The 51149-nt window shown below is 72.7% G+C and carries 45 protein-coding genes and 1 tRNA gene (1 of these 46 only partly in view); 17 read left to right on the top strand and 29 right to left on the bottom strand.

Annotated elements, in window-relative coordinates; genetic code table 11:
* The coding region (locus ACPCK6_RS07760) for an N-acetylmuramoyl-L-alanine amidase (protein ID WP_423480733.1) at window positions 1-1432 on the top strand (1432 nt) is incomplete at its 5' end.
* A 65-nt stretch (window positions 1433-1497) separates the two neighbouring features.
* Here the strand turns inward: ACPCK6_RS07760 and ACPCK6_RS07755 are convergent.
* From ACPCK6_RS07755 to ACPCK6_RS07745, 3 genes are all read right to left on the bottom strand, one after another.
* A complete protein-coding gene (locus ACPCK6_RS07755; protein ID WP_194800218.1) occupies window positions 1498-2508 on the bottom strand; it encodes a C40 family peptidase in 1011 nt (336 codons plus the stop codon).
* 170 nt (window positions 2509-2678) lie between these two features.
* Window positions 2679-3683, bottom strand: coding sequence for a hemolysin family protein (locus ACPCK6_RS07750; protein WP_396881742.1), 1005 nt, complete (start codon window positions 3681-3683; stop codon window positions 2679-2681).
* A complete protein-coding gene (locus ACPCK6_RS07745; protein ID WP_396881743.1) occupies window positions 3676-4983 on the bottom strand; it encodes a hemolysin family protein in 1308 nt (435 codons plus the stop codon). The genes ACPCK6_RS07750 and ACPCK6_RS07745 overlap by 8 nt, the downstream gene beginning before the upstream one ends.
* An 82-nt stretch (window positions 4984-5065) precedes the next feature.
* Between ACPCK6_RS07745 and ACPCK6_RS07740 the strand changes: the two genes are divergently transcribed.
* Entirely contained in the window at window positions 5066-5743 is a 678-nt protein-coding gene (locus ACPCK6_RS07740) for a GOLPH3/VPS74 family protein (RefSeq protein ID WP_423480732.1), read from the top strand.
* 66 nt (window positions 5744-5809) lie between these two features.
* Here the strand turns inward: ACPCK6_RS07740 and ACPCK6_RS07735 are convergent, their stop codons facing one another.
* Complete coding sequence (locus ACPCK6_RS07735) at window positions 5810-8008, bottom strand: (Fe-S)-binding protein (protein WP_423480731.1); 2199 nt, start codon at window positions 8006-8008, stop codon at window positions 5810-5812.
* Window positions 8009-8188: 180 nt separating this feature from the next.
* On the bottom strand, window positions 8189-8452 hold the full coding sequence (locus ACPCK6_RS07730; RefSeq protein WP_135242661.1) for a cell division protein CrgA: 264 nt from the start codon (window positions 8450-8452) through the stop codon (window positions 8189-8191).
* Window positions 8453-8682: 230 nt separating this feature from the next.
* Between ACPCK6_RS07730 and ACPCK6_RS07725 the strand changes: the two genes are divergently transcribed.
* From ACPCK6_RS07725 to ACPCK6_RS07710, 4 genes are read left to right on the top strand one after another with little or no spacing between them, the layout of a single operon-like run.
* Window positions 8683-9489, top strand: a complete 807-nt coding sequence (locus tag ACPCK6_RS07725; RefSeq protein WP_194800222.1) for a DUF881 domain-containing protein — start codon at window positions 8683-8685, stop codon at window positions 9487-9489.
* Window positions 9486-11117 carry a class E sortase gene (locus tag ACPCK6_RS07720; protein ID WP_423480730.1) on the top strand — a complete coding sequence of 544 codons (1632 nt, stop codon included), beginning with the start codon at window positions 9486-9488 and terminating at the stop codon, window positions 11115-11117. The genes ACPCK6_RS07725 and ACPCK6_RS07720 overlap by 4 nt, the downstream gene beginning before the upstream one ends.
* Window positions 11118-11120: 3 nt before the next feature.
* Window positions 11121-11393 (top strand): hypothetical protein, encoded by a 273-nt coding sequence (locus ACPCK6_RS07715; RefSeq protein ID WP_396881749.1) that lies wholly within the window; start codon window positions 11121-11123, stop codon window positions 11391-11393.
* A gap of 5 nt (window positions 11394-11398) precedes the next feature.
* On the top strand, window positions 11399-12049 hold the full coding sequence (locus ACPCK6_RS07710; protein ID WP_423480729.1) for an aminodeoxychorismate/anthranilate synthase component II: 651 nt from the start codon (window positions 11399-11401) through the stop codon (window positions 12047-12049).
* Between the two features lie 203 nt (window positions 12050-12252).
* Here ACPCK6_RS07710 and pknB read toward each other — a convergent pair whose 3' ends face one another.
* The 7 genes from pknB to ACPCK6_RS07675 are packed head-to-tail and all read right to left on the bottom strand — an operon-like array spanning window position 12253 to window position 21212.
* A complete protein-coding gene (pknB, locus tag ACPCK6_RS07705; RefSeq protein ID WP_396881751.1) occupies window positions 12253-14091 on the bottom strand; it encodes a Stk1 family PASTA domain-containing Ser/Thr kinase in 1839 nt (612 codons plus the stop codon).
* Window positions 14088-15470: a serine/threonine-protein kinase gene (locus tag ACPCK6_RS07700; protein WP_396881752.1), complete on the bottom strand. Its 1383-nt coding sequence runs from the start codon at window positions 15468-15470 to the stop codon at window positions 14088-14090. The genes pknB and ACPCK6_RS07700 overlap by 4 nt, the downstream gene beginning before the upstream one ends.
* 1 nt (window position 15471) lies before the next feature.
* Window positions 15472-16980 (bottom strand): peptidoglycan D,D-transpeptidase FtsI family protein, encoded by a 1509-nt coding sequence (locus tag ACPCK6_RS07695; RefSeq protein ID WP_396881753.1) that lies wholly within the window; start codon window positions 16978-16980, stop codon window positions 15472-15474.
* Window positions 16977-18470 carry an FtsW/RodA/SpoVE family cell cycle protein gene (locus ACPCK6_RS07690; RefSeq protein WP_396881754.1) on the bottom strand — a complete coding sequence of 498 codons (1494 nt, stop codon included), beginning with the start codon at window positions 18468-18470 and terminating at the stop codon, window positions 16977-16979. The genes ACPCK6_RS07695 and ACPCK6_RS07690 overlap by 4 nt, the downstream gene beginning before the upstream one ends.
* Window positions 18471-18498: 28 nt before the next feature.
* Window positions 18499-19935, bottom strand: a complete 1437-nt coding sequence (locus tag ACPCK6_RS07685) for a PP2C family protein-serine/threonine phosphatase (protein ID WP_396881755.1) — start codon at window positions 19933-19935, stop codon at window positions 18499-18501.
* Window positions 19932-20417, bottom strand: coding sequence for an FHA domain-containing protein FhaB/FipA (locus ACPCK6_RS07680; RefSeq protein ID WP_128138039.1), 486 nt, complete (start codon window positions 20415-20417; stop codon window positions 19932-19934). The genes ACPCK6_RS07685 and ACPCK6_RS07680 overlap by 4 nt, the downstream gene beginning before the upstream one ends.
* A gap of 6 nt (window positions 20418-20423) precedes the next feature.
* On the bottom strand, window positions 20424-21212 hold the full coding sequence (locus ACPCK6_RS07675; RefSeq protein WP_026267912.1) for an FHA domain-containing protein: 789 nt from the start codon (window positions 21210-21212) through the stop codon (window positions 20424-20426).
* A gap of 209 nt (window positions 21213-21421) precedes the next feature.
* On the opposite strand from ACPCK6_RS07675, the gene ACPCK6_RS07670 reads away from it, so the two are divergent.
* The 4 genes from ACPCK6_RS07670 (at window position 21422) to ACPCK6_RS07655 (ending at window position 24184) form a co-directional block, all read left to right on the top strand.
* Window positions 21422-21507: transfer RNA gene (locus ACPCK6_RS07670), tRNA-Leu, on the top strand.
* 71 nt (window positions 21508-21578) lie between these two features.
* Window positions 21579-22688: an NAD-dependent epimerase/dehydratase family protein gene (locus ACPCK6_RS07665; RefSeq protein ID WP_262012854.1), complete on the top strand. Its 1110-nt coding sequence runs from the start codon at window positions 21579-21581 to the stop codon at window positions 22686-22688.
* Entirely contained in the window at window positions 22685-23491 is an 807-nt protein-coding gene (locus tag ACPCK6_RS07660; RefSeq protein ID WP_318331748.1) for a WecB/TagA/CpsF family glycosyltransferase, read from the top strand. The genes ACPCK6_RS07665 and ACPCK6_RS07660 overlap by 4 nt, the downstream gene beginning before the upstream one ends.
* Window positions 23492-23581: 90 nt before the next feature.
* On the top strand, window positions 23582-24184 hold the full coding sequence (locus tag ACPCK6_RS07655) for a hypothetical protein (protein ID WP_396881756.1): 603 nt from the start codon (window positions 23582-23584) through the stop codon (window positions 24182-24184).
* On the opposite strand, the gene ACPCK6_RS07650 is transcribed toward ACPCK6_RS07655, so the two are convergent.
* The 3 genes from ACPCK6_RS07650 to ACPCK6_RS07640 form a co-directional block, all read right to left on the bottom strand.
* Entirely contained in the window at window positions 24152-24550 is a 399-nt protein-coding gene (locus tag ACPCK6_RS07650) for a hypothetical protein (protein WP_135242651.1), read from the bottom strand. The genes ACPCK6_RS07655 and ACPCK6_RS07650 overlap by 33 nt on opposite strands.
* 149 nt (window positions 24551-24699) lie before the next feature.
* Window positions 24700-24921: a DUF397 domain-containing protein gene (locus ACPCK6_RS07645; protein WP_013283299.1), complete on the bottom strand. Its 222-nt coding sequence runs from the start codon at window positions 24919-24921 to the stop codon at window positions 24700-24702.
* Window positions 24891-25772, bottom strand: a complete 882-nt coding sequence (locus tag ACPCK6_RS07640) for a helix-turn-helix domain-containing protein (RefSeq protein WP_194800235.1) — start codon at window positions 25770-25772, stop codon at window positions 24891-24893. Before ACPCK6_RS07640 ends, ACPCK6_RS07645 begins: the two co-directional genes overlap by 31 nt.
* Window positions 25773-26387: 615 nt before the next feature.
* Between ACPCK6_RS07640 and ACPCK6_RS07635 the strand changes: the two genes are divergently transcribed.
* Both ACPCK6_RS07635 and ACPCK6_RS07630 read left to right on the top strand, forming a co-directional pair.
* The gene (locus ACPCK6_RS07635; RefSeq protein ID WP_018785581.1) at window positions 26388-26675 is read left to right on the top strand and encodes a hypothetical protein; all 288 of its coding nucleotides are present in this window, start codon (window positions 26388-26390) and stop codon (window positions 26673-26675) included.
* Window positions 26676-26773: 98 nt separating this feature from the next.
* Complete coding sequence (locus ACPCK6_RS07630) at window positions 26774-27250, top strand: hypothetical protein (RefSeq protein ID WP_423480737.1); 477 nt, start codon at window positions 26774-26776, stop codon at window positions 27248-27250.
* 36 nt (window positions 27251-27286) lie between these two features.
* On the opposite strand, the gene ACPCK6_RS07625 is transcribed toward ACPCK6_RS07630, so the two are convergent.
* Entirely contained in the window at window positions 27287-28105 is an 819-nt protein-coding gene (locus tag ACPCK6_RS07625) for a PASTA domain-containing protein (protein WP_423480728.1), read from the bottom strand.
* Between the two features lie 97 nt (window positions 28106-28202).
* Entirely contained in the window at window positions 28203-28874 is a 672-nt protein-coding gene (locus ACPCK6_RS07620) for a PASTA domain-containing protein (RefSeq protein ID WP_423480727.1), read from the bottom strand.
* A 103-nt stretch (window positions 28875-28977) separates the two neighbouring features.
* Between ACPCK6_RS07620 and ACPCK6_RS07615 the strand changes: the two genes are divergently transcribed.
* Entirely contained in the window at window positions 28978-30369 is a 1392-nt protein-coding gene (locus ACPCK6_RS07615) for a hypothetical protein (RefSeq protein ID WP_423480726.1), read from the top strand.
* Window positions 30370-30768: 399 nt separating this feature from the next.
* Here the strand turns inward: ACPCK6_RS07615 and ACPCK6_RS07610 are convergent, their stop codons facing one another.
* Both ACPCK6_RS07610 and ACPCK6_RS07605 read right to left on the bottom strand, forming a co-directional pair.
* Window positions 30769-32247: a glutamate-cysteine ligase family protein gene (locus tag ACPCK6_RS07610; protein WP_318331742.1), complete on the bottom strand. Its 1479-nt coding sequence runs from the start codon at window positions 32245-32247 to the stop codon at window positions 30769-30771.
* A gap of 254 nt (window positions 32248-32501) precedes the next feature.
* Complete coding sequence (locus ACPCK6_RS07605) at window positions 32502-33083, bottom strand: YceI family protein (RefSeq protein WP_262012862.1); 582 nt, start codon at window positions 33081-33083, stop codon at window positions 32502-32504.
* Window positions 33084-33184: 101 nt separating this feature from the next.
* Between ACPCK6_RS07605 and ACPCK6_RS07600 the strand changes: the two genes are divergently transcribed.
* The gene (locus tag ACPCK6_RS07600) at window positions 33185-33676 is read left to right on the top strand and encodes a MarR family winged helix-turn-helix transcriptional regulator (protein WP_318331740.1); all 492 of its coding nucleotides are present in this window, start codon (window positions 33185-33187) and stop codon (window positions 33674-33676) included.
* A gap of 283 nt (window positions 33677-33959) precedes the next feature.
* On the opposite strand, the gene ACPCK6_RS07595 is transcribed toward ACPCK6_RS07600, so the two are convergent.
* From ACPCK6_RS07595 to ACPCK6_RS07555, 9 genes are all read right to left on the bottom strand, one after another.
* Window positions 33960-36515: an ATP-binding protein gene (locus tag ACPCK6_RS07595; RefSeq protein ID WP_423480725.1), complete on the bottom strand. Its 2556-nt coding sequence runs from the start codon at window positions 36513-36515 to the stop codon at window positions 33960-33962.
* Window positions 36516-36617: 102 nt separating this feature from the next.
* Window positions 36618-37766 (bottom strand): acyl-CoA dehydrogenase family protein, encoded by a 1149-nt coding sequence (locus ACPCK6_RS07590; RefSeq protein WP_013283288.1) that lies wholly within the window; start codon window positions 37764-37766, stop codon window positions 36618-36620.
* Between the two features lie 118 nt (window positions 37767-37884).
* The gene (locus ACPCK6_RS07585) at window positions 37885-39417 is read right to left on the bottom strand and encodes an acyl-CoA carboxylase subunit beta (RefSeq protein WP_396881764.1); all 1533 of its coding nucleotides are present in this window, start codon (window positions 39415-39417) and stop codon (window positions 37885-37887) included.
* A gap of 155 nt (window positions 39418-39572) precedes the next feature.
* Window positions 39573-40493: a hydroxymethylglutaryl-CoA lyase gene (locus ACPCK6_RS07580; protein ID WP_423480724.1), complete on the bottom strand. Its 921-nt coding sequence runs from the start codon at window positions 40491-40493 to the stop codon at window positions 39573-39575.
* A gap of 25 nt (window positions 40494-40518) precedes the next feature.
* A complete protein-coding gene (locus ACPCK6_RS07575) occupies window positions 40519-41856 on the bottom strand; it encodes an acetyl-CoA carboxylase biotin carboxylase subunit (RefSeq protein ID WP_423480736.1) in 1338 nt (445 codons plus the stop codon).
* Window positions 41857-41933: 77 nt separating this feature from the next.
* The gene (locus ACPCK6_RS07570) at window positions 41934-42548 is read right to left on the bottom strand and encodes a TetR/AcrR family transcriptional regulator (RefSeq protein ID WP_423480723.1); all 615 of its coding nucleotides are present in this window, start codon (window positions 42546-42548) and stop codon (window positions 41934-41936) included.
* A gap of 71 nt (window positions 42549-42619) precedes the next feature.
* Window positions 42620-45463, bottom strand: a complete 2844-nt coding sequence (locus tag ACPCK6_RS07565) for a hypothetical protein (protein WP_423480722.1) — start codon at window positions 45461-45463, stop codon at window positions 42620-42622.
* Entirely contained in the window at window positions 45456-47249 is a 1794-nt protein-coding gene (locus ACPCK6_RS07560; RefSeq protein ID WP_423480721.1) for an HSP90 family protein, read from the bottom strand. Before ACPCK6_RS07560 ends, ACPCK6_RS07565 begins: the two co-directional genes overlap by 8 nt.
* A 164-nt stretch (window positions 47250-47413) precedes the next feature.
* Window positions 47414-48553, bottom strand: coding sequence for an FAD-dependent monooxygenase (locus ACPCK6_RS07555; RefSeq protein ID WP_423480720.1), 1140 nt, complete (start codon window positions 48551-48553; stop codon window positions 47414-47416).
* Between the two features lie 97 nt (window positions 48554-48650).
* Between ACPCK6_RS07555 and ACPCK6_RS07550 the strand changes: the two genes are divergently transcribed.
* The 3 genes from ACPCK6_RS07550 to ACPCK6_RS07540 are packed head-to-tail and all read left to right on the top strand — an operon-like array spanning window position 48651 to window position 50980.
* A complete protein-coding gene (locus ACPCK6_RS07550; RefSeq protein ID WP_423480719.1) occupies window positions 48651-49244 on the top strand; it encodes a TetR/AcrR family transcriptional regulator in 594 nt (197 codons plus the stop codon).
* Between the two features lie 15 nt (window positions 49245-49259).
* Window positions 49260-49790: a SigE family RNA polymerase sigma factor gene (locus tag ACPCK6_RS07545; RefSeq protein WP_318331731.1), complete on the top strand. Its 531-nt coding sequence runs from the start codon at window positions 49260-49262 to the stop codon at window positions 49788-49790.
* Entirely contained in the window at window positions 49787-50980 is a 1194-nt protein-coding gene (locus tag ACPCK6_RS07540; protein WP_318331730.1) for a hypothetical protein, read from the top strand. The genes ACPCK6_RS07545 and ACPCK6_RS07540 overlap by 4 nt, the downstream gene beginning before the upstream one ends.
* Before the next feature lie 55 nt (window positions 50981-51035).
* On the opposite strand, the gene ACPCK6_RS07535 is transcribed toward ACPCK6_RS07540, so the two are convergent.
* Window positions 51036-51149: the end of a sulfurtransferase gene (locus ACPCK6_RS07535; RefSeq protein ID WP_396881768.1), read on the bottom strand. Its footprint extends 789 nt past the window's final position; 114 of the gene's 903 nt are visible here — the last part of the coding sequence; the start codon falls outside the window, past its right edge; it ends in the stop codon at window positions 51036-51038.

The raw sequence follows: 51149 nt of genomic DNA, 5'->3' as shown, positions 1-51149 counted from the left end.
GGACACCTCCGACGCCGCGGCGGCCTTCGCCGACGAGGTCTACGACCAGCTCGGCCAGGGCGCCAGCCGCACCACCGACGACGGCCAGCGGGTCACGCTCGCCGCCACCGCCGCGACGCCGGACCGTTCCCGGCTGGCCCGTCTCGGCCTGCGCAACGCCGAGCGGCCGGACGGGCTGGAGTGCCCGGTGCGGCTGGCCTGCGAGTGGATCCCCGCGCCGTACGAGCAGCTCAGCGACGACCCGGGCGACTACGGCAACCACGACCTGGCCGACCGGCCGAAGCAGCAGAAGATCGAGTACATCGTCATCCACGACACCGAGGGCTACTTCGGCCCGAGCGTCGACCTGGTGAAGCGGGCCGACTACCTGGGCTGGCACTACACGCTGCGCTCGGTGGACGGCTACATCGCCCAGCACATCAAGACCAAGGACGTCGGCTGGCACGCCGGCAACTGGTACGTCAACGCCAAGTCCATCGGCCTGGAGCACGAGGGCTTCGCCGGTCAGGGCACCTGGTACACCGAGGCGATGTACCGCACCTCGGCCAAGCTGGTGCGGCACCTGGCACTGAAGCTCGGCATCCCGATGGACCGGCAGCACATCATCGGCCACGACAACGTGCCCGGCATCACCGCCGCCAACGTGGGCGGCATGCACTGGGACCCAGGACCGTACTGGGACTGGTCGCACTACTTCGACCTGATGAAGGCGCCGTTCCGCAGCACCGGCACGCCGCGTACCGGCCTGGTCACCATCGACCCGGACTTCGCCACCAACCGGCCGGCGTTCACCGGCTGCAACCAGCAGCCGCCCGGTGTCCCGACGCCCCGGCCGCCGGCCGAGCCGTGCCCGTCGCGCGGTTCCTCCGCGGTGATCCTGCGGACCGCGCCAAGCCCGGACGCCCCCCTCGTCAACGACCTCGGGCTGCGCCCGGACGGTACGCCGGACACCATGTACATCTCCGACCACGGCGCCCGCGCCTCCGCCGGTCAGACGTACGCGCTCGCCGGCCGGCAGGGTGACTGGACGGCGATCTGGTACCTCGGCCAGAAGGCGTGGTTCCTCAACCCGGCGTCCGCGCCGACCGCCAAGTGGGCCACCGGCTTCGTGGTGACCCCGCGGCCCGGCAAGGCCACCATCCCGGTGTACGGGCGGGCCTACCCGGAGCAGGCCGCCTACCCGGACACCATCCCGTACCAGACCATCTCGCCGCTGCAGTACACGTTCGCCGCCGGCCAGCGGTACGCGGTCGGCGGGGTGCTGCCCGGCGAGTACTACCGGGCGGTCTCGTTCGACGGTTCGGCCCCGGGTGACCGGACCGTGGTCCGCGGCAAGAACCGCTACGTGCAGGTCCAGTTCGGTCACCGGATCATGTTCGTGAACCTGGACGACGTGCTGGTCCTGCCGTCCCCGGTCGGCACGCCACGCTGACCTTCCCACGAGAACGCGAAGGCCCCCGGTCCCTGCGGACCGGGGGCCTTTCCGTGTGACAGGGGTCAGGCGACCCGGACGAAGCCGGCGAGCGGCTGGGTGCTGATGCTCGACACCTGGACCGGTTTGCCGGTCCGTGGCGCGTGCACCATCACCCCGTTGCCGAGATAGAGCCCGACATGGTGCAGGTCGGAACCGAAGAACACCAGGTCACCCGGTCTCGCCTCGGAGCGGGACACCTTGCGGCCCTCGTTCCACTGCGCGCCGGTGAAGTGGGTCAGCGAGATGCCCGCCGCCTTGTACGCGTACTGGGTGAGGCCGGAGCAGTCGAACGAGTTCGGGCCGGTGGCGCCCCACACGTACGGGTCGCCGACCTGGGCGCACGCCGTCTTGATGGCGGTCCGCGCGGCGCTGCTCACCACACCGTCGATCTTCGGGCAGCCCGCCGGGCGGATCGAGGTCACCGGGAGCATGGCGGTCAGCCGCTTGATCTCCGAGTCGATCTGCTTCTTCTTCGCCGCGAGATCGTTCTGCTGCTTGATCTCCAGCGCGATCAGCGCGTCGAGCTTCTCCTTCTGCCTGTTGTACTCGTCGCGCACCTTGAGCACACCGGCGATCTGGCGGCGCTGGTCGTCGGCGATCCGGTCCAGCATGACCAGCTGCTCGGCCAGCGTGCCCGGCTTGGTGTTCACCAGCAGCGCGCCCAGCTCCTGCGACGGGCCCTGGATGTAGTACCGGGCCGCGATGTCGCCGACCTTGTTCATGGCGAGCGTGGAGGCCAGCTCCAGCGGCACCATCTTGTCCTTCAGCGCCTTGGACTTCTTCTGGTTGGCGCGAAGCTGCGAGCGGACCTTGTTGAACTGCTCGATGGTGGGTTCGAGCTGCTGCCACTGCTTGTCGATCTGCGCGTCGATCTCGTCCACCGACGGCGCCGCGTGCGCCGGGGCCGTCAGCATTCCGGCGCCGACCGCGGCGGCCGCGACCAGGGTGACCAGACCGTGTACCACCCGTCGGAACCCGGCCCGCCGGCCGGGTGGAGCGCTCGGGGCGTGACGTTGAGGGGGCGTGGTTGCCACCGGCACGGACTCCTTTGCAACCGACCGCCGGGCGCCTCGCGAGAGGGAAGGTCGAGGCAGACGACCCACAGCGGTCGGTGCCCCACATTAGGGAAGGCGTCCGATGGAATCAAGGCGACCGTTTGTTCAATCACGTATCCGCAATCGGTTGCACACCAAGGGTATTCAATTCATCTCCCGACGATGGCTGTCAATACGTCGTCGAGTGTCACCACACCCATCGGCCGGCGTCCGTCGCTGACCAGCACCATGTGGCGGCGTTCGCGGCGCATCGCGAGCAACAGATCGGCGAGCGTACGGTCCGGCGGCACCACCGCCAGCGGTCGGTAGATCTCGGCCGGCACCGGTGCCCGGCGGCTCGCCCCGGCGTACCCGAGCACGTCCTTGACGTGCACGAAACCGAGCACCCGGCGGGTGGCCCGCTGCACCACCGGGAAGCGGGACCGGCCGGTACGGGTCGCCAGCACCTCCAGCGACGCCGGTGAGACGTCCTCGGCCACCGTGGTGACAGTGGACCAGGGTTGCAGCGCGTCCGCCGCGGTACGGCTGTGCAGGGCCAGCGCGCCGGTGATCCGGGCGTGCTCCTCGGCGTCCAGCAACCCCTCGGTACGCGCCTGGGAGACCAGCCCGGCCAGTTCCTCGGCGGTGAACACGGTCTTCACCGCGTCTGTCGCCTCCACCCGCCACCACCGCAACACCTGCCGGGACGCCCACTTCATGGCCAGCAGCAGTGGCTTGGTGGCCAGGCAGAACGCCAGCATGGCCGGGCCGAGCCAGAGCGCCGACGGCTCCGGCCCGGCCAGCGTGATGTTCTTCGGCACCATCTCGCCGACCACGGTGTGCAGGAACACCACCACCGCGAGCGCGATGACGAACGACACCGGGTGCACCGCCGAGACGGGCAGCCCCAGCGCGGCGAACGCCGGCTCCAGCAGGTGCGCCAGCGCCGGCTCGGCGATCGCGCCGAGGCCCAGCGAGCAGACGGTGATGCCGAGCTGCGCCCCGGCGATCATCAGCGGGATCTGGTTCATCGCCGCCAGCGCCAGCCGCGCCCGCTTCGACGTCGCCGCCAGCGGTTCGATGACCGTACGGCGGGAGGCGATCAGCGCGAACTCGCTGCCCACGAAGAACGCGTTACCGAGCAGCAACCCGACCGCGACGAGTAGTTCAGGCACCGTCGTCTGGCTCCTCGGGGCGTACCACCCGCACCTGCTCGATCCGGTGCCGGTCGACCTCCACCACGGTGAACTCGTACCCGGCCTCGTCGACCGTCTCGCCCGGCACCGGGATGTGGCCGAGCCGCGCCATGAGGAACCCGCCGAGCGTCTCGTACGGCCCGTCGGGCAGCCGGAACCCGGTCTGCTCCACCAGCTCGTCGGCGCGCAGCACACCGTCGGTCAGGACGGTGCGCTCGCCGCCGGGCACTGTCAGCTCCACCGGCCCGAAGCCGTCCACCGCGTCCGGGTCGAACTCGTCGGCGATCTCGCCCACCAGTTCCTCGACCAGATCCTCCACGGTCACCACGCCGTCGGTGCCGCCGTACTCGTCCACCACGATCGCCAGGTCGGCCCCGGCGGCCTTGAGCGCGGCCAGCACGCCGTTCAGGTTCAGGCTCTCCGGGACGTACACCGGTTCCCGGGCCACGGCGGCGACAGTGGTGGCCGCGCGGCGGGCCAGCGGCACGCCCAGCGCGTCCGGCACCCCGGCGACGCCGGTGACCAGGTCGAGCGTCTCCTCGTAGACCGGGAACCGGGTACGGCCGGTCCGCCGGGACGCCTCCAGCAGCTCGGCCACGGTCGTGGTGGCACGCAACGCGGTGACGTCGACCCGGGGCGTCATCGCCTCGGCGGCCCGCTTGTCGCCGAAACGGATGGTGCGGCGCAGCAGCATCGCGGTGTCCGGCGGCAGCGCGCCGGCCCGGGCCGAGATCGCGGCGAGCAGGCCCAGTTCCTCCGGGGAACGGGCGCTCGCCAGTTCCTCCTGCGGCTCCACACCGAGACGGCGCACCAGCCGGTTCGCTGACTCGTTCAGCAGCCGGATCAGCCAGCCGAAGGTGCGGGAGAAGGCCCGCATCGGCGCTGCCGTGGCGAGCGCCGCCGGCATCGGGCGGGCCAGCGCGAGGTTCTTCGGCACCAGCTCGCCGAACAGCATCGAGATGAGCGTGGCGAGAGCCAGCGCGAGCAGGCCGGAGAAGCGTTCCGCGCCGCCGAGCGGGCGCAGCAGCGGCGCGAAGATCCGGGCCAGGGCGGGCTCGGCCAGGTAGCCGGTGAGCAACGCGGTGAGCGTGATGCCGAGCTGCGCCCCGGAGAGCTGGAAGGACAGTTCGCGCAGCGCGCGGCGTACCGTGGCGGCCCGGCCGTCGCCCTCGTCGGCCCGCCTGTCGATCTCCGCCCGGTCGACGGTGACCAGGGCGAACTCGGCCGCGACGAAGAAGGCGTTGCCGGCGGTCAGCAGCACGAAACCGACCAGTGGCAACAGCGTCAGAAGCAGAAGGCCGTCGATGCGCGTGATTGTGGCACGCGGACGCCGATGGTGGACCCCCCGTAGCGTGGTGCGCATGGACGGTCTGCTGCTCACCGACGAACTGGTCCTGCTCGCGTACGACGACGACGGCGCCAACCGCCTCGGCAGTCCGCACCTCGGCTACGGCCTCGCCGGGGCGGTGCTGCTGGAACTGGCCCTGGCCGGGCGGGTGGACGTGACGGACAAGCGACTCACGGTGACCGATCCCGCCCCGACCGGCGTACCGCTGCTGGACGAGGCGCTGGCGACTGTCGGGTCCGGCCGCCCCCGCAAGCCGAAGGACTGGATCGGCAAGCTCGCCAAGGGCCTGCCGGACCGGGTGCTCGGCGGGCTCGTCGACGCCGGGGTGCTGCGCCGGGAGTCCGACCGGGTGCTGCTGGTCTTCCCGCGTACCCGCTATCCCTCGCCGACCGGCGCGGAGCCGGCGGTGGAGACCGCGGCCCGGCAACGGATGACGACGGCGCTCACCACCGACGGCCCGGTCGACGCCCGGACCGCCGCGCTGCTCACGCTGACCCGCGCGGTCGGCCTGGACCGCAAGATCTTCCGCGAGCTGCCGAAGGAGCGGGTCAAGGCCCGGATCGAGGAGATCGCGGCGGGCGACTGGGCGTCTGCCGCCACCAAGAAGGCGATCGAGGAGATGCAGGCCGCGCTGATGATCGCGATGACCGCCGGGACGAGCGCCGCCATCATGACCACCACGACCAGCTGAACGCGACGGCGGCGGCACCGCACGGGTGCCGCCGCCGTCGTGGTCCGGCTCCTGCCGGGGTACGCCTCAGCTCGCGGCCGGCGCGACCTCCGGCTCACCGGCCGGGGCCTCGGGCTTGACCGAGCGCAGCAGCACGCTCGCCACGTCGACGACCTCGACCTGCTCGCCCGCGCCCTTGCCGTTCACGCCGTCGTTGAGCATCGTCGAGCAGAACGGGCAGCCGACCGCGATGGTCTTCGCCCCGGTGGACATGGCCTCCTCGACCCGGTCCACGTTGATCCGCTTGCCGATCTTCTCCTCCATCCACATCCGGGCGCCGCCGGCGCCGCAGCAGAAGGAGCGCTCGCTGTTGCGCGGCATCTCGGTCAGCTCGCCCTGGATCGAATCGCCGAGCACCTCGCGCGGCGCGGCGAAGATCCGGTTGTGGCGGCCCAGGTAGCACGGGTCGTGGTAGGTCACGCCGCCGTCGACCGGCTGGACCGGGGTGAGCTTGCCGGCGCTGACCAGGTGGGCCAGCAGCTGGGTGTGGTGCACGACCTCGAACTCGCCGCCGAGCTGGCCGTACTCGTTGCCCAGGGTGTTGAAGCAGTGCGGGCAGGTGGCGACGATCTTCCGCTTGCTCTTCTCGCGGCCCTCGAACGCCTCGTTCAGCGTCTCGACGTTCTGCTGAGCGAGCATCTGGAAGACGAACTCGTTGCCGATCCGCCGCGCCGGGTCGCCGGAGCAGGTCTCGCCCTCGCCGAGGATGGCGAACTTGACACCCGCCTCGTTGAGCAGCGTGGCGACCGCGCGGGTGGTCTTCTTGGCCCGGTCCTCGAACGCGCCGGCGCAGCCGACCCAGAACAGGTACTCGAAGTCGTCGACCTCGCCGACGCGCGGCACCTCGAACCCGAGGCCCTTTGTCCAGTCCTCGCGGGTGTTCTGCGGGGCGCCCCACGGGTTGCCCTTGTTCTCCAGGTTGCGCAGCATGACGCCGGCCTCGGACGGGAAGCTCGACTCGATCAGCACCTGGTAGCGGCGCATGTCGACGATGTGGTCCACGTGCTCGATGTCGACCGGGCACTGCTCGACGCAGGCGCCGCAGGTGGTGCAGGACCAGAGCACGTCCGGGTCGATGACGCCGCCCTCCTCGGCGGTGCCGATCAGCGGCCGGTCCGCCTCGGCCATCGCGAGCACGTCCACGCCGGCCAACTGCTCCTGCGTGGCCTTCTCCTCGCCGGTCAGGTCCTTGCCGCCACCGGCCAGCAGGTACGGCGCCTTCGCGTACGCGTGGTCACGCAGGCTGAGCACCAGCAGCTTCGGCGACAGCGGCTTGCCGGTGTTCCAGGCGGGGCACTGCGACTGGCAGCGACCGCACTCGGTGCAGGTGCTGAAGTCGAGCAGGCCCTTCCAGGTGAACTGCTCGACCTGGGCGACACCGAACTGGTCCTTCTCCGGGTCGGCCTCCTCGAAGTCCAGCGGCTTGCCCTCGCTGGTCATCGGGCGCAGCGGGCCCAGGCCGGAACCGGCCGGCTTCTCCGGGTCGCGCTTGAAGAAGATGTTCGGGAAGGCCAGGAAGCGGTGCCAGGCCACGCCCATGGTGACGTTCAGCGAGATCACGATGAGCCAGGTCATCGAGATGGCGATCTTGATGAGCGCGGCGACGCTGACGCCCGCCTCCCAGTTCGGGAGGACCGAGCCGACCGCGTGGCTGAGCGGGGCGGCCCAGACCGGGTACTCGAAGTGGTCGGTGGCGACCTTGAAGCCGCGGATCACGAACCCGAAGATCAGGACCAGCAGGACGACCCACTCGACGAAGTAGCCCTGCCACATGGTCGAGCCGGTGAACCGGGAGCGGTTCTCCGCGCGGCCCGGCCGGTTGCGCAGCCGGATCGCCATCAGCACCAGGATGCCGGCCAGGCCGAGGATGCCGATCCACTCGGTGACCAGGCCGAAGATCGTCCAGTGCCCGATGATCGGCAGCCCGCCGCCGGTGGAGACCACCTCGAAGTAGGCCTCGAGCACCAGCAGCGACAGCACGATGAAGCCGACCATCACGAACCAGTGGGCGGCGCCGACCACGCTCCACTTGAGCATGCGGGTGTGACCGGCGGTCTCCACCAGCATCTTCTTCGTACGCGCGCCCTTGTCGCCGAACCGCTCCGGCGCGGGCTGGCCGAGCCGGATGACGGCGGTCATCTTCATGACCGCACGCACCGCAAGCCACACCGCAACGGCGGTGATGGCGGCCGCGAGGATCGTGGTGACGATCTGGACGCTGCCCATCGAGTTGGCCTCCCGGTCTGCTGCTTTGTGCGTGCAGCCTACGCGCAAGGTTACCCAGCAGTAACGTGAGTCTTCTCGCACCAGGCCACGCCGCCCTGCGCACACCATAGGTGGGCCGGCGCCGAAGCGCCGTGCAGGGGCGGCGTGGCGTGACCTACGCCGGGGCGGGGCAGCGCCGGATCAGCGCCAGCGGGAGAGCAGGATCAGCGACGAGACCATCGCGCCGAAGCCCACGGCGAGGTTCCAGTAACCCCAGCTGGCGACCGGGTACGCCTGCTCGGAGAGGTAGTAGAGCACCAGCCAGCCGATGCCCACCACGATCAGCGCGACCGCGGTAGCGGGCAGCCAGATGGGGCTAGGCTTGCGCGTCGACGCCGTCGCCGTCGGACGGACGTCCGTCGGCGGGGTGTACACCTTCTTCTTGCGGACCTGAGACTTGGGCACGACGCTCTCCAGAGGGGGGTACGACCTCGTCCGGCCTGACAACCGGGCGCGAGGGCGACGGTCCATGGCCAATAATGTTCGACAGCTAGCGTAGTCCCGACGGACCGTCCAGGCCACGAATGGGGCCAGGCCGGTGCACTCAGTAACCGGAAAGAGCGGACTTTCCGGGTCGAGCAGGTCGTCTCGCACCGGCGCGGGCCGGAACGAGACGACGGGAAAGGGAACGCCCGGTGGAGTACACGTCCGGCGCCGCCTCCTGGCAGAAGGTCCTCCGCCGCGCGGCAGCCGCCCTGCTGCCCCGGCGCGCACGCCAGCGCCGCCCCGGCTGGTCCGTCGGCGTGCCCCTGATCGCCGCCGCGGCCGGCCTGCTGTTCACCACCACCGCCACCACCGCGGGCGGCACCTCCCTGCGTGAGGACCGCCGGCCCCAGCTCACCCAGCTGATCGAGGACCGCCGCGAGGAGGTCGCCGCCAGCGAGGCGAAGGCCGCCCGGCTCCGCGCCGAGGTGGAGGAGCAGACCGAAGCGCTCGCCGGCGCCGACGGGCCGATCAAGACCGAGCGGGACCGGGCCGCCGCGAGCCGGCAGGGCGCCGGATTCACCGCGCTCACCGGCAGCGGCGTGACTGTCGAGCTGAACGACGCCGACCGCCGGCCCGACCAGCCGCTGCCGAAGGGCGCCAGCAACGACGACCTGGTGGTGCACCAGGGCGACGTCCAAGCGGTCGTCAACGCGCTCTGGGCCGGCGGCGCGGAGGCCATGTCAATCATGAACGTCCGCGTGCTGAGCACCAGCGCGGTACGCTGCGTCGGTAACACCCTGCTGCTGCACGGCCGGGTTTACTCCCCTCCTTTCAAGATCGTGGCAATCGGCGATCCCGCGGAACTCCAGCGGGCGCTCGCCGCCTCTGAGGGAGTGCGGGTGTTCAAGGAAGTGGCCGACCACTACCAACTCGGGTACGCCGAGCGCGTCTCCACGGTCACCGTGCCCGCGTTCGAGGACTCCACCGCGTTGCAGTCGGCGACGGTGCCCCGGTGACCGGCGGCGACCCCCGGGAACGCGCCGGCCACGACCGCCGGGAGGAGCCCACCGCGTTCCTTCCCCGGGTCGAGCGTCCGGCCCCGGCGTCGCCACCGCCGCTCGACCTGCCCTGGCCCGACGCCGGACCGGCCCACACCGCCCCGGCCCGACACGGCCGGGACACCCGGCCGCCCGTCCCACCACGGACCGGTCAACCGCCTTCCGGCCCGCCACGGACCGCCCCGCCGCCGTGGCCGGGCGGTCAGGCGCATCAACCGGCGAGCGCCCCCCGCCCCGAGGCCGACCCCCGGTTCCGCCCGCCGGCGAGCGAGCTTCCCCCCAGGGGTACGCCCCACCCGGCCGGCCCGTCGCACCACGGCCCCGGACACCACGGCCCCGCGCCCCACGGAGCGGCGCTCCGGGATGGTCCCGCCCCCGGGATGCGCCCCGCCGCGCCCGGCGACGTCCCACACCGGCCGGGCGAGCGCCCCTTGCGACCGGACGGGTACGGACCGGCAGGGCAGCAGAACGCCGTCCGCCGTTCCACAGGTGGGGCGATCCCGCCCGAGCGTGGTGGCCGCGGTGGACAGCCACCGCAGGCGGGCATCCGCCCGTGGGAGGCCGGCGGACGCCCGCCGGAGGACGGTCGCCGACCGGCGGGGGGTGAGGGACGGCCGCCCGGCGTACCCCCTCTCGGTGGGCCGACCGGCGCGGACCGGAACCCTCCGGCCGACAGCGGAGCCACGGCGGTGCTGCCCGCCGTCACCCGCCCGCCCGCGGACCCTCACCTGGACGCCACCGGGCTGATGGGCGCGGTGCCCCCGCCCCCCGACAACGGTGACGACGGCGGCGCCGAACCGCCCGCCGAGCCGCCCCGCCCCCGGCGCGGCGAGCGGGTGGTGCAACTGCGGCCCGAGCAGACCGGCGACGGATACCGCAGCGTCTACTCCGAGCTGACCCGCCCCACCGTCGGCTCCCGGCTGCGCAGCGTCGTGCGGGGCACCGGCGAACTGCTGATCACCTTCGGGCTGGTGGTGCTCCTGTTCGCCGGGTACGAGATCTGGGGCAAGGCGGTCATCGTCGAGGCCCACCAGAACGACCTGAACAGCCAGCTCGCCCAGGAGTGGGACGCGGCGGCGGACCCGACCGTCGGCCCGACCACCGGGCCGACGGTGAAGCCGAAGCCACCGGCGGAGGGCAGGCCGGTCGCCGGCCTCTACATCCCCAAGTTCGACAAGCACTGGGTGGTGGTCGAGGGGGTCAGCCCGGAGGACATCCGGTACGCGCCGGGCCGCTACCCGGACAGTGCCATGCCCGGCGAGGTGGGCAACTTCTCCGTCGCCGGCCACCGGATCCGCTCGACGTTCTGGCGGCTGGACGAGATGAAGACCGGCGACGCGATAGTGGTCGAGACCAAGACGGAGTGGCTCGTCTACCGGGTATACCAGCAGCGGATCGTGAAGCCGTCCCAGGTGGAGGTGGTCGCGCCGGTGCCCGGCAAGCCGGGTCAGAAGCCCACCGAGAAGCTGCTGACGCTCACCACCTGCAACCCGAAGTTCGACAACTACCAGCGGTTGATCATCCACGCCCGGCTGGACCACACGCAGGCCAAGTCGGCGGGCCGCCCGGCCGAGTTGGAGGCGTGAGCCGTGTACTCGTGGATCTGGCGCAAACTGCCGTTCGGGCTGCCCGGCAAGCTGTTCGGCTCGCTGGTGCTGGCCACCGCCACTGTCGCGCTGCTCTGGTTCGTGGTCTTCCCGTGGGCCGAACCGCTGCTGCCCTTCGACGACGTGCAGGTCACGCAGGAATCCGGCGTACCGGGTGACGGTGGCATCACCGAACCGACCGGCCTGCCCGGCGAGGAGGAGCTGCCGTACAGCACCGAGACGAACAACGCCCCACCCCCCACCCCGAACAGGTGACAGCGATGCGCGTACTGGTGATCGACAACTACGACTCGTTCGTCTTCAACCTCGTGCAGTATCTCGGCCAGCTCGGGGCCGACTGCGAGGTGCGGCGCAACGACGAGATCGACGTCGCCGAGGTGGGCCGGACCGGTGCCGCCGGTGTCCTGCTGTCGCCCGGTCCGGGCAGCCCGGACCGGGCCGGCATCTGCCTGGACGTGATCCGCGAGTACGCCGGCAAGCTCCCGATCTTCGGCGTCTGCCTCGGCCACCAGGCGATCGGCGAGGCGTTCGGCGCGACAGTCGCCCGCGCGCCGGAACTGCTGCACGGCAAGACCTCGGAGGTACGCCACGACGGCGTGGGCGTGCTCGCCGGCCTGCCCGACCCGTTCACCGCCACCCGCTACCACTCGCTGGCCGTGCTGCCCGAGACGCTCCCCGACGAGCTGGAGGTCACCGGCCGGACCGCTTCCGGTGTGGTGATGGCGATGCGGCACCGCACGCTGCCGATCGAGGGCGTGCAGTTCCACCCGGAGTCGGTGCTGACCGAGGGCGGTCACCTGATGCTGGCGAACTGGCTTGCCGCCTGCGGCTTCCCGGCGGCGCTGGAGCGCGCCCCGGAGCTGGCCGCCGAGGTCGACGCCCGCCGCCGAGCCGCCTTCTCCCCAGCCTGACCCCCGCGCTTCCCGCCCCACCCCCGCCCCACCCCCGCGCGGTCCCGCCCGTCCCCCTCTCGGTCGATCATGAAGTTGTCGGGGACAAATCGGACGCCCAGTGCCGCTAACTTCATGATCGACGGGAGGGTGGGGGGCGGAGATGCGGCGCGGCGGCGGCCCCGGGATCGGGGACGCCGCCGCGTCGGTCGGTCAGGTGAAGGTCAGCGGTCAGTACGGGTCGGGGTCACCGGCGGGAACGGGAAGCCACTGCCGCCGCCGTTGCCGCCGCCACCGTTGCCCGGCGTGCTTGGCGACGTGCTGGGGCTGCCACTCGGCGTCGGGCTGGTGGACTCCTCCTCGCGCGGCACGTCGACCCGGATGGTCACCCGCTCGCCCTTGGCCAGGCTGGTCCCGGCGGACGGCGACTGGCTGCTCACCTTGCCCGCCTCGGCCGGGTCGACCTCGTCGCCCTCCTGGACCCGGACCTCGTAGCCGGCCTCCTTGAGGCGCTGCTTCGCCTGGTCCTCGGTGTAGCCGCGGACGTTCGGCACCTCGCTGACGTTGCCCAGGGAGACCTTGAGCGTCACCTTGCTGCCCTCGGCGACCGCGCTGCCTTCCTTCGGCGAGACGTCGACGACCTGGTCCTTCGGCAGGCTGCTGTTGACGGTCTCGCGCACCGGGGTCAGCCCGAGTTCGGTCAGACGGTCCTTCGCGGCGTCGAACGTGCCGCCCTTCAGGTTGGTGGGGATGGTGACCTGGCCCGGGCCGGTGCAGACGTTGACGGTGACCTCGGTGTCCTTCTCCACCCGCTGGCCGAACGACGGGCTCTGGTCGACCACCGAGCCCTTCTCGCACGTGGTGTTCTGCACCGGATCACCCGTGGTGAACCGCAGCCCGGCCTGGGTGAGCGCCGCCTGCGCCTCGGCCTGCGAACGGCCCACCAACTGCGGCACCGACACCTTCTCGTTGCCGGCCTGGTTGAGCCAGAGCGCCGTGCCGAGCGCGATCACCGCGAGCACACCGAGCGCGGCGAACGCGGCGATGACCCAGGACGAACTCTTGCGCTTGCCCGGGTCACCCACCCGCGCCACCGGCTGCTGGCGGGTCTGCGGGCCCATCATCTGGGTCTGCTGCGCCTGGTGGTACCCGCCGCCCGCGGCGGCGCCCATCGGCATGGTCTCGTCGGCCGGCATCACCGGGGTGGCGAGCACAGGCCGCCCGGCGGCGGCGCGGAGCAGGTCCGCCCGCATCTCGCCGGCGCTCTGGTAGCGGTTGAGCGGGTTCTTCGACAGCGCCTTGAGCACGATGGCGTCGACGGCGGGGTTGACGTCCGGGTTGATCGTGCTCGGCGTCGGCGGCTGTTCCCGCACGTGCTGGTACGCGACGCTGACCGGGCTGTCCCCGACGAACGGCGGGTGGCCGCAGAGCAGTTCGAACAGCACGCAGCCGGCCGCGTAGACGTCGGAGCGGGCGTCGACCGCCTCGCCGCGCGCCTGCTCGGGGGAGAGGTATTGCGCGGTGCCGATGACCGCGCTGGTCTGCGTCATCGTGGTGGCGCCGCTGGCGAGCGCCCGGGCGATGCCGAAGTCCATCACCTTGACCTGGCCGGTCTGGGTGAGCATCACGTTTCCGGGCTTGATGTCCCGGTGGATGATCCCGTGCCGGTGGCTGAACTCCAGCGCCGCGCACATGTCGGCGCAGATCTCCAGCGCCCGGCGCGGCTGGAGCCGCCCCTCGACGCCGAGGACCTCCTTGAGGGTCCGGCCGTTCACGAACTCCATCACGATGAACGGCAGGGTCTCGCCCGTGGGGCCGGTCTCCTCACCGGTGTCGTAGACGGCGACGATGGCCGGGTGGTTGAGGGAGGCGGCGTTCTGCGCCTCACGGCGGAACCGCATCTGGAAGGTGGCGTCCCGGGCCAGATCGGCACGGAGCATCTTGATCGCGACATCCCGGCCGAGCCGGAGGTCACGGCCGCGGTGCACCTCGGCCATGCCGCCGTAGCCCAGCAGCTCGCCGACCTGATACCTGCCACCGAGCAGGCGGGCCTGCGCTGTCATCGCGTCTCTCGTCCTTCGCTCGTCGTCGTACCGCCGCCGGCCGGCAGGAGGCGTACCTCACGACGGTACGACGTGCGGGCCGGATAGTCGCCTCCGTACGCCCGCACCGCGCCGGAGGTCACGCTCACACTCGCCGGAGCGGCTGCGGTATCACCGTATTTCCGGTACAGGAACGAAATCACGCCCGAGCAGAGGATGACCAGCACGGCCACCACGATCGCCGTCGTCCACAGCCCGGACCGGGAGCGCCGGGGCGGGGCGGCGGCGGGCGGTCGCGCGTACCCCAGGGGGTTGTGCTGAGGCATGGGGCGCGGCTGCGGGACGGGGGCCGCGCCGCGCGGCGCCACCGGCGGACGGGGCTGCGGGGCGGGGTGGGCGACCACTGCCGGGCGCGGCATGACCGGCGGGCGCGCCGGGGACACGGGCGGCCGGGGCTGCGGGTGCGGGACGGCGGCCGGCGGCTGCGGACGCGGCGCGGCGGTCGGCACCTGCGCCCGCGCGACCGGTGCGGCGGGTGAGGCGGGTACGCCGGAGATCGGGTGCCCGACGCGGGCCGCCTGGGAGAGCGCGAGCTTGGCCTGCCGGGCGATGCTCGCCAGCGCGGCGGCGCTCGGCCAGCGGGCGGCCGGGTCCTTCGCCATGGCCCGCTCCACGATCGCCCGGACCTGCGGCGGGATGTCGGGCGGAAGCGCCCGCGGAGTGTCCCGCACGTGCTTCATGGCGATCTCGAGGGGGTTGTCCCCTTCGAACGGGCGGCGGCCGGCCAGGCACTGGTACGCGACCACGCCCAGCGCGTAGACGTCCGAGGCGGGTGTGGCGACAGCGCCGGTGGCCTGCTCCGGCGAGATGTACGAGGCGGTGCCGAGCACCGAACCGGCGGCGGTGAGCTGGCCGACCAGGTCCGAGCGGGCGATGCCGAAGTCGGTGAGCACGAGCGTGCCGTTCGGCCGGACCAGCAGGTTGCCGGGCTTCACGTCGCGGTGCACGATGCCCTTCTCGTGCGCCGCGTGCAACGCGTCGGCGGCCTGCGCCAGCAGCGCCATCGTGCGCGCCGGGGTCAGCCGGCCGACGCGGCTGAGCGTGGCGGAGAGCGCGTCGCCCTCGACGTACTCCATCACCAGGAACGCGATGTGCTGGTCGCTGCCGAAGTCGTAGACGTCGACCACGCCGGGGTGGTTGATGGTGGCCATGGTCCGGGCCTCGCCGCGGAACCGCTCGGCGAAGCCCGGTTCGTCCAGCAGCGCCGGGAGCAGGCTCTTGACCGCGACGGTACGGCCCAGCACCTGGTCGGTGCCGCGCCACACGTCACCCATGCCACCGCTGGCGATCCGCTCGTCGAGGCGGTAGCGGTTGCCGAGCTTCACTCCCGGACCGAGCACGTCAGCGCCTCCCGGAGTCGGCGATCGCCGCCGCCATGATCCGGCCGGCGATGCGGGCCGCCTCGGCGCTGCCGCCGTTGCCCGCCTGCTCCAGCTCGACGCAGACCGCGGAGAGCGGCGTGCCGTCCTTGTCCAGCGCGAAGCCGATGAACCAGCCGTGGTCCGGGGTGTTCGGGCCGGACTGGGCTGTACCGGTCTTGCCGCCGACGACGTAGCCGTCGATGGCGGCCCGGCGGCCGGTGCCCTCCTTCACCACGTTCTGCATCATGTCGCGCAGGTCGGCGGCGACCTGGCCGCTGACCGGACGGCGCAGCTCGCGCGGCTGGGCGGCGTCGTAGACGGTGGTGCGGTCCGGCCCGAGCAGCTGCTTGACCAGGTAGGGACGCATCTGCTTGCCGTCCTTGTTGGCCACCGCGGCGGCGATCATCGCGCCCTGCAACGGGGTCATCCGCACGTTGTTCTGGCCGATCGACGACTGCGCCAGCGCGGCCTGGTCGGTGCTTCCGTCCGGGTTCTGCATGTCGCCGGTGCGGCTGGCCGCCACCGGCAGGCCGCCCTCGCCGAGCTGGCCGACGGTGAGGTCCTCCTGCTCGAAGCCGAACTGCTTGGCCTTCTCCTTGACCTTGTCCGCGCCGAGGCGTACGCCGAGCTGGGCGAAGCCGGTGTTGCAGGACTCGGTCACCGCCTCCCGCAGCGTGACCTGCGACTCGGGGCAGATCGACGGCGCCGCGTTGCGGATCGGCTGGCCCGCGCCGGGCGCTGTGTAGCTGGAGCCGGCCGGGATGCGGGTCTGCTGCCCGACGCCGTTCTCCAGTGCCGCCGCCGCCATGATGATCTTGAAGGTGGAGCCCGGCGGCAGCGTCTCGGACAGCGCCCGGTTCGCCAGCGGCCGATCCTTGTCCTTCTCCAACGCGTTGTACGCCCGGTCCGCCTCGGTGCTGTCGTGGCTCGCCAGCGGGTTCGGGTCGAAGCTCGGCATGGACACCAGCGCCTGCACCGCGCCGGTACGCGGGTCGATCGCGATGGCCGCGCCCTTCGTCGCGCCGACCTGGTTGTCGTTCAACTGCTTGAACGCCGTCTGCTGAGCACCCTTGGAGAGCGTCAGCAGCACGTTGCCACCGCCGGTCTCGTCCCCGGTGAACATGTCCTTGATCCGGCTGGCGATGAGCGCGTCGCTGGTGCCGGCCAGGAAGTCGTTCTCCACCCGCTCGATGCCGCTCGCGCTGCCGTTCACCGGCTTCCAGCCGAGCACGTGCGCGTACATCGCCCCGCCCGGGTAGGTGCGCTGGTACTTCAGCTCACCGCCGGTCTCCTTGCTGACCGCGTACGCGGTGCCGCCGACCTCGATGTTGCCGCGCTTGCGGTCGTACTCGGCGACCTGGACCCGGCCGTTGTAATCGCTGTTGCGGTACTCGTCGGCCTTGTAGGCCTGGATCCAGTTCAGGTTCGCGAACAGGAGCCCGAACAGGACCATCACGACCACGCCGACGCGGCGCAGGGGGGCGTTCACGGCCGGATCACCTCCGTCTGGGCGCCGTGCAACTGCTCGGGCGGACCACCGGCGGGCCGGGCGGCCGGGCCACCGCCGCCGGTCACCGGGCGGCGGGCGCCGTCGGAGACCCGCAGCAGCAGCGCGATCAGCAGCCAGTTCGCCATCAGCGAGGAGCCACCGGCGGACAGGAACGGGGTGGTCTGACCGGTCAGCGGGATGAGCTTGCTGATACCGCCGACGATCACGAAGACCTGCAGGCCCAGCGTGAACGCCAGGCCACCGGCGAGCAGCTTGCCGAACGAGTCCCGCACCGCCAGCGCGGCCCGCAGGCCCCGCTCCACGATCAGCAGGTAGATCACCAGCAGCGCGGAGAGACCGAACAGGCCGATCTCCTCACCGATGCCGGCGAAGATGAAGTCGGTCTGCACCTCGGGCAGCAGCGCCGGCTGGCCGCCGCCCGGCCCGGCCCCGAACAGGCCGCCGGTGCCGAGCGTCAGCAGGCCCTGCACCAGCTGGTAACCCCTGTCGTACGGCTCGGCGAACGGGTCCAGCCAGATCTGCGCCCGGTCGTAGAAGTTCGCGAACGGGCCGCCCACGGTGCTGCCCAGCACGTATGCCAGATAGGCGCCGCCGAAGAACAGGATCAGACCGATGAGCAACCAGCTCACCCGCTCGGTGGCGATGTAGAGCGTCACCACGAACATGCCGAAGTAGAGCAGCGAGGTGCCCAGGTCCTTCTCGAAGATCAGGACCAGGAGGCTGACCAGCCACACCACGAGCACCGGGCCGAGGTCGCGTCCGCGCGGGAAGTCGATGCCCAGCACCCGCCGGCTCGCGAGCGAGAGCACCTCGCGCTTGCGCACCAGGTAGTAGGCGAAGAACGTCAGCAGGGTCAGCTTGGCGAACTCGCCCGGCTGGATCTGCCCCAGGCCGGGCACGATGATCCAGAGCTTGGCGCCGTTGATCTCGGAGAACCGCGACGGCAGCAACGCCGGGATCATCACCAGCACGATGCCGGCCAGGCCCAGCGTGTACGCGTACCGGGACAACGACCGGTGGTCCCGCAGGATCGCCAGCAGCCCGGCCGCCAGCACCACGGCGGCCAGCGTCCAGGCGAGCTGCCGGCCGCCGGTGCCGGCGAAGACGGCCAGGTCCTCCCGCTCGGCGGGCGTGGCCTTGGCCAGGTCGTATCGCCGCAGGAAGCCGACCCCGATGCCGTTGAGCAGCGCCACCGCTGGCAACAGCGCCGGATCGGCGTACGGCGCCAGCCAGCGGATCACCAGGTGCAGGCCGAGGAAGACCAGCCCCAGCGCAGCCGCCGGGATCCAGAAGTCGGGCGTGATCGTGTCCAGCGCCTTCGCCTCGACCATCGCCGCGTACGCCGCCACGAGCACCATGGCGAGCAGGAGCAGGGACAGCTCGGCGTTGCGCCGGGACCGGGCCAGGCGTACGCCGGACTGCTCGCCCGTCGAAGCGGGCGAGGCGGCCGGTACGGCGGCTGCGGTCACGGATACGTCCTCGGGATCGAGCCGGCACTCACTCCGGCGACCGGCAACCCGCCGGGTCGGCCGGCGGAACGGTGTCGGAGGGTACGGCGTCGGGCGTGATGGTCGTCAGCGGCGTCGACGCGCCGGGGCTCGGTGAGCCGGTCGGCGGAACGGACGGTGCGGGACTGCCGCTGACCTGCGGGTTCAGCCCGCCCGCTGCCGGGCTCGGGCTGGTCGCACCGGGCGACGGGTCGGGCGGGCAGAGCGGCTTGAGGTTCGGGTTCGCCGGGTCGTCGCTGGTCAGCTCCGCCAGCCGGCGCTCCGCGTCCGGCTCGTTGCGGGCCTGGATGCCCTGCTTCACCCGCTCCTGGGCGGCGAGGGTGAGGTCGTCGAGCCGGGACTCGCTGCGCTCGTGCACGTTCGACAGGTCCAGTCCGGCGACCTGGCCGGGCACCCCGCGGAAGACGGCCAGCTGACCGTCGTCGGTGGCGCCGACGTAGAACTGCCGCTGGGTGTACGTCCACCCGCCGAACCCGCCACCGCCGACGATCACCGCGAGCGCCAGCACCATGGCGACGGTACGCAGCGGCCGGCGACGGCGACGCTCCGGCTCGTCGTCGCGGTTGTCCGCCGGCTCCTCCGGCGCGGGCGGCCGGGGGGCGGACAGCGCCGAGGCGCGGGCCGCCGGGGTGGAGTCGTCGGCCGAGGTCGCCATGCCCCGGTCGCGGGCGGCGGCGCCGCCGACGATCGGGGACGCCTCGACGATGTCCTGGTCGGTGGCGTCGGCGATGATCACCGTGATGTTGTCCGGGCCGCCGCCGCGCAGCGCGAGCTGCACCAGGCGTTCCACGCACCGCTGCGGGTCGGGGTACTCCCGCATGGTGTCCGCGATGGTCTCCGCGCTGACCACGCCGGAGAGCCCGTCGGAGCAGATCAGGTAGCGGTCGCCGGGAAGCACCTGGCGGACGCTGTACTCCGGGTCGATGTCGCGGCCGTCGAGCGCGCGGGTGAGCAGCGAGCGCTGGGGGTGGCTGCTCGCCTCCTCCGCGCTGATCCGGCCCTCGTCGACAAGCATCTGGACGTACGTGTCGTCCTTGGTGATCTGCGCGAACTCGCCGTTGCGCAGGAGATAGGCCCGGGAGTCACCGATGTGGACCATGCCGAGCTTGCTGCCGGAGAAGAGGGTCGCGGTGAGCGTCGTGCCCATCCCCTCCAGCTGCGGGTTGGCGTCCACGGTGTCGCGGAGCTGCTGGTTGGCGGTGCCCACGGCGGAGCGCAGCGCGTCGACCAGGGCGTCACCGGGGACGTCCTCGTCGAGCGGCGCCATGGCACCGATGACGATGTTGCTGGCGACGTCACCGGCGGCCATGCCGCCCATGCCGTCGGCCACGGCGAGCAGCCGCGGTCCGGCGTAGACGGAATCCTGATTGCCGTCTCGGATCAGACCGCGGTCGCTGTGGGCCGCGTAGCGCAGGGTCAGAGTCATGGCCGTAATTCGAGGGAAGTGCGGCCGATCCGGATCGGCACGCCGAGGGGGACGGGGGTTGGTCCGGTGACCTTAGCGCGATCGAGATAGGTGCCGTTAGTCGATCCGAGGTCCTCGACGTACCACTGCCCGTCGCGGGGCACCAGCCGGGCGTGTCGCGCCGAGGCGTAGTCGTCGGTGATCACCAGGGTCGAGTCCTCCGCCCGGCCGATGGTGATCTGGGCCTCTCCGAGCGTGATCCGGGTGCCGGCGAGCTGACCGGCGGTGACCACCAACTGGTGGGCGGCCCGACCGCGCTTGGCCTTCGCCGGCTTCCCCGGCTGCCCGGTCGACGCGCCGATCCCCCGCGGCGCGGCCACCAGCTTGCCCGACCGGGCACCGGCGAAGAGGTCCCGGCGGATCACGCCGACCACCGTGAACACGAAGATCCACAGCAGGATGAGGAACCCGAACCGGGCGACGGTGATGACCAGTTCCGGCAACGCGGGTCAGCCGTCCACGCGGAAGGTCAGCGTCGTGGTGCCGAGCTGGATCATGTCGCCGGGGTTGAGGGCGACCGCCGACACGCGCTGGCCGTTGACCATCGTGCCGTTCGTGGAGCCCAGGTCGGTCAGCACCACCTGGCCGCCGTCGAAGTCCAGCCGGGCGTGGCGCCGGGAGATGCCGACGTCGGGCAGGCGCAGGTTGGCCTGGTCGCCGCGGCCGATCACGGTCGAGCCCATCTGGAGCGGGTAGGTGCGGCCGTCGCCCGAGACCAGGCGGACGTTGCGGCCACCGCCGTGACCGGGCGGCGGGCCGTAGCCGCCACCCTGGTCGTACGCCGGGTACGCCGGGCCGGCGTCGTAGCCGCCGGGCGCGGAGACCGGGGCGACGTCCCCGCCGGTGTACACCTCGGCGGTGACCCGGAACATGCCGGTGTCCAGGCCCTCACCGCGTTCGACCTCGACGATCACGTCGCCGTAGACCGTCCACGCCTGCTCGCCGATGAACTCGGCCTGCGACTGCGCCAGCTCCTGGGCCAGCGCGGCAGCGTACGGCGCCAGCCGACTGTGGTCGTAGGGCGAGAGATCGATCACGTAGCGGTTGGGCACAAGGGTGCGCCCACCGGCCAGGATCGCCTTGTGCGCCTCGGCCTCCCGCTGCATGGCGTTGAGGATCTCCACGGGGTGGACCACCCCTTTGAAGACCTTGGCGAAGGCCCCCTCGACCAGGCCTTCCAGACGCTTCTCGAAGCGTTGCAGCACGCTCACCGGCTCCTCCTCGGGTCCCGAGGCAATGATGGTATCCGGACACCGCCTCCGCAGCTCACACGCCGCTCGGCCGGCTGCCGTCGGCCCGTTCGTGACCAGGCCCGCGAGCGTGCTAAAGTTTCGCCCGCCACGAGCGGTGATCGTTCGTGGCGTGGCCAGTGGACAGCGTAGTATGTCCCGGCACCCGCCGCAGATGGCGGGCGCGGGATGCGATATGGTGTTCCGGGTCGTGCCACGGGGATGTGGCGGAATGGCAGACGCGCACGGTTCAGGTCCGTGTGTCCGAAAGGACGTGGGGGTTCAACTCCCCCCATCCCCACCAGAACAAGGGCTCCGCACACAGCGGGGCCCTTGCTTCGTATCGGGGCGTTCCGGACGTCACGCTATGCTCCGATGGTTTCCCTGCCTCCCACGGACCAGGAGTGGCGTGTGACTGTCGCGTTGGTGACCGGTTCCGGCGGTCTGATCGGCTCCGAGGCGGCCCGGCACTTCGCCGGACTCGGTCTCGACGTGGTCGGCATCGACAACGACATGCGGCGGTACTTCTTCGGCGAGGACGGCTCGACCGCCTGGAGCCTCGACCGGCTCGCCGCCGACCTCGGCTCCGCGTACACCCACCACGCCGTCGACATCCGCGACCGGGACGGGCTGGAGCAGGTCTTCAAGCGGTACGGCAGGGACATCGCCGTGGTGATCCACAGCGCCGCCCAGCCGAGCCACGACTGGGCCGCCAAGGAGCCGTTCACCGACTTCGACGTGAACGCCGGCGGCACGCTCAACGTGCTGGAGAACACCCGGCGGCACGCGATCGACGCGCCGTTCATCCACTGCTCCACCAACAAGGTGTACGGCGACCGGCCCAACTCGCTCCCGCTGATCGAGCTGGAGACCCGCTACGAGCTGCCCGAGGACCACCGCTGGTACGACGGCATCACCGAGGACATGTCGATCGACGAGTCGCTGCACTCGATCTTCGGCGCCTCGAAGGTCGCCTCCGACGTGATGGTGCAGGAGTACGGCCGCTACTTCGACATGAAGACCGCCTGCTTCCGGGGCGGCACGCTGACCGGCCCGGCGCACTCCGCCGCCGAACTGCACGGCTTCCTGGCGTACCTGATGCGCTGCGTGATGGAGGGCCGGACGTACAACCTCTTCGGCTACAAGGGGAAGATGGTCCGGGACGCGATCCACTCGCACGACGTGCTGACCGCGTTCGAGGCGTTCTTCCGCGAGCCGCGCTCGGCCCAGGTCTACAACCTCGGCGGCGGCCGGCACTCCAACACCTCGCACATCGAGGCGTTCCGGGTCGCCCAGGAGATCACCGGCCGCGAGGCCCGGATCAACTACGTCGAGCAGGCCCGCACCGGCGACCACCAGTGGTACGTCAGCAGCATGGCCCGCTTCGAGGAGCACTACCCGTCCTGGAAGATCACGTACGACGTGCCGATGATCCTGCGCGAGATCTACGAGGCCAACGTCGACAAGTGGGTGCCGAAGGCATGAGCGCCGGGACCAAGCGCAACGTGCTCGGCGTCGGGGTCGATGCCACCGACTACGCCCGGGCCACCGAGGCCGTCGTGGCGGCCGCGCACGAACGCCGCCCGCTGGCGCTGACCGCGCTCGCCGTGCACGGCGTGATGACCGGCGTGCTCGACCCGGCGCACAACGCCCGGCTCAACTCGTTCGACGTGGTCACCCCGGACGGGCAGCCGGTGCGCTGGGCGCTCAACCTGCTGCACGGCGCTGGGCTCACCGACCGCGTCTACGGGCCGGAGCTGACGCTGCGGGTGCTCGCCCGGTTCGCCGAGGAAGGGCTGCCGGTCTACCTCTACGGCTCCACCGAGGAGACCCTGTCCCGGCTCGTCCCGGCGCTGGAGCACAAGTTCCCCGCGCTGAAGATCGCCGGGGTCGAGCCGTCCAAGTTCCGTGCCGCCACCCCGGGCGAGGACGCCGAGATCGCCGACCGGATCCGGGCCAGCGGCGCCCGCCTCGTCCTGGTCGGGCTCGGCTGCCCGCGCCAGGAGGTCTTCGCGTACGCCATGCGCCCGCTGCTGGACATGCCGCTGATGGCCGTCGGCGCGGCCTTCGACTACCACGCCGGCCTGCTGCGCAACCCGCCACCGTGGATGCAGCGCGCCGGGCTGGAGTGGTTCTGGCGGCTCGGCCTGGAACCCAAGCGCCTGTGGCGCCGGTACGTCATCCTCAACCCGGCCTACCTGGCCCGGCTCGCCGCCCAGAAGACCGGCCTGTGGAAGGCCACCCCGCCGGCGCCGGCCACCGGGCGTCCCGCCACGTTCGACGTCTGAGCCACCCCTACCCCTACGGGCCCGGGTACGGGGCGAACCGGGGTGCCGTCCCGGATTCGCCGAACGTCGAAACGGGCAAGGCTAGGGGGCATGGATGACCGTCTCGCCGTACTGCTTCCCGTCGCCGCCGTCTGGCTCGCCGCCGGACTGGTCGCGGAGGGCCTGCCCGGGCTCGACCGCGCCCGCGCGCTGCGCCGGCGTACCGGATGGTTGTCCGCCCTGGTGCTGACCGGCCTCGCGCTCACCGCGGCGGTCCTCGCCGCGGGCCTGCAGAGCGCCGGCGACACCAGTGTGGACCGGGCCGCCGCCGCACTCGGCCTCGCGGCCGTGCCGGCGGCAGTGGTGGCGGTCTGCACGGTACGGCGGGTCCGGCGGCTGCGGTCCGGCGCGGGCGCGTTCGCGGCGGCACCGGGCACCCCCGCCCCGCACGGTCTGCGCGCGGCGGCGGCGCACCCGCTGATCGCGCTGCCGCTCCAGGCGACGGCGATCGCGGTGCTGGTGGCGGTGCTGCCGGCGGCCGGAGTCGACCTGTTCGCCGCGCCGGGCGTCGCCGGCCCGGCGATCACCGTCGGGGTGCTCGGTGTGTGCGCGATCGGAGTACGCCACGCGCTGCGGCACAACCGGCTCGCCGAGCGGGCGATGCCGGCCGCCGAGGCGGTGTCAGCGCGACCGGCTCGCGCCCTGCACGTATAGCAGCTCCAGGATCGCGCGGGTCGCCTCGAACCAGCGGTCCAGCCAGCCGGGCGGAGGCACGCTGCCCTTCGGGGGCAGCTCCATCAGCAGGCCGCGCAGCAGCGGGTGGTCCACCAGGGACTCCTGCTGCTCGACCGGCCAGCCGCTCGGCGGGAAGGACGGCTCGGTCAGCGGGTTGGGGTCCAGCGACGGCAGGGACAGCGGCGCCGCGGCCTGCTCGGGGACGCCGCCCTCGCGGGTGTCGTCGCCGTCACCGGAGACCACCTCGGTGAGGACGGTGTCCCGGCGGGCACCCCGGTACTTGCCACCGAACCGCTCGGGCTTGCCCGGGCCGCTGGTGAGGTTCTCTGAACCGATCGTCGTCATCCGTCTCGCCTGCCTTGTTCGGTTGCCGATCTGTGCGGTTCAACGAGGCGGATCCGAACTGGCGACGGGTGGCCGCCGCCGCGCGGGCACCCGGACGCGAATGGTCCCGCCCGGCGGCGCTGCCGGGCGGGACCACATCTCGGTGCCGGTCAGCTCCGGCCGAACACGCCGTTCCGGGCGCGGGCGACGAAGGCGTGCCAGTCACCCGGAGCGAAGACCAGGGCCGGGCCGGTCTTGTCCTTCGAGTCCCGCACTCCGACCGCCCCGGTCACGTACGCGACCTCGACGCAGTTGTCGCAGTTCGGCCCGCTCTTCGAGCTCTTGAACCACGTCGCCTGCGTCAGGTCCACGGGGAACTCCTTGGTCGCCATTTCCACAGTGGCTCCTCTGCCAGTTTCGCGATGTGTGCGACGGACTCCTCCGGGCGCATGGCCGCTGCTCGAATGTGATCGAAGATGAAGCTGTACTTCTGCAGTTCGTCACTCTTCTCCAGGAAGAGTCCACCCGTGGCGTTCTCCGCGTACACGACATCGGGATCACTCGGCTCGGGGAAGCTGAGGATCGTGAAGGTCCCGTCCATGCCGGCGTGCGCTCCCACCTCGAAGGGCAGGACCTGCACTGTCACGTTCGGCAGTTCGGCCACCTCCACCAACCGTTTGAGCTGACCACGCATCACCGCGTCGCCGCCAACCGGCCGGCTCAGCACCGCCTCATCGAGCACCACCCACAGATCGACCGGATCGTCCTGCGTCAACAACGACTGACGGCCCAGACGGACACGCACCCGTTGGTCGACCTGTTCGTCGGTGAAGTCCGGCCGGGCCGCCCGGATCATCGCGCTCGCGTACTCCTCGGTCTCCAGCAGGCCCGGCACCACCTGCTGCTCGTACGCGCGGATGGAGCTGGCCGCCGCCTCCAGGCCGACGTACGCGCCGACGAGCACCGTGCTGTACGGATGCCACCAGCCCTTCTGCCGGGCCTCCCGGGCGATCTGCACCAGCTCGTCGCTCTCCGCGCCGACGACGCCGTAGATGCGGAGCATGTCGCGTACGTCGCGCGGGGTCGCCGTGGTGTGGCCGGTCTCGATCCGGGAGATCTTCGACGCCGAGCACTCCAGCTGCTCGGCGACGACTTCGATGGTGATGCCCGCCGCCTCCCGCTGCCGGCGGAGTTCCGCACCCAGCCGGCGCCGCCGGATGGTGGGGCTGCGCCGTTCACTCACGGTGCCGTCCATCGGATTGCGGGACCACGCTTCACAGTCACCCGGCTACCTCCGGTCGGTCGCGCCCCGGTGCGGCTCCCACCGCGGGCGCGACCGGCGAGCGGCGGGTGTCGTTCGCGGCAGGGGTGGTGCCGGTCGTCGACCGGCCGCGACGGGCGAAACCGGCGTCCAGTGTGCCGCTCCGATACCTGACGCTTCAAGTTTCGCCGTTTGCGTGTCCGACTCACCTATCAGCAAAACTCGACGTGCAACTTGCATGTCGCACGTCCCTGATGCAGTCTGTCCGTATGGCACGGGTTACTCACCGTCTTCGCTTGATCTCCGGGCGTGGTGACACCACGGTCCGTGGGACGGCCGGAGGGGAGCCGTCCCGCGCCGTGCGACCTGCCCCGGAATGAAGACCCCGTCGCTGCACGCCAGCTTGGCTGCGGCGGCGGGAGCGGTAACCGGGAGCAGCCGGGTGATGGTCGGGTGGCGGTCCGCCACCGCGGGTACGGCCCGACCAGCACCGACCCACCGACCGCCGGTCCACGAGGCAGACCCCCCGTCACCGGACCGCACCAGACCCCCGTTCAGCCTCGCCGGTCCCGCCGGCCGACCTTCCCAGGAGCCCATGTGCTTCCCCGCTCCGGTGACGTACTGCACGTGACGCGCGCGGCGAGTGTCCAGTTCCTCCGACCGATCATGTTCCGGGTGATCCGGGTGCTCGACTGGCCGACCTACGACGGTTGGCTCTGGCTCGACGGCTACGAGTTGAACGCGGCGGGGGACGCGGTCAACCGGAGGTCGATCTTCGTACTCCAGGAGGGGTTGCGGCAGCTCCAAGCCGCGCCGGCTCCGCGTCAGCACACCGTACGGACGGCCCGCCGCCCGGTGGTCCGGACCCCGGTCCGGGTCGGCTGACCTGACGATTCCCGGTCGGGAGGGCGTGCCGTCGCCATAGAATCGGTACGCCCACCCCGGCACGTTCCACCCCGCGCGCCATGGACCCTGAACCTGGGATGGTCATGGTCAACTTGCCCGCCGCGCGGCGGCACCACCGGTCCCGTATCGGCTATGCCCTCGGGCTCTTCCTCTTCCTCGTCACCGCGACCGCCCTCGCGCTCGCGGTCCGTCATCCCGCCTTCTCCGCCACCCAGCAGCTCGCCGAGCCCGTACCGGCTCCGGAGATCACCGTGGCCGGCGAGGACGGCCGGACGGACTCCGACGCGGCCGAATCCGATACGGCCGATTCCGATACGGCCCACTCGGATGCCGCCGACTCCGATGCGATCGACGAGGACGACGAGGCCGCCGACGCGCCGGAGGACGACGACGACCGGGCCCCGGGTGCCGGGGGCGGGGAGGGCACGCTCGCCGAGCGGCCCACCGGCACCACGAACGACCTCAGCCGGTCACTGTTCTACTCCGGGCTGCTCGGGCTCGCCATCTCACTGGCCGGACTGGGCCTGGTCGGCACCCGCAGACGCCAGTGGTGATCGTGGCGGTGCCCGGCCAGGGCGTCGTGGTGATCGTCAGGGCGTCGTGGTCGTCGCCGGGGCGGAGCCCGGGGTGCTCGGACCGCTCGTCGGTGGCGCGGGTACGGCCACCACGATCGTGACCCGGTCGTCCTCGCCCACCGGGTAACCGGCCTCGGGATCGGTGGAGATCACCGTGCCGGCCGGGCGATCCGACGCCCGCCGCTGCACCCGGTAGTCCAGGTCGAGCCGGTCGAGCGCCGCCCGGGCGGCGGCCTCCGGCAACCCCACCAGCGGTGGCATCGGCACCTCGACCGGGGCGGTCGTGGCCGGCGGCGTACTCGGCGGTGAACTGCTCGGCGCGGCACTGGTCGGGGCGGCCGAGGTCGGGGCGGCGCTCGTCTGCGCCGAGATGCTCGGCACCGGCGGGCCCGGCTCGGAGTTCCGGTCGGCGGCACGCAATGCCAGCCACACCCCCACCCCGATCAGCCCGAGCAGGAGCAGCGCCAGGACGCCCAGCAGGATCGGCATCCACCAGCGGCGCCCGGACTGCTCGTCGCCGTACCACTCGCCGCCGGGCTCGGGGTAACCCGCCGGACGCGGTGGAGGTACGCCGGCGCGGCCGGACCAGGCACCCACCGGTTCCTGCGGGGCGGTCGCGTCGAGCGGACGGCGCGGCCCGCCCTGCCCTCCCGGGCCTGCCTGTCCTGCCGGCCCGCCCTGTGCTGCCGCGCCGCCGGGCAACGGACGGGTGGCGTCGCCCGCGTTCCGCGGCATCGCCCGGGTCGCGTCCGCGTCGTGCCCGGCCGCATCCCGGGGCATCGCCCGGGTCGCGTCCGCGTCACCGGCGGGTGGTTCCTGACGGTCGTCGCTCATGGCACGTCCTTTCCCCACCGGGACGGGGCGCACGGCCCTCGATCGTCCACCGTAGCGGGCCACGGCGACACCGGCCGGGATCAGCGCGCCGCGCCGGTCAGAGAGTCGGCGCCGGGGAGACCGTCGGCGGCGTGGACGCCTGGTCGCCGCAGGTGAGGGTCACCTGGTCGTTCCACCGGGCGGTACTGCCGGCCACCGGCACCTGTGCCGTGACCGGACCCTGGCGGCCGGTGGCGTACCGGGGATAGAGGCCCGCCTCCACCAGATCGTCTGCCGCGTCGGAGCAGGACAGCGTGCCCACGTCCGGCACGCTCACGGCCGGCGCCGGCCCGGAGACCCACACGGTGACAGTGGTGCCGCGCTTCACCGGAGTGCCCGGAGCCGGTGAGGCCCGCTCCACGGTGCGTCCGCTGCCCGTACCGAAGACCAGTCGCCAACCGAGGCGGCGCTCGCGCAGATCCCGGCGGGCCTGCTCGAAGTCGACGCCCACCACCTCGGGCACGGTGAGCCCGGCCGGGGCGCTGGTGCGCGTACCGGATGGTGGGGCGGCGGTGGTCGGCGGCGCCGTGGTCGCGGAGGCCGATGTGGACGCGGCGGCGGGCGGAGCGGAGTCGCCGGGCGCGGCCGAGCGCTCCGGCTCACCGGCGAGGATCCACCCGACGCTGGCGCCGATCACGGCCAGCAGGACCACTGCCACACCACCGCCGAGGAGCAGCCTCCCCCGCCCCGGTCCGGTGCCGTCGCCCGCCGGTTGCCGCTCGTCCGTCATGCTCCCCGCCCCGATCATCGACGACCGTATCCGTTGCTCACAGACGGTCACGACCCGTCGTTACGACTCGCCGCGCCGACCACGGGACGTTACGCTCCCCGGCATGGTCAGACGGGGCTGGGGAGGATCGACAGCCGCCGCGCTCGGCGTCGCCGCCGGCGCGGGTGCCGCGCAGCTCGGTTTCGGGTACGGGCTGGGCATCATCAACTGGGTGCCGGACGGCGCGGTACGGGCCGAGGCGGCCTGGGTGGCGAGCCTCGCCTGGGCGACCTGGATCGCGGCGACATCGGTCATCGTCGGTGCGGTCTGCGCCCAGCGCCTGCGTGGTGGCACCGACGAGTCGCCGGGCATGCTGCCCCGGCTCGGCCTGGCGCTCGCCGCGGGTGTCGGCGCGCTCGTCACCGTCCTGCTGGTGGCGGTACCCGCGCGGGCGGCCCGGGTGCCGGACGTCTCCTCGCCGCAGGCCGTCGCCGCCGCATACGCGGGCGCAGGGCTGGTGCTCGGCGTCCTGCTCGCCGTCTGGGCGTTGCACACCCGTGCCGCCGCCACCAACCTGATCGCCACCACCGGCTGGCTCTGGCTGCTCGCCGTGGTGTCGGTGGTCGACGGGGTGATCGCCGGCCGTGGCCTGACCACCGCCCAGCTCGGCATCTGGCAGATCAGCGCGGACCGTGGCGCGTTCTGGATCCGCGACTACTTCTACTGGCCCGGCGCGCTGCTGTCGGTGCTCTCCGCACTGGTGATCGGCCTGGTGGCGGCCCGTCGAGCCGCCCGCGCACCGGAGATCCGGGTCGGCGCGGCGGCCTCCGGGGCGGCCGGACCGCTGCTCGTCGCGCTGGCGTACCTGCTCGCCGTGCCGCGCCTGGCCGGGATCGCCGCGGAGCAGTTGTCGGCCCACCTGATCGCCCCGTACGCGGTGATCGCCGGCGTCGGCGGCTCGATGGTGATGGCCGCGCTGGCCCAGCGTGCCGAGCGCCGGAACGCCGAGCGGGTGACACTGCCCCGGCAGCGCACCGGCGAACCGGACGAGATCAGCGGGGATGCCTCGCCCACCACCGCAGAGCCGGACGGGCCGGACGGGCCGTTGCCGGGCAGCTCGACGTCGGGCCGATCAGGCACGGCGCCATCGAAGCGGGCGGGCACGTCGACGGCGAGCGTGTCGGATCCGGGCTTGTCGGACGCGCCGGCCGGCGCGCTCCGGGATGCGGCAGTGGACGACGAGCCGGGCGTGGCGTCCGGCCGGACGGAGACGGACCGGGGACGTGCCACCCGGTCCACCACCGGCCGCCGAGGCCGGGCCGTGCCGCCGCAGCGGCAGCCCGAGTCACCCACGCAGGCCGTCTCGCGCGACAAGGGCTCAACCGCCGACGAGCCGAACCCGCGAAGCGCGACGGACGGCTCCTCGTCCCCGACCGCCTCGCCGGGCCAGACCGGGTCGTCGGACCAGGCCGACCCGCCGCCGCCCACCGAGACCACCCGCCGCCGGGGTCGCTGAACCCCACCCGCCCCACCCGCCCCACCCGCACGTCACTCTCGGCCGCTGCGCCACCGCACGCCCGCGTCGATCTGTGAGTGGGGTTGTCAAGGACTCCCGACTCCGAGAGATCTTGGTAGGAAAGGGCCCCTATAGGGGCCCTTTCCTACCAAGATCTCCGCCGATCCCGCCTCACGGAACGCCAGTCTCGCCCGATGGGCGGCGCCTCGACGCAGTAACAAGCCGAACGAGGAACTCCCGCCAGTGCCGCCCCGAAACCTCTGCGATCTTGGACTTGTGGCACCTCACAAAACTCCCATTCGGAATATTCGAGGCGCCATAACTCCAAGATCGACAAGGCTGGGAGCGCAGGCGAGCCGGGGCGGAAGGGCGGAGGGGCCGGGTGAGGGCGGCAGGAGGCTAGTCGACCGGCCACGTGTGGACGGGCTCGTTGCCGCGCTGGAGTTCGGCGTACCGCTGGACCATGTGGTGCAGCGCGGCCTCCCGGTCCAGCCCTCGGTTCCGCTCGGCCGTCCACACCGTCTCGGTCTGCCAGACCGCGCCGTTGCGGCCGGTACGGCAGCGGCCCTCGATCACGCCGAGCAGGCGGTCCCGTTCGGCCGGGGCGACGCCGAACCGGTCCAGCCCCTGCGCGGCCACCGGCAGCAGCGTGTCGAGCACGAGCGTGGTCACCGGCACGTCGCCGAGCCGGGGCCAGTGCAGGACCGCCTCGATGCCGCGCCGGGCGGCGGCGTGGAAGTTCTCCTCCGCCGAGCTGAACGTCAGCTGACTCCAGATCGGACGGTCGGACTCGGCGAGGCCGCGGGCCAGCCCGAAGTAGAACGCCGCGTTGGCGAGCATGTCCACCACCGTCGGGCCGGCGGGCAGCACGCGGTTCTCCACCCGCAGGTGCGGGCGGTCGTTCATGATGTCGTAGACCGGCCGGTTCCAGCGGTAGACGGTGCCGTTGTGCAGCCGCAGCTCACCGAGTTTGGGCACACCACCCGCGTGCAGCACCTCGACCGGGTCCTCCTCCTCGCAGATGGGCAGCAGCGGGGGGAAGTAGCGGACGTTCTCCTCGAACAGGTCGAAGATCGAGGTGATCCAGCGCTCGCCGAACCACACGCGGGGGCGTACGCCCTGGGCCTTCAGCTCGTCCGGGCGGGTGTCGGTGGCCTGCTGGAACAGCGCGATCCGGGTCTCCGCCCACAGCTGCCGGCCGTAGAGGAACGGCGAGTTGGCGCCGACGGCGACCTGCACGCCGGCGATGGCCTGGGAGGCGTTCCAGTAGTCGGCGAAGCTGTCCGGCGCGACCTGGAGGTGGAACTGGAGGCTCGTGCAAGCGGCCTCCGGCGCGATCGAGTCGGTGTGCGTACGCAGCCGCTCGACGCCGTTGATGTCCAGCTCGATGTCCTCGCCGCGGGCGCCGACGATCTGGTCGTTGAGGACGCGGTACCGCTCGTTCGTGGAGAGGTTGTCGGCGACCAGGTGGCGTTCGGTGAGCGTGGGCAGGATGCCGACCATCATGATCGTCGCGTCGGACTTGGCGGCCCGCTCGTCGGCGCGGCTGAGGCTGCTGCGCAGGTCCTGCTCGTAGTCGGCGAAGCCGCTGCCCTCGATGAGCCGGGGCGAGGCGTTCAGTTCGAGGTTGAACTGCCCCAGCTCGGTCTGGAACAGCGGGTCGGCGATGTCGGCGAGGATCTGGTCGTTGCGCATGGCCGGTTCGGCGGCGGCGTCGATCAGGTTCAGCTCGATCTCCAGCCCGGTCATCGGGCGGTCGGCGTCGAAGCCGAAGTCGTCGAGCATCAGCGCGAACACGTCCAGGCACCGTCGGACCTTCTGCCGGTAGCGGACCCGATCCTCGCGGGAGAAGGCGCCCTGCTCGACGTCTCTGCCCATGTGTCCTCCCGGCGCTGGTGCGACGGAACCGTACCGTTCCGCAACGCATTGTGAACCATTCGCGTGGTGGGCGTAAGTGCGCCCGCCCCGTCACCCGGCTGGACGGGCGACAGGTCTGCACCTGTACCCCGTCGCGGCCGTCACCAGCACGTCAGTGCGGAGAACTTCGCGTGACGATTCGCACCGCCGGGGCGTACGCGAGAAGGGCCCGCACCGTCGGCGGACGGTGCGGGCCCTGCGGGCCGGTGCCGGGCTCAGCCCTGGCGGATGGCCTCACCCTCGATCTCGATCTTGACCTTGCGGCCGACCAGGACGCCACCGGTCTCCAGCGCCACATTCCAGGTCAGACCGAAGTCCTCCCGGTCGATCTCGGTGGAGGCGGAGAAGCCGAAGATGTCCTGGCCGAACGGGCTGCGGCCGACGCCCTCGAACTCCACCTCGAGCTCGACCTGACGGGTCACGCCCTTGATGGTCAGTTCGCCGACGAGCACGAACTCGTTGCCGTCGCGGGACTTCACCTCGGTGCTGCGGAACTCCAGCGTCGGGAACTGCTCCGCGTCGAGGAACTCGGGGCTGCGCAGGTGCGCGTCGCGGTCCGCCTGGGCGGTGTTGATGCTGGCGGCCTGGATGCTGGCGGTGACCGTGGACTGCATCGGGTCGTCGGCGACGGTGATGGTGGCGGTGGCGTCGGCGAACTCACCGCGTACCTTGCTGACCATCATGTGCCGCGCGACGAAGCCGACACGCTTGTGCGCGGCGTCCAGCACGTAGGTGCCGGGAGCGGGGATGGTGAGACCCTCCCAGTCGCGGGTAGTCGGCTCGGTGCTGCTGGTCATGATGCTCTCCTCCGGAGAAGAATGTTTAGGAGCCCAACGACTGACTGAGCAACTATAGTCATGGCAATATTCCCCGTGTCAAGTGTTGCTAGGATGGTGGCGTGGACCAGAACGTGTTCGACGACCCCCGGATCACTGCCGTCGGCCTGCTCGTCGAGGCGCACGCCGGGCTCGCCGCCCGGTTCGCCGCCCAGTTCGAGGAGCACGGCCTCTCCCCGGTCGAGTTCGAGGTGCTGACCCGACTCGCCCGCTCACCCAACAACCAGTTGCGGATGACCGACCTGGCCGCGCAGACCTCGCTCTCCACCAGCGGCGTGACCCGCGTGGTGGACCGGATGGAACGGGACGGGCTGATCTGCCGGCGCGCCTGCCCGTCCGACCGGCGCAGTTCCTTCGCGGTGGTCACCACCGCCGGGCTCAGCCGCCTGGACGACGTCCTGCCCGGTCACCTGAAGATCATCGAGCAGTGGTTCACCAGCCAGCTCGACCCGGCACAGCTCGACGGGCTGCTGGACGGGCTGCGCCGGGTGCGCGACGCGGTCCATCCGGGTGCCACCGCCGGCAGCACCGAACCGGCCGAGCACGCCGCCTGACTCGCGCTGCGCCGCCGACTACCCGCCGGTCACCGGCAGAATGACCGGCAGAACCGCCCCAACGGCCAGACAAATCGGTCCACATACTAACGAATCGGTCGTCCGACCTCGGTACTCTTCCGGCAGCGGGGGGCACCGGGGGGTGCTGGCGCGAGCGTGGAGCGAGGGGCAGCACCAGGGGGCTACTTCGCTCGCGCCACCCCCGCGCCCTCCGCCTCCCCGCGCCCGGCCGGAGCGCACGCGGGTCACCGCGACCCGGCGGCCACCCTGACGCGGGCAGCGCTCATCGCCGCCGTCGGGCCGACAGGGAGAACAGCAACTCCTCCTCCTGCGGCAGCAGGCTGACACCAGTCACCTGCCGCGCCGCGTCCAGCCGGTCCAGCACGGCCGGGTCGGCGGTACTGACCGCCAGCCCCACCAGCGCCTCCACCAGATCGCGCCGGCCGGCCACACCCTCCGCCGCGTCGGCGGCCGCGGCGAACCACTCCGCCGCCACCTCCCGGTCGCCCCGGTGCAGCGCCACATGCCCCTCGATCAACCCGCGCAACGCGTCCTCGGTGCGCACGTCCCCACCCGAGCCGGGCAGGTCGAGCATCTCCACCGCCGGTGGCCGGCGTCGGCCCGGCACCGCGCCCGACGGCCACAGCTCGGCCACCGTGGCCAGCGCCTCGTCCGTGCGCCCGGCGTGGGCGAGCGCCAGCCCGACAGCGCCGATCGTCCGGCGCCGCCGTCCCGGATCGCCCAGCTCCGCGAGCGCGGCCGCCACCCGGCGCCCCTGCTCGGCCGCCTCGGCGTACCGGCCCTCCAGGCGGGTCAGCTCGGCCTGATCGGCTCGCGCCAGCACACGCAGACGCTGGTCACCGCACTGCGCCGCCAGGCGGTCGACAGTGGCCAGCCGCCGCCGGGCACCGGCCAGCCGAGCTTCGCGTACGTCGTGCCAGGTCAAGTGCGCCTGGGCGACGGCCATCTCGCGTACCCGGTGGTGCCGGGTGGCCGCCGCGAGCGCGGCCTCGGCCTGCTCGCGGGCCTCGTCGTGCGCGCCGAGCCCCGGCAGGAGCGCGCAGAGCACGGACCGGGCGGACAGTTCGCCCGTCACGTCGCCCGCCTCGGTGAAGATGACCAGGGCGGCACGCACGCCCGGAAGTTCCTCCGCGCCCGCGCCGTGCTCGGCGGCGAGCCGGGCCGCGCCGAGCATGGCCCAGGCTCGCAGCGTGGGCCGGGCACCGGCGGTACGCGGATCGGCAAGCAGTTCCCGCAGCCGGTGCCGGCCGGATACGTCCCGCCCGCGCAGCCGCCACCAGCGGGGCAGGGAGGCGGCGAGCAGGAGCGCCGTCTCGGGCGCATGCTCGGCGGAGTACGCGAGCGCGGCGGTGATGTCGCTCGTCGCCTCGTCGAGCAGGCGCACCGCGCCGGACATCTGCGCACCCACCAGCCCCGGCGCGGTGCGGTGGACCAGCCCGGCGACCACCACGGCGTGCCGCATCCGGATCCGGGCGGTCTCGCCGTCGGCGTCGGCCTGCTCCGCGGCGAAGTCACGGACCGCGTCGAGCAGGCGGAACCGGAACGGGCCGCTGCCCCGGACACTCAGCAGGCCCAGTTCGCGCAGCCGGTCCAGCATCGGCGCCGCGTCCCACCGCCGGCCGCCGTCGGCGAGCAGATCCTCGGCCAGCTCGACCGACCAGCGGTTACGGAACGCGGACAGCCGCCGCAACGCCGCCCGGTCGGCGGGCGCGAGCAGGCGATAGCTGGTCGCCACCGCGTCGCGCAACGTCACCGTGCCGGCGGACGGGCCGGCGGACGGGCCGGCGGGCGGGCCGGCGGGTTCCCAGCCGGGGCGTCCGCCGGTCAGGTCCAGGACGCGGTCGCCGTAGCGGTCGAGCAGTTCGGTGACGTCGAGGATGCGTCCCCGTGCCGCCATCAACTCGATGGCGAGCGGCAGTCCGCCGAGCCGGCGCACGAGCGCGGCGAGCGCCGGCAGCTCGACCGGGGTCGGCGGTTCCGGGCGGACCTGGGCGAGCCGCGCGGCGAACAGCGCCGCCGCCGGCCAGCGGTCCAGGTCGGCCCGGTCGACGGGTACGGCGCCGGCAGGCGGTACGTCGAGCGGCGCCACCGGCCGGACCAGCTCACCGGGCAGGCCGACCGGTCGGCGGCCGGTGACCAGTACCCGCAGCGTCGGCACGGCGGCGGTCAGGACGCGCAGCGCCTCGGCCACCGCGTCCGGCGCCCGGTCGACGGCGTCGACGAGCAGCAGCGCCCGGCGGTCGCCGATCCGGCAGGACAGATCGGCCAGCCGGTTCACGCCGAACATCGACGCCGACGCGGCGAGCACGTCGGGGCTGTCCGAGCCCTCGCCCACGAGCACCCCGGCCACGCCCGCCGGGTGCCGGGCCGCCACCGCGTGCGCGACCGTGACGGCGAGCGCCGTCTTGCCCACGCCCGCGAGTCCCACCAGGCTGACCACCGGGTACGCGTCGAGCAGGCCGGACACTTCCGCCACGTCCCGCTCGCGGCCGAGCAGCGGTACGGGCTGGGGCAGCGCCACCGGCGGATCGTCGGTGCCGGGGCCGGGAAGGCGGGACGCCGCGGGGCGGGCGGTGTCGACGAACTCCCGCCGCTCGTCCCCGCTCAGGCCGAGCGCGTCGGCAAGCAGGTCGACAGTGGTGCGCTGGGGTCGTACGGCGCGTCCCCGTTCCAGATCGCGGACCGTCCGTACGCCCACGCCGGCCCGGCCCGCCAGCTCGGCCTGGGTGAGGCCGACGGCGAGCCGGTGCCCGCGCAGCAGATCGGACAGACCGGTACGACCGTCTGGGCCCCGCGCACGGTCATGATCCGGAATCATGGGCACGAAGATTACGGATGGACTCCGACGCTCCACAGCCCATCGTCAACCACCCGACCGTCCACTGCCGATATCCGACAGGGCACGGTGTGGGTGCCGTCCTCACATGCCGAGGTCGCGGGCGATGATCATGCGCTGCACCTCGCTGGTGCCCTCGCCGATCTCCAGGATCTTGGAGTCCCGCCAGAAGCGGGCCACCGGGTACTCGTTCATGAAGCCGTACCCGCCGTGGATCTGCGTCGCCTCGCGGGCGTTGTCCACCGCCACCGTACTGGCGTGCAGTTTGGCGATCGCCGCCTGACGCTTGAACGGCTCACCGGCGAGCATCCGGGCGGCCGCGTCGTAGTAGGCCAGCCGGGCCGTGTGCGCCTTCATCTCCATGTCCGCGATCTTGAACTGGATGGCCTGGTAGTTGCCGATCGGCTGGCCGAACGCCTGGCGCTCCTTGGCGTACTTGATCGACTCGTCGACGCAGCCCTGGGCCAGGCCGACGGCGAGCGCCGCGATGGCGATCCGGCCCTCGTCCAGGATGCGCAGGAACTGGGCGAAGCCCCGGCCGCGCTCACCGAGCAGGTTGGCCGCCGGCACCCGGCAGTCGTCGAACGTCAGCTCGTGGGTGTCCGAGGCGTTCCAGCCGACCTTCGAGTAGCCGGGCGCGACGGTGAAGCCGGGCGTACCCGACGGCACGATGATCGTGGACAGCTCCTTGCCGCCGTCCGGCCGCGTACCGGTGACGGCGGTGACGGTGACCAGCGCGGTGATGTCGGTACCGGAGTTGGTGATGAACGCCTTCGAGCCGTTGATGACCCACTCGTCGCCGTCCAGGACCGCGCGCGTCCGGGTGCCGCCCGCGTCCGAGCCGGTGCCCGGCTCGGTGAGCCCGAACCCGGCCAGCGCCTCACCGCTGAGCAGCTTCGGCAGCCACTGCGCCTTCTGCTCCTCGGTGCCGAAGCGGTAGATCGGCATCGCGCCGAGCGACACCGCCGCCTCCAGCGTGATGGCCACGCTGGAGTCCACCCGGGCCAGCTCCTCCAGCGCCAGGCAGAGCGCGAAGTAGTCGCCGCCCATGCCGCCGTGCTCCTCCGCGAAGGGCAGCCCGAACAGGCCCATCTTGCCCATCTGACGGACGATCTCGTACGGGAAGGTGTGCTGCTCGTAGTGCTCGGCGATGGTGGGTGCGACCACCTCGCGGGCGAATTCCCGGACGCTCTCCCGCAGCGCCTGCTGCTCCTCGTCGAGCCGGAAGTCCATGTCGATCCTCCTGGAAAGGGCGGGCCGCCGGGCGCTCGTGACGCCGGGAGCGGCTGAAGCGTTAGGAGGGGCCCCTTTACATGCACCAGGCGTTAATAAGGGGCCCTTCCTTACCGGGTCAGACGGGGGTGACGCCGTGCCGGCGCCGGGAGAAGTGCCGCTCCTTGCCGCGCGCGGCGGCGAACCGGCGGACCAGCTCGGCGCGCAGCTCGTGCGGCTCGACGATCGCGTCCACCACCAGCTCGCTGGCGAGGCGCACCACGTCGATGTCGCGCTCGTACTCCTCGCGCTTCGCGGCCACGAACGCGGCCCGCTCGGCCTCGTCCGCGATGGCGGCGATCTTGTTGGCGTAGACCGCGTTGACGGCGGCCTCCGCGCCCATCACCGCGATCTTCGCGGTGGGCAACGCGATCGTGGCGTCCGGCTCGAAGCCGGGACCGGCCATCGCGTAGAGACCCGCGCCGTACGCCTTGCGGACTACCACACAGATCTTGGGTACGGTCGCCTCGGAGATCGCCGTGATCATCTTCGCGCCGTGCCGGATGATGCCCTGCTTCTCCACCGCGCTGCCGACCATGAAGCCGGGTACGTCGCTGAGGAACAGCAGCGGCACGTTGAACGCGTCGCAGAGCTGCACGAACCGGGTCGCCTTGTCGGCCGAGTCGACGAAGAGCACGCCGCCCTTGAACATCGAGTTGTTGCCGACCACGCCGACGACCTCGCCGTTGAGCCGGCCGAACCCGATGGTCAGCTCCTTGGCCCACAGCGCCTGGATCTCGAAGAAGCTGCCGGAGTCGAGCAGGCCCTTGACGTACCGGCGCATGTCGAACGCCTGCCGCTCGCTGGCCGGGACCAGCGCGGCCAGGTCGGCCTTCTCCGGTGCGCCCACGGCCTCGGCGGCGGGCGGATCCTGCTTCCAGTTCGACGGCAGGTACGACAGGTACGTCCGCACCACGTCGAGCGCGTCGTTCTCGGTCTTGCAGAGGAAGTGCCCCACGCCGGACTCGGCGCAGTGCACCTTGGCACCGCCCATCGCCTCCAGCGTGGTCTTCTCACCGGTGACCATCTCGACCATCCGGTCGGAGCCGAGGTACATGCTGGCGTTGCCGTCCACCATGGCGACCACGTCGCAGAACGCCGGGATGTACGCCCCGCCGGCCGCGCTCGGCCCGAACAGCGCGCAGACCTGCGGGATCGAGCCGGAGGCGCGGACCTGGTTCCAGAAGATCTTGCCGGCGCCGCGCCGACCGGGGAACAGGTCGACCTGGTCGGTGATCCGGGCGCCGGCCGAGTCGACCAGGTAGACCATCGGGACGCCGGTGGCGTACGCCCGCTCGATGATCCGGATGATCTTCTCGACGGTACGCGCGCCCCAGCTGCCGGCCTTGACCGTGGAGTCGTTCGCCATCAGGCAGACCTGCCGGCCGTCGATGGTGGCGGTGCCGGTGACCACGCCGTCGGCGGGCAGCCCGTCGGCCATCGCGTTGGCGTAGAGCCCGTCCTCGACGAAGGAGCCCTCGTCGACCAGGTAGGCCACGCGCTCGCGGGCGAACAGCTTCCCCTTCGCGGCGTTCGCCGCGTGGTACTTGTCCGCACCGCCGGCGCGGGCGCGCTTGCGTAGCTGCTCCAGAGCCTCACCGTCGAGCGTCACGCCGACTCCCGTTGCCACGGCCCCCGCACAGGGCGCCCACCGACCTGAACGATCGTTAGGCTACCCCACCCGCGCCATCCCCGGCACCCCACCACGCCCCCGCACCCCACCCACCCCCGCTCATCTCGGTGAGACGGGGGGCGGGAGAGGGCCGGTCAGGCGGGGCGGGGGGTCAGGCGGGTTCGGGGGCCGGCTCGGAGGACTCCGGACGGGAGCTTCTTGCCCACCAGGGTCTCGGCCAGTTCGGCGGCCTCGATCAGGGCGTCCAGGTCGATGCCGGTGTCGATGCCCATGTCGTGCAGCATGTGCACCGCCTCCTCGGTGGCCAGGTTGCCGCTGGCACCGGGCGCGTACGGGCAGCCGCCGAGGCCACCGACGCTGGCGTCGAACTCGGTGATCCCCAGTTCCATAGCGGTGAGCATGTTCGCCAGCGCGGTACCCCGGGTGTTGTGGAAGTGCAGCAGCACCGGCAGGTGGGCGTTATGGTCCCGGACCGCCGTGACCAGTTCGCGGACGCGCCGGGGCGTACCCATGCCTGTGGTGTCGCCGAAGGCGACGCGGTCCGCGCCGTCGCGGGCGACGCGGTCGACGATCGCGGCGACCCGGCGGGGGTCCACGTCGCCCTCGTAGGGGCAGCCGAAGCTGGTCGCCACGATCACCTCGGCGGTCGCGCCCGCGCCGTGCAGCAGGTCGATCAGCTCGGCGATGTCGTCCAGCGACTCGTCCGTGGAGCGGTTGACGTTACGGCGGTTGTGCGTATCGCTGGCCGAGACCACCACCTCGATCTCGGTGAAGCCCGCAGCCAGCGCCCGCTGCGCGCCACGGGTGTTCGGCACCAGGGCGGAGTAACGCACCCCGTCGACCTTCTCCGCCCGCTGCCACACCTCGTCGGCGTCGGCCATCTGCGGGATCGCCTTCGGGTGGACGAAGGAGACGGCCTCGATGCGCCGTACCCCCGTGCGGGACAACGCGTCGAGCAGCCGCACCTTCGCGTCGGTGCGGATGGGCTCCTCGTTCTGGAGGCCGTCGCGGGGACCGACCTCACGGATGCTCACCGAGTCTGGAAGTTCCGCCATCAGATTCACCTCACTGGGTCGAAGGTCAGCGCATCCGGGAGACGATGCCGGTGTCGTAGTCGCCGGAGAGGAACTCCGGGTTCTCCAGCAGCTCGGCGAAGAACGGCAGGTTGCACTTCGGGCCGACGATCTCGAACTGGGCCACCGCCGCCCGCGCCCGCTCGACCGCCTCCTCGCGGGTCGCCCCGGTGAGGATCAGCTTGGCCATCAGGCTGTCGTAGAACGGCGTGACGGTGTTGCCGGCGACGTAGCCGGAGTCGACCCGGATGCCGGTGCCGGACGGCTCGTTCCAGGTGGTGATCGCGCCCGGGCCGGGCATGAAGCGCTTCGGGTCCTCGGCGTTGATCCGCAGCTCGATGGCGTGCCCGCGCGGGGTGAGCGCGTCCGGATCGAACGTCGGCGCCAGGCCGGACGCCACCCGCAACTGCTCCTCGACCAGGTCGACGCCGTAGACGTACTCGGTGACCGGGTGCTCGACCTGCAGCCGCGTGTTCATCTCCAGGAAGAAGAACTCCTGCGTCGAAGGATCGAGCAAGCACTCGACGGTCCCGGCGTTGCGGTAGTCGACCGCCTCGCCGGCCCGTACCGCCGCGGCCAGGAACCGCTCGCGCAGCTCGGGCGACACCGCCGGGGACGGCGACTCCTCGACGAGCTTCTGGTTGCGCCGCTGCACCGAGCACTCCCGCTCACCGAGCGCCACCACCCGGCCGTCGGCCAGGCCGAGGATCTGCACCTCGACGTGGCGCACCCGGGGGAAGTACCGCTCGATCAGCACCGACCCGTCGCCGAACATCCGCTCGGCGAACGCGCGGACCTTGTCGTACTCGGTGCGCAGCGCCGCCTCGTCGGCGGCGACGCCCATGCCCATGCCACCGCCACCGGCGGCGGCCTTGACCATCACCGGGTAGCCGATCTCCGCGGCGGCGGCGACCGCCGCGTCCAGGTCGCTCGCCGGCTCGGTGGTCCCGGGCGCGACCGGCACCCCCGCGGCCGCCATCAGGTTCCGGGCGTTGATCTTGTCGCCCATCGCGCTGATCGCGTCGGCGCCGGGCCCGACCCAGACCAGGCCGGCCCCTTCGACGGTACGGGCGAAGTCCGCGTTCTCGGACAGGAAGCCGTAGCCGGGGTGGATCGCCTCCGCGCCGGTGCTCCGGGCGGCGTCGAGGATCGCCTCGACGTTCCGGTAGCTCTGGGCCGGGTTCGCCGGACCGACGCAGACCGCCTCGTCGGCCTCGGTCACGAACGGCAGCGCGCCGTCGGCCTCCGAGTGCACCGCGATCGTCCGGATCCCGAGCCGCCTACCGGTGCGGATGATCCGCCGCGCGATCTCCCCCCGATTCGCGACCAACAACGATTCGATCATCTTCTGCACGGACGTGACCCCTTCTCGACGCAAAGCCGGGGTCTCTTCTTAACACGCGTTAAGGTACGCGCGGCGTGTCAGGTCGGTTCGGTGGGCGCGAGCAGGGCCGCGAGGGTCGCGCCGCGCAGCAGTTCGGCCCGGCGCCGGCGGTCCACCTCGCCGCCGAGGAACGGCGTCGAGTTCATCAGGCCGAACGCCGCGTGGGCGAGCACCCGGGCCGCGCCGTCGGGCAGGCCGGGATGCAGCGCGGTCAGCACGGTGACCCATTCCTCGACGTACATCCGCTGGAGCCGGCGGATCCGGCGGCGCGGCTCGTCCGGGAGGCGGTCCAGTTCGTGCAGGTGCAACGCGATCACCGCCGGGTTGGCGAGCGCGAAGTCGACGTGGAAGTCGATCAGTGACTCCAGCGCGGCACGCGGGTCACCCGGATGGCCGGCGGCGCGGTCCCGCCCGCCCGCGAGCAAACCCTCGCTCACCGGGATCAATGCGGCGGCGAGCATCGCCTCCTTGCCGGCGAAGTGGTGGTAGAGCGCCGGACCGGTGACACCGGCCGCCGCGCCGATGTCGTCCATCGACACACCGTGGTAGCCGCGCGCCGCGAAGAGGCCGACCGCGATCTCCAGGATCTCGTCCCGCCGGGACCGGCGCCGGGCCGCACCCGCCGCCCCCCGTGCCTGCTGTTCCACCGCCACCGGACCAGCCTAGACCTCGCGTTCGAGCTGGGGCAGCCGCGGTTACCCAACGGTTGCCCCAGCCCGTCGTGTCAGTCCTCCTCGATGCCGTGGTCGGCGCGCACCTTCGCCGCCTCGGCCTCCCGGCCCTGCTCGTCGAGCGCGCGGGCCAGCAGCCAGGCGGCCTGCGTGGCCGGGCGGGAACCGGTGGGCAGCCCGGCGAGGACCGGGCGCAGCAGCCCTTCGGCCTGCTCCGGCCGTCCGTCGCGCAGCAGCAGTTCGCCGGTCAGCACCTCGACCTGCGCCGCCTCGCCGAACGCCTCGATCGACCGCAGGCGCTCCGGCACGCCGTCCACCCGGTCCAGCGCGGCGGTCAGCCGGTCCTCGCCGATCAGCACCCGGGCCACCGCGTCGGCGGCCATCGCCCGCTCGTACGTCACCACCGGCGCCTCGTCGGCCTCGGCCGGGAGCACGGCCGCCGCCTCGTCCACCCGCTCGATCGCGGCGACCGCGGCCGGCAGGTCGCCGGACCAGTGCAGGGCGAGCAGTTCCCGCCGCCGGGCCCGCAGCTCGTCCACCTGGAAACCGGCCAGCCGCCAGGCGGTCGCCGCCGCCGCGAACCGCTGCGCGGCGAGGGCGTCCCGGTCGGCGTCGTAGAGCAGGCCACCGGACTCCTCCAGCACCTGCGCCCGGTGCGGGAGATTGTCCGGCCCGTCCAGGTTCTCGGCCAGCGTGTCGAGCACCGTCAGCGCCAGATCCGTCTCGCCGAGACCGGCGTAGATGCCCGCCAGCATGTGCCGGCAGCGGTCCGCCTCGGCCTGCGCGCCGGCCCGGTCGAGCCCGAGCACCGCCTCCTCGGCCACCTCGGCGGCCTCGGCCAGCCGCCCGGCCACCCGGTACGCCTCGGCCAGCTCCCAGCGCAGCAGCGCGTCGCCGTCCAGACCCTGTTCGACGCAGAGGGTGACCGCCTCGGCCAGATCCTCCACCGCCTCGCCGGCCCGGTCGGCGGCCATCAGCGCCCGGCCCCGGGTCACCCGCAGCGGCAGGTACGCGCCGGCCGGTGCGACGGACAGCGCCTCGTCGCAGGCGGCCACCGCCTCGGCCGGGTCGTCGGTGGAGCGGGCGTACGCCAGGCTGGCGCCGGTGAGCATCTCGGCGTCGCCCAGCTCACTCGCCAGCCGGCGGGACCGCGCCGCCGCGTCCCGGAACTCCTCGGCCCGCTCCAACTGCTCCAGCACGTGCGTGCGGTGCAGCGCGACCCGTCCGGCCAGCCACGGATCGGCATCCGCCTCCGCCTCGGCCCGGTCGAGCGCGTCGAGCGCCTCCGCCCACTGCTCGCGGTGCACGTGGGCCAGGGCGAGCCGGTCCCAGCCGGCGGCCCGGTCACGCGGCTCACCGTGCTCGGTCAGGTACCCGGCCGACTCGCGGGCCAGGGTCATCCCCTCGTCCGCGCTCTCCTCGACCATGCTGAGCAGCACACCGAGCCGCCCGGCCACGACCTGGGCGCGCAGCGGATCCGGCACCTCTCGCCAGGCGGCCAGCGCCTCCCGGTTGACAGCGATCGCCGCCGGTACGCCGTCGTCGTCCTGGGACAGCTCACCGGCCCGCAGCTCCAGCCGCCAGGCCCGGGTGGTCGCCGGCACGTCGGCGTCGCCGAACCGCTCGTCGTACGCGCGCAACACGGCGACCAGGCCGTCCCGGCGGTTGGTGCGCCAGCACTCCTCGGCCAGCGCGAGCAGCTCGTCCGCACCGGCGTCGGCGGGCACCGTCACCGGCTGCGGAGAGGCCACCGGCGCGTCCGAGCCGGTACGCGGCGCGGGCACCGCCGGGCGGCGCAGGCTCGCGGAGAGCGGCAGGTGCTCGCCGACCGGCCCGGCCGACAGCTTGCGGGCGATCAACCCGGACTGGTGCGTGGTGCCGTTGCGCGCGTCGAAGCGCTCGGCCAGCGCCGTCGCCGTACCGGCCAGCTCGTCGGCGAGCGCGCCCACCGGCACGTCGGCGGCCGGTCGCTCGCCGGAGGCGCGGCGGTGCACAGTCAGCTCGGCCGGCACCTGGCGCAGCGCCGCCGAGGCGGCGGCCGCGAAGTGCATCGCGGCGGCCGGGGTGGGTGCCCGGTCCAGCCAGTCGAGATGCCGCTCGACCAGTTCCAGCGCCCGCGCCTCGTTGCCGGTCACGGTGCAGAACTCGACGTGGTCGGCGATGTCCCACAGGTCGGCGAGGTGCCCGCGCACCCGCCGGTACGCCTCCCGGTGCGCGTCCCGCGCCGCGTCGGTGCGGCCGGTCTCGCGGTAGGGCGTGAGCAGCGCGGTGAGGATCCCCTGCGGCTGCTCGCTACAGGTGAGGCGCCCGGCGAGCACCGGCTCGGCCAGCGCCACCGCCTCCTCGTGGCGGCCGTGCCGCACCAGGTGCGCGACCTGGGTGGTCGGGTCGCAGCCGGCGCAGTCGGAGAGCGTGTCGCGCGGGGTGGTCATCCACTTGCGGTACCACTGCTCCGCCGCCTCGTCGTCGCCCAGGTGCGCGGCCACCAGGTAGCGGTGCTTGTAGACGGCCTGGAGCGAGTGCCCGGAGTCGCGGTAGCGCCGTTCCATGTCGTCGAGCACCGCGTACGTCCGGTCCAGCGGCAGCTCCGGGAACTTCACCATCGCGTTGACCATGTACTTGAAGAACCACAGCAACTGGTGCGTGTAGCGCTGGTGGTAGGGCTGCGGATCCTTGTCGTACTCGGCCAGGCACCAGGAGAACGTGACGAAGGACTTCGCCGGTTCGCCGCCGTAGACGTACGCGGTGGTGCCGGTGACCCGGGCGGCGAAGGCGAGGTGCCGGTCGTCGCCCGCGTCGGCGCGGCGCAGCAGTTGTTCCAGCGCGGCGATCTGCCCCGGCCCGTACGGCATGGATTCGATCTCGTGGTGCATCCGCCAGAGGTCGTCGTCAGTCACGGATCTCTCCCGGTACGGCCCGGCCGAGCAGGCCGAGGAAGGAACTGTTCAGCAGTGCGGCGTCGGCCGCCCGGATCGGGTGGTGCCCGAGCAGCAGGGCCTGCCCGTAGAGCGCCTCGACGGCCAGCCCGACCAGCTCCGGGTCGGCGAGCGTGGTGACCCGGCGGACCAGCGGGTTGCGGTGGTTGAGCACGAGTTGCGGGCGGTCCGGCGGGGCGGAGGCGGCGAGCGCGTCGAGCACGCCGCCCCACAGCTCGTCGGCCTTGTCCCGGCTGGCGGCGAGCTGGTCGTGGAACGCGGCCGACCGGGACACCAGGTAGAGCGCCGGCAGCGAGACCGGGTCGTACGCGCGGATCACGACCTCGCAGCCGAGCCGTTCCAGGGCCCGCTGCGCGGCGGTGAGGAACGGCCGCAGGGCCAGTTCGGCCGCCGGGTCGAGGATCTCGAACCGGGTGGTCAGGTCGCTCGGCTCCAGCCGCTCGATCAGCACCGACCGGTCCACTGCGGGCAGCCGCTCGATCAGCTCGGTGTCGTACGTGTAGCCGCCGTTGACGACTGCCAGTTCCTGCGCGGCGGCCACGGCGGCGAGCTGGCGGAACTCGTCCAGGCTGGCGGCGTACCGGAGCACGCCGTGCCGCTGCCGGAACTCGGCGAGCGTCATCGTGCCGACGTTGGTGTCCATCGGCCACCACTGGTCGACCAGCCGCAGCATCTCGTCGTCGTGCATCGCGAGCGCCTTGACGCCGAGGTGGTGCACCTGGAGGAACTCGCCGAGCCGGCGCGGGTCGTGCTTGGCGAGGCGGACCAGCCAGCCGCGGATCTGGTCGCCGAGCGCGTCCCGGACGGAGGTGAGAAGGGCATCCTCGTAGAGCGCCTCACGGCTGGCGGTGGGCCGCAGTTCGCTGGCGTCGACCACGCAGTGGGCGAAGAAGGCCCACTCGGGCAGCAGCCCGTCGGCGTGCTCGCTGAGCAGCATCCGCTTGAGGTAGACCCGGTGCCCGGCCCGGGCCGCCGGGTTCACCGCGGCGGGCAGGATGAACGCCACGCCGGTCAGGCCGGCCTCGGGCACCGACAGCGGCACCACGTCGAACGGGGCGAAGCCGAGCAGTTCCTGCGCGTACCGCTGGAGGGCGGCCCGGTCGACAGGCGCCCCGGGCGTGGTCGGCCACGGCGGCGGGCCGGACGTGGTCGGCGTGTCACCGACCCGGACGTCGACCGGCAGCAGGCTGCCGTAGAGGCGGGCCAGTTCGGTGACTGTGGGTACGCCGAGCCACTGGTCGGCGTCGCGCCGGGGCACCAGCGTGACTGTGGTGCCGGGCTCGTCGCGGGCCTGGTCCGGCTCGGCGAGCCGTACCGCGTACCGCCCGTCGGACCAGCCCGTCCAGAGCACGGTGGGCTCGTCGGCGTGCCGGGTGACCACCCGGATCTCGTCCGCGACCAGGAAGCAGGAGAGCAGGCCGATGCCGAACTGGCCGAGGAACTCGTGCCGGGAGAAGCCCAGCTCGTCGCGCTTGGAGCTGCGGCCGATGGTGGCGAGCAGCTCGTGCACCTGCGCCTCGGTCAGGCCGATGCCGGTGTCGTGTACGCGGAGCGTCCCGTCGCCGGTCAGCTCCGGCGGCTCGATGCGGACCCGCGAGGGGGCCTTCGGGTCGGCGGACCGCCGCGCGGTGATCGCGTCGACGGCGTTTTGCAGCAGCTCGCGCACGTAGACCCGCGGGCTGCCGTAGAGGTGATGACTGAGCAGGTCGACCACGCCACGGAGGTCCACCTGGAAGGTGCGGTCCAATCGCGCTCCCGGTTCGGATTTTCGGCGCTCACCGTACCGGTCAGCGCCGACAGTGTCCGTCCCGTTTCACCCCTCCCGCTCCCGCTCGCCTCCCCGCCGATCGTGCACCGTCCGCCCGGCCGAAAACGCACAAAGTGGACCCGTCAAGGGCCACAACTGCAAGATCAGTGGGGTGGGGGTTCGAAGCCCGCGAGGCGGGTGGCGATGCGGTGGCGGGCCGGGGGGACGGTGGAGACCAGGCGGAGCAGCAGGTTGCGCAGCGGGCGGAGGGGCGGTGGGGCGGCGGCCAGGCGGGTCAGGCCGGCGGCGAAGCCGAGCACCTCCTCGGCGCGGGGGCGGCGGTCGGCGGCGTACCCGTCGAGGGCCTGCGGGCCGGCGGCGAGCGCGTCGCCGAGGGCGACCGCGTCCCGCAGGCCGAGGTTCATGCCCTGCCCACCGGCCGGGCTGTGCACGTGCGCGGCGTCCCCGGCGAGCAGCACCGGCCCGGAACGGTAGGTGCTCGCGATCCGGTGGTGGATCCGGAACCGGGACGCCCACGCCATGCCTGTCACCCGGTCCGGCCGGCGCGCCGGGCCGCGCTCGTCGAGCAGCGCCTGGAAGTGGTGCGCCTGCGGGTCGCGCGGTGCGTCGTCCACGGTGGCGACCAGCCGGACCGTGCCGTCGGGCAGTGGCGCCCAGACCAGCGGGCCCCGGCGGGAGAGGAAGAGGCTCACCTGGTCGCGCGGGAGCGCGCTGTCCACGTGGACGTCGGCGAGCAGGAACGACTCACCGGGGTCGGCCGGGCCGCCGAAACCGATGCCGGCGAGTTCGCGGACCCGGCTGTGCATCCCGTCCGCGCCGACGACCCAGCGCGCCCGGACCCTGCGGCCGCCGTCGAAGCGCGCGAGCGCGCCGTCGCCGTCGAGGTCCAGGCCGGTCATCTCGTACGGCCGCAGCACGCGCCCGCCGAGCGCGGTGAGCCGGTCGGTGAGCACCGCCTCGGTGTCGGCCTGGGAGATCAGCAGCGCGTACGGATAACGCGACGGCAACCTGTCGAAGGGGACGGTGACCAGCACCCGGTCCCGGTCGCGGACACTGAACCGGGCCGAGTGCAGCCCTCGCGCGGCCAGCGGCGCGGCGACCCCGATCCGGTCCAGCACCTCCAGGGTGCCGGCGTGCACGACCGCGGCGCGTGAGGTGACGGGTGGCTCGGCGAGCCGGTCGACGACTGTCGCGGTCACCCCGTGCCGGGCGAGCGTGACCGCCACGGCAAGGCCGGTCGGCCCGGCTCCCACCACGAGGACGTCGGTGCGTTCGGGCAGCATCGCTTCCACCTCCGGGTTCGGTCAACAACTGTTTGCCAACGCGTGTTGACTTCACTGTAGAGCCGATGTCAACACGTGTTGGCCTACAGTCGTAGACGTGACCGAACCCGCCACCCGCACCCGCCGCTCCGACGCCACCCGGGCGGCCATCCTGCGCGCCGCCCGGGAACGCTTCGCCGCCGACGGCTACGACCGGGCCACCATCCGGGCCATCGCCGCCGACGCCCGCATCGACCCGTCGATGGTGATGCGCTACTACGGCAGCAAGGAGGGGCTGTTCGCCGCGGCGGCCGAGTTCGACCTGCGCCTGCCCGACCTGACCGAGGTGCCGCCGGACCGGCTCGGCGAGACACTGACCCGGCACTTCGTACGCCGCTGGGAGGCGGACGGGACGCTCGTCGCCCTGCTCCGGGCCGCCGCCACCAACCCCGGCGCGGCCGAACGGATGCGCGGGATCTTCGCCGGCCAGCTCGCCGTCGCGGTGGCCCGAACCGGTGCCGACCCGGCGACCGCCGACCGCCGGGCCGGCCTGGTGGCCAGCCAGATCCTCGGGCTCGCGCTCACCCGCTACGTCGTCCGGCTGCCACCCGTGGCAGACCTCGACCCCGAGGAACTGGCCGACTGGGTCGGCCCGACGATTCAGCGCTACCTGACCCAACCTTTACCCCCGTCCCGCGCGTCTGGCCGGTGACGGAGGAGGAGCCGGATGGGGCGTGACGCGGACGACGGACGGGCGGACTACCTCGCCTTCGTCGAGTCGCACCAGCACCGGCTGCTGCGCGCCGCGTACCTGATCTGCGGAAACCGCCACCAGGCCGAGGACCTGCTCCAGGACGCGCTGCTCAAGCTGGCGCTGCGCTGGTCGTCGGTGCGCGACGGCGACCCGGCCGCCTACGTGCGCGCCATCCTCTACCGCGACGCCGTCTCCTGGTGGCGACGGCGGCGACGCGAGTGGCTCAGCGCGTACCCACCCGACCGGCCGGGCAGTGACACCGACGCCGCGCTGCGGCTCACCGTGCGCGCGGCGCTGGACCGGCTGCCGCCCCGCCAGCGGGCCGTGGTGGTGCTGCGCTACTTCGAGGACCTGACCGAGGTCGCCACCGCCGAGGCGCTCGGCGTCACCGTCGGCACCGTCAAGAGCCAGTGCCACGACGCGCTGCGCAAGCTGCGCGACGTCGTACCCGCCCCCGGCACGTCCGGAGACGGCCTGGTGACCGGGATGGAGGCGAACCCGTGAGCGAACCCGAGCTGACCCGGCTGCTGACCCGGGCCGCCGAGGAGATCCGGCCGACCCGGCCCGCCGGGGCCGGATGGGAGCGGGCCGGACGGGTCCGCCGCGCCCGCCGGGCCGCCGGCGCCGCAGCCGTCGCCGTGGTCCTGCTCGGCGGCGGTACGACAGCGCTCCTGCACCGCTCCGGCCCGCCACCGGCGGCACCGCCGAGCCCGACGGTGACGGCAGTGCCGAGCGCGCCTGTGGTGCAGCGGCCCCCGGACCGGCTCGGCGAGGCGGGCGACCCGCTGGGCCGGCTCGGCGACCGGGTGGCCTACCGCCTCTCCGACCGGCCGGTGAGCCGGGCGCTGGCGCTGTACCAGCCGGTCGACCCGGAGACCGGCGACGCCGGCCCGGTCCGGGTTCTGGGTGACGACGGTATGGTCCGCGAACTCGACGTGGTGACGCTCGCGCCCACCCGCGACGCCGAGGGCAACGAGGCCACTCCGCTCAAGCCGGGCAGCCTGTCGCCGGACGGCCGGACCGCCGCGTTCGCGCAGACCGGTGAGGTCGTCGTGGTCGGCCTGACCGACGGCGCGGTCCGCCGCTATCCGCTCACCGGCTACCTGGAACACGTGGTCTGGGCCGGGGACCGGCTGCTGGTCGGGGACAACGACACCACGTACGAGCTGGACCGGCGCACAGGGTCGGCGCGGAAGCTCCCGGTCGACCCGTGGACGCTCGTCGTGCCCGAACCGGCCCGGTCCGGTGACCTGTTCACTGTGGGCGGCTGGTCCGGGGACGGCGGCCTGGCCGTACGCCGGTTCCCCGCCTCCGGTGGCGCGCCGGAGCGACGGCCGGTGACCACCGGGGAGCTTCCCCCTGGTTACCAGCTGAACGAGGTCTACGGGCGGGGCTGGCAGCGCGGCGACCGGATCGGCCAGGCCGGGTGGACCACCACCGCGGGTGCCGCCGGCACGATGAGCGGCGCGGAGGGTGTGGCGGTGCTGGACGCCCGTACCGGGGCGGTGACCCGCCTGCTCGACCTCGGGCGCGAGGACCGGGCCAAGGGGTGCTGCGAGGTGTACGGCTGGACCGCCGACGGCGACCTGCTGTTCCGCTACGACGCCGGGCTGGCCCGGTGGCGGCCGGAGACCGGCACCGTCGACTGGGTGGCGAGCGACGTCCCCGGCCGGCTGTCGATAGCCGCCCGCTGACCAGCCTGGAACGCGGCCGGTCCCGTCGTGGTGACGGCGGGACCGGCCGGGACGCTCAGCGGGTCAGGCCGCCGGGCTGGTCGCCCTTCACGACGGGGGCCCGGACCAGGTTGCCCCACTCGGTCCACGAGCCGTCGTAGTTGCGCACCTGCGGGAACCCGAGCAGGTG

This window comes from Micromonospora sp. AB353 (assembly GCF_049538395.1).
Classification (GTDB): Bacteria; Actinomycetota; Actinomycetes; order Mycobacteriales; family Micromonosporaceae; genus Micromonospora; species Micromonospora aurantiaca.
Note: the sequence above shows the minus strand (reverse complement) of the source record. Positions and strands in the feature narration are given on the sequence as shown.

What these genes read in the sequence shown, in the direction of transcription:
- ACPCK6_RS07740 (WP_423480732.1), top strand. Translation starts at nt 5,066, where the DNA reads ATGGACGGTCTGCTGCTCACCGACGAACTGGTCCTGCTCGCGTACGAC.
- ACPCK6_RS07735 (WP_423480731.1), bottom strand. Translation starts at nt 8,008, where the DNA reads ATGGGCAGCGTCCAGATCGTCACCACGATCCTCGCGGCCGCCATCACC.
- ACPCK6_RS07710 (WP_423480729.1), top strand. Translation starts at nt 11,399, where the DNA reads ATGCGCGTACTGGTGATCGACAACTACGACTCGTTCGTCTTCAACCTC.
- pknB (WP_396881751.1), bottom strand. Translation starts at nt 14,091, where the DNA reads ATGACAGCGCAGGCCCGCCTGCTCGGTGGCAGGTATCAGGTCGGCGAG.
- ACPCK6_RS07685 (WP_396881755.1), bottom strand. Translation starts at nt 19,935, where the DNA reads ATGACTCTGACCCTGCGCTACGCGGCCCACAGCGACCGCGGTCTGATC.
- ACPCK6_RS07665 (WP_262012854.1), top strand. Translation starts at nt 21,579, where the DNA reads ATGGTTTCCCTGCCTCCCACGGACCAGGAGTGGCGTGTGACTGTCGCG.
- ACPCK6_RS07660 (WP_318331748.1), top strand. Translation starts at nt 22,685, where the DNA reads ATGAGCGCCGGGACCAAGCGCAACGTGCTCGGCGTCGGGGTCGATGCC.
- ACPCK6_RS07655 (WP_396881756.1), top strand. Translation starts at nt 23,582, where the DNA reads ATGGATGACCGTCTCGCCGTACTGCTTCCCGTCGCCGCCGTCTGGCTC.
- ACPCK6_RS07650 (WP_135242651.1), bottom strand. Translation starts at nt 24,550, where the DNA reads ATGACGACGATCGGTTCAGAGAACCTCACCAGCGGCCCGGGCAAGCCC.
- ACPCK6_RS07645 (WP_013283299.1), bottom strand. Translation starts at nt 24,921, where the DNA reads ATGGCGACCAAGGAGTTCCCCGTGGACCTGACGCAGGCGACGTGGTTC.
- ACPCK6_RS07630 (WP_423480737.1), top strand. Translation starts at nt 26,774, where the DNA reads ATGGTCATGGTCAACTTGCCCGCCGCGCGGCGGCACCACCGGTCCCGT.
- ACPCK6_RS07625 (WP_423480728.1), bottom strand. Translation starts at nt 28,105, where the DNA reads ATGAGCGACGACCGTCAGGAACCACCCGCCGGTGACGCGGACGCGACC.
- ACPCK6_RS07620 (WP_423480727.1), bottom strand. Translation starts at nt 28,874, where the DNA reads ATGACGGACGAGCGGCAACCGGCGGGCGACGGCACCGGACCGGGGCGG.
- ACPCK6_RS07615 (WP_423480726.1), top strand. Translation starts at nt 28,978, where the DNA reads ATGGTCAGACGGGGCTGGGGAGGATCGACAGCCGCCGCGCTCGGCGTC.
- ACPCK6_RS07610 (WP_318331742.1), bottom strand. Translation starts at nt 32,247, where the DNA reads ATGGGCAGAGACGTCGAGCAGGGCGCCTTCTCCCGCGAGGATCGGGTC.
- ACPCK6_RS07605 (WP_262012862.1), bottom strand. Translation starts at nt 33,083, where the DNA reads ATGACCAGCAGCACCGAGCCGACTACCCGCGACTGGGAGGGTCTCACC.
- ACPCK6_RS07595 (WP_423480725.1), bottom strand. Translation starts at nt 36,515, where the DNA reads ATGATTCCGGATCATGACCGTGCGCGGGGCCCAGACGGTCGTACCGGT.
- ACPCK6_RS07590 (WP_013283288.1), bottom strand. Translation starts at nt 37,766, where the DNA reads ATGGACTTCCGGCTCGACGAGGAGCAGCAGGCGCTGCGGGAGAGCGTC.
- ACPCK6_RS07580 (WP_423480724.1), bottom strand. Translation starts at nt 40,493, where the DNA reads ATGGCGGAACTTCCAGACTCGGTGAGCATCCGTGAGGTCGGTCCCCGC.
- ACPCK6_RS07575 (WP_423480736.1), bottom strand. Translation starts at nt 41,856, where the DNA reads ATGATCGAATCGTTGTTGGTCGCGAATCGGGGGGAGATCGCGCGGCGG.
- ACPCK6_RS07555 (WP_423480720.1), bottom strand. Translation starts at nt 48,553, where the DNA reads ATGCTGCCCGAACGCACCGACGTCCTCGTGGTGGGAGCCGGGCCGACC.
- ACPCK6_RS07545 (WP_318331731.1), top strand. Translation starts at nt 49,260, where the DNA reads ATGGGGCGTGACGCGGACGACGGACGGGCGGACTACCTCGCCTTCGTC.